The following is a 42,589-nucleotide window of genomic DNA, read 5'->3' on the forward strand; positions in this document are numbered from 1 at the left end:
TCCGGCTGGGTGCAGGAGGACGACCTCGCGTTCGCGGCATGCACCGGAATCGATCTTACTGCCCTCGGTGGCGGCTGAGCTCGACTCGCGCACCGCTTCAGCCGTCGTTAGGTCAATCAGCGCGGGGCGCGGCCTTTAACCGTTGTAAGCGGCGCCAGAGAGTCGGACTGCGCTGGTCGCCTGCGGCGCTGGCCGTACCGATGCTCCGCCGGCTACCACCCTCGCCAGCCACGAACAGAGACCACTGATCAACTGCTGAACGGCGCGCGTAACGCCAACGGGCCCGTCGTCGCCGCCCGTTCCAGGAGCCCGAGTTCCACGCCGGCATCATCGGCCCAATTCAGCGCCGCCGTGATGTCCTTCGACAGGAACTCGGACACCGCGCCGGCGAAACTCTGCGGTCCGCCCAGACGCCGCATGTGCTGAGCGGCCAAGCTACCACCGCTACACACTGCCAGCGCATCCAAGAGCACCTCGGGTCTGACGCCCAGACTCTCCCCACACTCAACGGCAGCCGCCACCGAGGGCAGTAAGATCGATTCCGGTGCATGCCGCGAACGCGAGGTCGTCCTCCTGCACCCAGCCGGAGGTCATGCGGCCGTCGACGATTGTGTAGAGGCCGAATCCGTGCTTCTCATAGGATCGCCCGGTTGGTGGAACTCCGGCGTAATGGCCGGTGAAGGTTGCGCGTTCGATGTAGTTTGCGACGACGCGATCACCCTCCGCGATGAGGTCGAGTACCTCGACTCGCATGTCGGGAAATGCTGCCCAGAACGCAGCCAGACCCGCTTGGTAGCCGGCCCGCCCACCGACGAGCAGGTCCGAGCGCAGACCCACTGTCAGCGCATAGTCGTCGGCCATGATGTCGTCATAGATCGTGGCGTCGTGTGAGTTGATGGCTTCCAGGAAGTGCCGCCGTACGACGTCTTTGTTCGCGCTCAGTGCTGGATCCTCGACATGTGTCATCCTGCTCGATTCCCTTCCTCAGTTCGCGACCGCGCGGAAGACGCGGAGTTCTCGGGCCACGTCGGGACCCGAAGGCGTATAGATGATCTCGTCCACTCCCGCGTCGGCCTTGGCGGCCATCGACTCGCGCAGCTGCTCAACGGGCCCCACCATGGTGGTGAAGTCGGCGTGGGTGAACAGCGTCTCGTCGCGGGGTAGGACGTGGGTGACGTGACCCTCGAAGGTCAACAGGTGCCGGTGGGAGGGCGGCGCCTGTGCTTCGAGCAGCTGACGCCACTGAAATCCTCCCGGCATGAGGTCCACGGCTTCACCGGCAGACGCATACGTCATGTGCCACGGCGCAACTCGCCACGGAGCCACCGCTCGGCGCGCGCGCTCGCCGCGTGGGTCCTCACCGTCGTCGAGGACCGTTCCTGAAACCATCTCCGCGGACGGCAGCTCAGGGTGGGGTACGCCGTAGACGATCACCCCGTCGGCGAATGACGTTGCGGTACTGCGGCCGACCGGTCCAAAGACGCTGACCCACAACGGCACCTCGATGGGGCGAGGCGTCGCCATGTCCGCGAAGTGCATCATCCTCTGCGGACGCCCGTGTACGTCGATCGCCTCGCCGGCCAGCAACGCTCGCACGTCATTCATGTGGGTGCGCAGAACGTCCAGGGGCGCCGGTTTTTCACCAGCGGCTATCCGAGCGGTGAAGCCCGTGCCGAAGGCGCAGCGCAGTCGCTCCGGAGCCAGCCGTGCCACTGTGGCGATGGCGCTGGCGGTGGTGATCGCCGACCGCTGTCCTGGCGTGAGCACGGCGGTGGCCAACCCGATGCGCGTTGTGCGCTGAGCGGCCAGTGCGAGATGGATAAAGGTGTCCTCCCACAGAGGCGCAGAGTCAAACAGCCACAGCCGCGAATACCCCAACTGCTCTGCTAACATGGCTAATTCGGGAAGATCCGGCCGCGGCGGTAGTCCGCACGACAACTCCATTGTTTCGTTCCTCTCGACCGCGCCGACGGTCTAGGTCTCAGCGAAAATGCGGAATGACTTCGTCGGCCAGAAGTTGCCAGGTCGCCAAGGTCTCCGTGGGGGCAAGACCCGGATAGCTTGCAAACCACCACACTTCGGTGGCTCCCTTGTCTGCAAGGCTTTGTAGTTCGGTGATCATCTGGTCAGCGGTGACGAACGGCGCCGGGATGACCACGCCCTCGCCCTCCGGTCCCCGCTCGTCCCGCAGCATCTCCAGGATCATCACGTCCGATGGAAGGTCTGCAGCCTCGCCGTACCATTTCGCATACTCTTCCATCCGGTATCCGAAGTGCTGACCGTAGCGTTGAACTGCCGCCTCCGGATCGTGCGCGGGCGCGGACAGCACGTAGACGCACGCAGCGGCCTTCCCCTCGCGTCCGGTCCTGCGCAGTTCGTCGTAGTACCAGTCGAGGTGAGCAGCGTCAACGATCGCGCCGTCGCCGATTCGCGCGGCACGTCTGATCGGTTTCTCGGATCGCCCTCCGATGTAGATGGGTGGTCCGCCTTGCTGAAGCGGTTTGGGATGAACTTCGACGTTCGGGAGTTGCCAGTGCCGTCCCTCGTGCTGAATCGCGCTGGGCGACCATGCTTTGCGGATCACCTCTATCGCCTCCTCGAAGATTGAGGCGCGATGACGTCGCTCGACACCGAACGCGCGGAACTCATCGGGTACATAGCCCAGCGCGGCACCGAGACGGACACGACCGCCGGAGACGATGTCAAGCACGGCCGCGTCCTCGGCCACCCGCAGCGGATGGTGCAGGGGCAGAAGCAGTACCGACCCGATGCCGATGGTAACTTTTCGGGTCCTGGCGGCTACGGCGCCAGCCATCGCAGTGATCGAGGGCAGGTACCCGTCGTCGACGAAGTGATGCTCGGTCAACCACACCGTATCGAACCCCATCGTCTCCACGGCCGTGATGTGCTCGAGAGTTTCGGCGTAGAAATCTCGCCACGGCCTACGCCACTGCACGGGGTTGCGGAAGTCGTACACGAGGCCGAATTTCACCACCGATACTCCGTTCTGTACGTAGGGCCGTTAGCATTCGTTTCTGTATGCAGGCAGGCCGCGGCGGGCGGTGTCAATTACCCCGCGGTAGGGGTCGAGGGCGTGATGGCGCGCGACATCTGCGAGCACTGCCCGACCAATGATGCCGTCCGCGAGGTGTTGAAGGCCAAGTCGTCGCGCCCCGCTTCGGGTGGTGGTGAGCCCAGCCCAATATCCGTTGAACAGAGTGTCCTGAAATCCCACGTGGGCCAGGCCGTCGATCTGCGTCGCGCCCTGGTGTCCAGCCGTTGAACGTCTCGTCTTCTGGGATAGCCACGTCGGCTAGCTGGTTTCGTCAGACAAGATGGGACCGATCGCGTTTTCGTGCGGGCAGGTCCGTACGACTTCCGACCGAACTCCGCGGCGCATGTTGACCCGCGTCATTCTTGCCATGGCTTGACCTCCACTCGGCCGCGGAGCGCGGGACCGCACCGCGCAATCCCGACGTACATAACTATGTTATCGATGTTACCCAGGCGGCACCAAGATAGAGGAGACGTCTCAGTTCCAGGTACTGGGGATTATTGGCGCTGTTGCGGCGAGATCGGTCCTCGCCGCGAGGCCCTAAGCCTCGTCGTGAGTAATCCCTGTTCAATCTCGCGTCGGCAACAGTCTCCTGCGTCCATCAATGAACCAGGTAACCAACCGAGGTAACTAAGCCGTATCGCCGAGCTGTGCATCACCGAAGCCGTTCCCCGAAGTCAGGGTGCGCACAACGAGAAGGCGACGGACGACCGGTGGATTCCGGCGGAGACCGGCGCCACCGATCGAGTGAGCATCCAGCTTCGAGCACCCCTTTTGACCCCGCCACGTAGCCGTGTTCGACGCCGTGTCACGCAGGTTCAAGAGGGCATTATGTGCGCGCCGATACTGTGCTTTCGCTCAACGGTGCCGACCTGGGCGCTTCAGGGCATGATTCGCGTCGGCATCGTGCGGGGCCCCCGAACAGAATGAAAGGATCACCATGGCAGTCTCCGAAGTACACCGGTGGGCAATCACCCGGCGGGCTATCAGGACGGTGGCAAGCCGACCGTCCACGGCTTCGGTTTGACGCGCGTTCTAGAACCGCATCGATGCGAAAAGACCTTGCCACCACCCGTGCTCACCGGATACTGGCGTGGACCCTGCAGAGACGGCGTCGACCGGGGGTCTGAGCTTTACCGCTGGATCCGGTCCCTGTTCGACCAGTTACTGCTTGCGGTCTAGTTCGAATAGATCATTTATATCTGCTGTATGGTGTGGATTCGGCCGCGGGACGTCGAGGGGATCAGAAGGGATGCGCGGGTGGCTGGGGAAAAGCTGGAAAAGCCTTTCGTCCTAGATAGAGACCACTCGCGGGTTCGGCCGCTGAAGATGTCGGATCAGGTTGCGGGCCAGATCCGGGGGATGATTGCGCGAGGTGAGCTCGCGGACGGGGACTCGCTACCCACCGAGGCCGAGCTCATCGAGCGGTTCGGAGTTTCCCGCCCGACCCTTCGGGAAGCCTTTCGGCTCCTGGAAGGCGATTCCCTTGTGACGATCCGCCGTGGTCCACCGGGCGGCGCCCGCGTGACGCTGCCGGGCCCGGAGGCGGTGGCTGGTCTCTTCGGGATGATATTAATGTTGTCGGGCACCACTATCGGGGATGTTTGGGATGCGCGGCTGACCATCGAGCCCCCGGCCGTTCGGCGGTTGGCGGAATCGGCCACCAAAGTCGCGCTCCAAGAACTCGCTGCCGAGTTGGACCGTGTCAGGGCCGCCGTTGACAATCCTCGAGAGTTCGGCAAAGCCGGTGTGCAATTCCACGTCAAACTTGTCCAGCTGTCCGGCAATCACACACTCACCGCGGTGATCGGCATGCTCTCCGAAATCATCGAGCGAGAGCTCACCAAATCACTGACCGAGATCGGTCCTGACAGCGACGAGGTACGCCGCGCAAACCGGCGCGCGCTTCGCAGCTACGAAAAGGTCGCCGAGCTGATCCACGCGGGCAACGGGGACGCTGCCGAAGCCGCATGGCGCGATCACATGAAGAGCGCGCGCCGCTACGTGGCCAAGACTCAGAGGCAGGATCGCGTCATCGACTTGCTCTATTGAGAGGCCGCCCGGAACGGGCGCCCATGATGATCGAGTGGCCGAAGCCTGCGCCGCTCAGCGCGTACGGGACGCGCGCTTGTTGGTGTGCGAATCGCTGTCGGCACCCACGTTGCCGATATGGGTGTAGGACAGCCCATGTCATTGGGCCACGCTGGGAGGCGAATCGCGTGCCTCCCATAGCGCCCGCACGGTGCCGTGGATGGCTTGGGGCGCGCGCAGCGATCTCGGCAGCCAAATCCTGCCGCGCGGACACGCTGTTGGTCATCAGGGACGATCTCGGTGACCAATCCAAGCCGCAACGCGGTGGGAGCAGAAAAACGTTCTTCGCTGGCCGGGGCCTCGCTTTTGCGGGTGAGGCCCGCGGCTAAAATTGATGGCTCGTATAGCTCGCCCTATGTCAGATGTTTAACTTAGTGTTCTAACGGGGGCCGGGCCACTACCATCACCAATGCCAGCCAGGAAACGAGGTGATGATCTCATGGGAGTGCGTCTGAGGACGACCGCGTTCGCTAGCGCATCGGGTCGGCACCGACTTCCGCGCAACGTCCAGCCTGCGGCAACCGTCGCGACTGCGCCGATCACCGTCGGCGGTGCCCCCGACGTGGCGGGGGATGGTGAGCCAACCCACACCTCGGCCACCGCTGAAGGACCGGCCGATGTCAGCGAGACGCCTGAGAGCGACTCGCCGAGCACTGACCTGCCGCGCGACAGCACCGTCTGGCCGCGTCTGATCGCCGGTGTCCTGTTGCCGGTGCTGATCGTCCTACTAGGCGGCGGCTCCGGGTACCTGGCATGGGAAACGCTCTCGGAGCGCCTTACGCAGCAGGCCCGGATCGAATCGGTCCATGCGGCCACGGACGGCATATCGGCTCTCCTGGCCTACGATCCTGATACAGCGGAGAAAAGTCTCAGCGCTGCGTGCGAATTGCTGACTGGCAAATTCAAAACCTCTTACGCAGTGTTCACGCATCAGCACGTGATACCTGACGCGCGCGAGCGACACATCACCTCGGTTGTCACCGTTCCCGCGGCTGCGTCCGTGCAGGCAACGATCGAACACGCGGTGGTGATGGTCTTTGTCAATCAGACGTTCCTTCGTGACCCGGACCCGCCGAAGAGCACCGCGTCAGACGTCCGAGTGACTCTGGAGAAAGTCGGCCGGCGCTGGCTGATCTCGGACTTCACCCCGGTGCGATAAGCAAAAGCAACAGGCTGGACCGCAAGCGTTCTACGATGGCCCCGCCAGGCTGGGGGACTTGCTTGTCGGGGTCTGCGACACGGGCAGGACGCGCGTATCGATGACTTGTCGGGCGAAGTCGGCGTTGACGCTTTGCCTGCGACGCGCCGGGAGGCTCATTGCCAGAAGGACGTCGGCGATCAAGGACCAGGTCACGGGTGGCGGATATCTCGCCGCGGTTACGGCTTGAGAATGGCAGAAACACGAATTAGGGGAATTGTTCATCGATGGGCACGAAGTCAGGCATGGTCAGGCCCCTGCGCAGCCAGTTCGCGCCATCGAGGACAAGGGTATGACCGGTAAGGTAGGAGGCGTATGGCGAGCAGAGATATGTTGCTGCCCAACCTAACTCGTGCGGCTGTCCCACTCGGCCGCCAGGAATGCGCTTGCCATCAGACTCAGGGTTCTGACGTGCCAAAAGCACTGGCGGTAGATCCTGGTGCGGAAACAGCCCCGGCGCCAGGCAGTTGACGCGGATGCCCTTGGGCGCCCATTCGACGGCGAGGGACTGCGTCATATTGGTCACGCCCGCTTTGGCGGCTGCGGAATGCGCGGTGCCCGGGCCGCCGGTCCACGCGTAGGTGGCGCCGATGTTGAGGATGGCGCCGGGTGCCGACCGCGCGATGGCCCGACGGGCGAATTCCGTGCTGCACAAGAAGGTGCCGTTGAGCACGATATCGACGACGCTGCGCCAGGCGTTGGCGGACATCTTCACCGCCTGCGAAGGGAAATTGCCTGCGGCGTTGTTGATCAGAACGTCCGCGGGTCCTAGTTCGCGTTCGATCTGGTCGAATGTCGCGGCGACGGCACCCTCGTCCCGAACGTCGAGCTCAACGCCAATGGCCTTGGCGCCCAACGCCGTCAACGCTCTCACACCGCTTTCGCGATGCTCAGCCTTGCGGCTGGCGACGGCCACGGCCGCCCCCAGCCGGGCAAATTCGGCGGCCATCGCTTTGCCTAGGCCCGTTCCGCCGCCGGTGACAACGACGACTCGGCCGGCGTAGGTGTCCGGCGGCAGCATGGCCGTCCCGACCGGAGGTGGTGCTGGTAGTGCCATCTCAGACTCCGTCGCTTTCGGATGCCATAGGGACAGTCGTATTTCGACGCCGTGATCGTTCTTCTTTTATGGCCAGGTATTCCTCGGAAGTGAATAACGCGGTCTGGGCCAATAATTCTTGCCCGAGCCCGTTGCGGATGTCACCGGCCGTGGCCTGGTTGACGAGCATCTTGCCCATAGATGTCGCCAGTCTCGGTTGTGCCGCCAGTTGACGGCACAACGTCATCGCCCGGTTGTAGAGCGCGTCAACCGGCACCACCTCTTCCGCGAGGCCCCACGCGTATGCGGTGGGTGCGTCGATGCGGGCACCGCTGAGGACCAGGTATTTAGCGCGCGCCGGACCTACCAGCGCCGGCAACAGCTGGGTTCCGCCGGTGTCCGGCACCAGTCCGAGCCCCACTTCTGGCAGGCCGAAGAAGGCGTCCTCGGCGATGATCCGCATGTCGGCGGATAACGCGATTTCGAAGCCACCTCCCAATGCGGCGCCTTGAACCGCCGCGACCACGGGCTTGGTCGAGTCGAGGACCTCCAAGCGAATCTGTTGGTGCTTCCTGACGAAGGTGAAATCGTCTTCGCCGCCGGCGCGCTTACCTAATTCGGCTTTGTCGCGCCCAGAGCAGAAGGATCGCCCCTCGCCGCGAATCAGTACACACCGGACCGAGTAATCGCCGAGATAGCCCCGCAGCGCCGAGCACATCTCATCGAACAAGGAATCGGTGATGGCGTTGTGGCGGTGCGGTCGATTGAACGACATCACTCCTACGCCGTCAACGATTTCGGTCTTCAGCTCGGCCGTGGTCATGCTTGCTCACTTGTCTGTGCGCCGGGCAGTCCGCCCAGTAATTTTGCCGCGCGGTCGAAAGATTCTGTAACACAGAGGGTATGGGTTCTCTTCACGAAGCGGTGGGCGACGTCTTCCACGGTGAATCCGATTGCCCCATGGATCTGGACGTTAGCCCTAGCGTTCGCGAAGGCTGCGCGGCGGCAACACGCGGCGGCCGCCAGGGTGTGGTACTCGGAAGCTGACGCCTCGGCCATCTCCGTCAGCGCGGCAAAGAAGGTGACGTTGTCCGCGGCCAGCGCCCGGGTGGCCATGTCGGCGCACTTGTGCTTGATGGCCTGAAAGGCACCAATCGGTTTGCCGAATTGGACGCGGTTCTTGGCGTATTCGGTCGCCAAATCCCGGGTTGCTCCGCAGATGCCGGCCAACTGGGCGGATGTCAGAATTGCGAGTACCCGCCGCAGCCGGTTCACCGTTCGTGCGTCATCGGCCGTCACCGACGCCGGCCCCAGGCTTGCGCGGCTGGTGTGGCCCACTGACGTTTGGTCCTCGAGGCCGCTGCTCATGTCCAGCCGCCGGGGGGTGGCGTGAAGGCTCGCGCGGTCGCCATCGACGATCAGCGTCAGCGCCGATTCCTCCGCGTCGAGGACCAGCAGTCGGTCGTTGTCGCCGGGTAGGGGAACGGCCCGAGCCACCCGTGTCTGGCCGGCGATCATGTCTTTCGACAGCGGCGCGTGCCCCGTCCACGCCGCCAACCGGGCGGCGGCCAGCGTCGTGAGGATCGGGCCCGGAACGAGCGCGCGGCCAATCTCCCGAAATATGAAGACTTCATCGAGCAGGGTGGCACCCGCACCGCCGTCGTCCTCATCGACGGCCAGCCCCAACCACCCGAGTTCGCTGATCTCCTTCCACCGGACGTCGTCCAGCCGGGTGATGAAGTCGGCCAGGGATAATCGCGCCTGGATATAGTGGCGAGTTGCCGCGATCAGTGCGTCTTGGTCGGTGTCGGGTAGAAAGTCCACGTCGGCTCCTAACGATTCCGCGGGAGCCCGAGGATGCGCTCGCCCACGATGTCGCGTTGGACCTCGGATGTGCCGCCACCCATGGTGGTTGCGTAGGAGTACAGGTATTCGCCGATGTCGTAGCCATACCGGCCGCCACGGTCGAGGCCGTGAGCACCGATGACATCCATGCGTGTGCGGTGAATCCGTTGCTCCAAATCGGCGTGGAAGATCTTGATCATCGATCCCTCTGGGCCCGGTACATTGGTTCGCGCCGCTGAGGACACCGTTGCGTAGGTCATGGCCCGCATCGCCAGTACGTCGGCGCGCAATTCTCCAAGCTTGCCCCGAGTACCCGAATGCTCGAGCGCACCCAGGCTTGCGGCGTCCTCGATGAGTTGCTCGAGTGCGACCGATAGTTCCGTCTGCAACTTCATGAAGCCGGTGCCGCGTTCGAATCCGAGGGTGGACATCGCCACAGACCAACCATCGCCGATGTCACCGACGACATTTTCCAGAGGAATCCGAACGTCGTCGTAGAACACCTCGCAGAACTCGGCTAGACCGTCCATCGAAACGATTGGGCGCACGGTGATTCCGGGGCTGTGCATATCGCAGATGACCCAGGTCAGGCCGCGGTGCCTGGACGACGAGGGATCGGTCCGCACCAGTAGTTCCTGGAAGTCCGCCATGTGCGCGAAACTGGTCCAGATCTTCTGACCGTTGACCACCAGTTCGTCGCCTTCGATCGACCCCTTTGTGGAGATCCCGGCGAGATCAGAACCGGCACCGGGCTCGGAGAATCCTTGGCACCAAACCTCTTCTCCGGCCAAGATTTTCGGGAGATGTCGACGCTTCTGCGCCTCGCTACCACGAGCAATGAGCGTCGGACCGCCGTGATTGATGCCGACAAATCCGCAGCCGATATCGGGTCCTCCCGCCTTGGCGTACTCCTCGAACCAGATCAACTGGCGTACCAGGGGCAGCCCCTGACCGCCGTATTCGCGTGGCCACGCGATGCCTCCGTAGCCTGCGTCTGATTGACGGCGTTGCCACGCCATGTCCCACGCCCGGGCACCGGCAACATCATGCGGGCGTTCGTCGGTCGGGATGTTGTTCCTCAACCAGGAGCGTACTTCCCGCCGAAAGGCGCAGTCCTCGTCGGTGAAGGACAGATCCACTTGGGCTCCTGGTGATGTGAGACTTCCGGATCTAGTTTATCTATATAAACCTCGCCCGAGCAAGACGGACGAGCTTGCGAGGTCCGGCCAGGTAGCGGTGGCATGGAGGCTGTGGATAGGCAAGTTCTGATCGAGCGGCACCTCGCGGCCAGGCTCACTATGCCAGCGGAGGCGCGTGCCCCCCGCCGTCGACAGTGATCCGCTGCCCGGTCATATAACCGTTCAAGGGGCTGCATAAAAATGCGACGACGTTGGCTACATCCTCGGGCTGGCACACCCGCCCGAACGGATAGGAGGAATGCAAATCCTGCAGCGTCTGGTCCGTTCGCACCGCCCGAACAAGCTTCTCGCCCATCGGTGTATCGAGCAACCCCGGCGCGACGATGTTGACCCGCACCCCGTATTCCCGTTCCTCTCTCGCCAGTGTGTGGCCCAACGCTTCGAGGGCAGCCTTCGCCATGGTGTAGGGCGCCGACATAGCCGGGTATCCGTCCGTAGCGACACTCGAGATCAGGACGACATCGGAACGGCCAGCTCGGCGCATATCGGGTAGCAGTGATTGCAGCAGCCGCGCGGGCGCGAATGCGTGCACGTTCATGAGTCGATGAAACTCGGCAGGGTCGGCGTCCTTGACGGATAATCCGCGACTCGCGATGCCGGCGTTGCTGACCACGATGTCGGGCGGACCGATGTCCAGCCGCACCGCGGCGACCATCTCCATCACCGCATCCACATCATCTACCGGAGCGCAGTAACCATGCGCGACACCGCCGCGGCCACGGATTTCTTCGACGACTTCTGCTGCGGCTTCGCGGTCGCGCCGATAGCTGAGGGCGACGGCGGCCCCGTCGGCTGCCAGCCGACGCGAGATTCCAGCGCCCAGCCCGCGAGATCCCCCGGTCACCAGCGCGACTCTGCCCGCCAGCGGGCGGTCACTCATTGCGGTATCCGGGGTCACGCTTGTCGCGAAAGGCCAGCATTGCTTCTTCCTGATCGTGAGTGAGTGCGGTGATTACCTGCTGCCGGTTCTCCAGCTCGATGGCGGCGTCGAACGACGGTGTCTCCAACGACAGCCACATCGCTTGCTTCGTCAATGACAGACTCAACGGTGGGACAGCGAGGAGAGAGTCGATGAACGCATCGACGCGCTGGTCGAGGTTTTGTGCGGCAACGCATTCGGCGATGAGACCCATCGACTCGGCCTCGGCAGCAGTGATCTTGCGGCCGGTCATCATGAGTTCGTGCGCGCGCCCGGCGCCGACCAGCCGTGGCAGCATCCAGGACACGCCCATGTCGCAGCCGGAGTAGCCGACCCGAACGAACGACGCGGCGAACACGGCGGTGTCGGCGGCTATTCGCACGTCCGCTGCGCACACCAATCCCAATCCACCGCCGGCGGCGGCACCGTTGACCTTCGCAATGACGGGCTGGTCAAGGCGCCGAATGCGTTGCATGAGTGAGGCGATGTGCCGCTGAGTGGCCAGCGACCGGTGCGGAGCTCCTCGCGCATGCGGGTCGGCGGTTCCGTATCCATTGAGATCGAGGCCGGCGCAGAATGCACGACCCGCACCGGTCAGCACGACAACGCGTGTTTCACGGTCGGCTTCGAGCTCGGCGAGCGCGAGATGCAGTTGCTCGACCATCGCGGCGGTCATGCTGTTCAGCCGGCCGGGGCGATGCATCTCGACGACTGACACCTCTGGACGCGGACGACTGACACGCACGTCGCCCAACGCATCAGCTCCCAACGCCGTCAGCACCTCTCTGCGCATTTGAGATGAACTCCGCAGTGCCACCGGCCTTTCCGAAGCCCATGATCTCCGACTGCCAGGGTGTGAGTTCCCCTCGGAGGGATTCCGGGATGCCCTTGTGCCACTCGTATTGCGGAGCAAGGAAGGAACGCACGAAGAAGGCGAACGCTCCCGCGCGCGAAGAGTCGCTGGTGTTGCGGCCGGTCTGGTGGTAGAGCCGTCCTTCCATGACGATCAGCGATCCCGCGGGACCGCACAATGGAATTGCCTCTGGGTGGTCGCCGCTCCAGTCGGGAGGTCCGGAATTGCGATGGGTGTTGGGGACGTAACGCGTGGCGTTCGACTCGGTGAAGTCGTCGAGGGCAAACGCGATGTTGACGCAGCACGCGTACTGAGGCCACGGCGCCGGAATGTTGTTCTGGTCGGCGTGAAGGGCCATGGCACCCGCACCCGGATACGTTGTGTTTGAGGTGAAGTTGGACAACCTCACGTTGGGTCCCAGCCATCCGGTGACAATTGCCTTTACGACGGACAGCTCCAGCATCTCGCGGAACACCGCGTCGCGGCCGGGCAGGTTGGCGATGCGGATGTTCTTGTCGTCGGGGTCGTAGGCGGTACCGCGCATGAGCACACCGGCTTCTTCGTCCTCGACGGCGCACCGCTCGAGTGCGGCTTTCGCGCGGGCGATCGTGGCGGCGTCCAAGGCGCCCTCGACGACCGCGACACCCTCCGCTTCAAGCCGTGCGCACGCGTTGGAGGCGGCGTCGACGTTGACGTCAGTTGTCATTGTCTTGCTCCGTTCTGTTCGACTATGACCACACGAGCGGCAGGCGATCCAAACCGAGAATTCCGCCGTGTTCGACGATGTCCTCGTCGGCGAGGCGATAGTGCGGGATTCGCCTGTGCCACTCCGTTATTGCGACGGCGAGCTCGCGTCTGGCGAGGTGCGATCCGAGGCAACGGTGCGGGCCCGCGCCAAAGCCGAGGTGACTGTTGTTGCCGCGGTCGATCCTGAATTCGGTTCCGTCGTCTTCCTGACCGCGAGTCGCGCTGTTGTAGATGATCGACACCATGTCGCCGGCCTTGAACTGCAAACCACCCACGGTGGTATCGACTGCTGCCTTGCGTGCGGAGATGACGATGTTGTAGGCGCGAACGAACTCCTCGACTGCGCCCGGCACCGAAGTCGGGTCCGAAACGATCACTTCGCGATCTGCGTCGTGACGCGCGAGGTGGTACATCGAATACGTCAGCGCATGGGTCACCGTGTCGAGGCCTGCCAGGAACATCAAGAGACACAGCGCCAATAGATCGGGCGCTGTGACCGGCTGACCGTCGATCTCAAAGTTCAGTGCATAGCTCAAGAGGTCCTCGCCACGCTCCGAACGTCTCGTGACGATCAGTTCCTGGAAATAGGCGACGACTTCGTCCATCGAAGTTTGGAAGATCTCATGGCCTTCAGGTGTCGTGGGGTCTCCATGCAGGATGGCTTTCTCCCATTGCATGAAGCGATCGAGTTCCGAGCCGGGCAGTCCGAAGATCTCCAAAAATATTGTGGTGGGGAACAACTGCGCGAAGTCGGTGAGGTAGTCGCACTCGCCGCGGTCGACCAACGGGTCGATGAGGTCGATCGCCCGGCCCTGGATCCGTTTGTCGAGTTTCTTGATTGCGCTGGGGGAGAAGAAGGGCGCGAGCAGCCTCCGCCATTCTGTGTGCTCCGGCGGATCCAGCATCAACGGGATCCACTTGTAGGCGGGCTCGGGATCGAAGATCGTGACCGCTTCGTTGGTGAAGCGGTCGGGACTCTGCAGGATCTCGAGAATGTCGTCGTAGCGGGTGGGCAGGTAGAAACCGCGAGGTCCGACCTCGCTTCGGATCCACCGGTGTTGCGCGCGCAGGCCGTCGTAGGTTGCGATCCACTCACCGGGTCGCCGGTTTCCCGCCGAAGGGTTGAAGTCGGCGAGTACTGGGCATCGGCTGGCGTTCGAGTCGAGCGAGGTCGAGGCCGTTCCGCTTGTTGCGGTGTTGGTCATGTGGGCTCCAATGCGGACGGCGACGGCGACGTCCCGTCCATTTGGCGAATACATTGCGGCCGGTGCATGTCGGCTCAACTGACAATAGCCGACGATTTGCGCGCCAGATCACCATATGGCCTAATCACGGGCGCTATCGCGCCAGCGCTCTCGCGGCCATTCGCATACATGAACGTCGATAACCAAGCGATAGTGGATGTCATATGCTGGCCTGTGTGGCGGCTGAGCGAACCGAAGACGCGCACAGCGAGCGGGTTCTAAAAAGTCGCCGCGAGGCGGGACCACGTGGGACGCGAGCCATCGAGGCGTTGCTCGAGGCCGCACTCGCAGAGTTCGGCGCCAGGGGTTGGCGAGACACCACCGTCGAGAATGTTCTTCGCGCTGCTGGAGTCTCCAGGGCCACGTTCTACCGATACTTCGCGGACCTACGCGACGTGCTCCATGTGTTGGCACGCCGCTACATCGATGAGGTGACTCCGATCATGGAGAAGTTGTACGCGCAAGCGTTATCCGATTCCGACTTGCGCGATACCGCCGTGGACGAGTACGTGTCGATCTACTCGCGTTATTCGGGCATCGCGCGGATATGGGCCGAGGAAGCACCACAGGATCGGACGTTGATGCTCATGGCCCGGCGCTCGTCGGAGTGGCCGCGCAGGAGCTTTCGGGCGACGTTTCCGGCGCATGCCGAGCTCGACGCCGACGCGACATTTCTAGTGATCTACGCCCTTACCGACCGGTTTCCCTATCACGCGTTCGGCACTGGTTCACCGCGTCAGGGTGTCGTCGATCGGGATGCCGTCGCCGCGACGATCAAGGTGATGCTGGATGGTGTCGCGCGCGCGCATCAACTGCTCGCCTCTCGTGAATCGTCATAGAGTGGTGGAGGTTTCGATTTCGAGGCCGGCGCGCAACTGCTCCGCGGTGGTCGCCGGAAACAGTGTGCACTGAACGCCGGCCGTCAGTGCGTCGACCATCGCCGATGCCCTGGTGGGAGTGGTGGCTGCGAACTCTCCGATCCGTTCGATGGAAGACAGAACGGCCAGTGTCACCGAGGGCAGATTCGTCGAGACCGGGACATGTGGTCCGGTGCCGGGCGGTGCCCGCCGAAGGGTGGCGTCGGTGAACCGTTGCACGAGCACGCTCGTCGGGGCGAGGGGCTCCGGGCGATCAGGGACCAGTTCGGTCCACAGCAGGAACAAGGCGGAGTACTCCGAATACAGTTCAACGAACTCCCCCAACCACCACCGGAGGTTGGCGACCCCGTAATCGGATGGGCCTAGCGGGCCGATCCTGGCGACGAGTCGCGAGAGAGTGGTCTCCAGTGAACAGGCCAGTTCGATGACGATCGCGTCCTTGTTCGCGAAGTACGAGTACGCAGTCGCCCGTCCGACACCGGCACGAGACGCTACGGCGTCGATGGAGTATCCGGCCAGTCCGTCCTCGGCGAGGACGTCCAATGTCGCGCGCAGAAGCCGGCGGCGAGTGCGCAATCCGCGCGCACCGAGCGCGCCTGCGTTGTCGCCCCTCGACCGATGGCGCGTCGAATCCCGATCGGGCCGGGCACCGCTGGCCGCATCCGAGATCATGAATCTCCCCATCGTGCCATGCCGGGCCGGAATCTACTCCGACGCCGGCCGTGAGTACTTCTGCACCAGTTCGCCCTTGAACAGCTTTCCGGTGTCGCTGCGGGGCAACCGTACTTCGAACGATATCGACCGCGGGCACTTGTAGCCGGCCAGGCGCTCACGAAGCCAGCACAGGAGCTCTTCGGCGACGTCGGTGTTCGCATCCGCGGGGTCCACCATCTGAAGCACGGCCTTGACCGACTGGCCCATCTCGTCGTCAGTAACGCCGAAGACAGCGGCGTCGAGCACTTTGGGATGGCTGATCAGCAGATCCTCGGCCTCCTGCGGATAAATGTTGACCCCTCCGCTGATGATCACGTGATGCTGGCGGTCGGTGAGATAGAGGTATCCACAGGCATCGAGGTATCCGATGTCGCCGACCGTGCACCAGCCGCGTGAATTCCTGGCTTGCGCCGTCTTGGCTTCGTCGTTGAGGTACTCGAAGAATCGGCCGCCTTCGTAGTAGATCGTGCCGGGGGTGCCCGGCGGAACCTCCGCGCCTTCGTCATCGAGGACGTGAGGAGTGCCGACCAACGGCTTGCCGACCGAGCCGGGGTGGCTCAACCACTCCGCGGCGGTGATGAAGGACACCCCGATGGCCTCCGAGGCGGCGTAATACTCGTCGATTATCGGCCCCCACCAGTCGATCATTCGTCGCTTGATATCGATGGGGCACGGGGCCGCCGCGTGCACGACGCGTCGCAGGCTCGACACGTCGTACGCGGTGCGAATGTCCTCGGGTAGCTTCAACATGCGGACGAACATGGCGGGAACGAACTGGGCGTGCGTGATGCGATATCGCTCGATGCTTTGGAGCGCCTCCTCGGCGTCGAACTTCTCCATCACGACGACGGTCCCACCCAGGGCTTGTACCGACATCGACCACATGGACGGTGCCGTGTGATACAGCGGGGCGGGACTGAGATAGACGGCCTGGCCGGTGATCCCCATAGCGGAGAGCAGCGGAGTGAGCATGGCGGGGCACTCGGCCGGCGAGGCGTTCGGCAGATCCCGGCGAATGCCCTTCGGGCGACCGGTGGTACCCGACGAGTACTGGAGTAGATCGCCTTCGCGCTCGTCGTTGATCGGCGTAATCGGCTCGCCGGACGCGCATTCCGGATAGCGAGCCCAGCCGGTGAGGTCGGAGTCGGCTATCAGAAGAATCTCGGGCAGACCGCGCGGGAGGTGTCGGGCGAGGTTTTCGCAGACTTCTCGGGTCGCTGATGATCCGATGAGGGCCTTGGCTGCGCTGTTGTCAACGATGTAGGCCGCTTCGCGCGCCGTCAGATGGGTGTTGATCAAGGCGTAGTAGAGGCCGCACCGGCGTGCCGCCCACATCACGACGTGGATGTGGGCGTTGTTCTCCATGATCGCGGCGACGGTGTCGCCCTCTCGGAGACCGGCTCGCCGGAAGTAGTGGGCGAGCTGATTGGCACGCGCCTCCAACTCCGCGAAGCTGACCACCGCGCCGGACGGGTGCATGATGACGGCCGGTGCGGAAGAATTCGCGTGCGCACGTATCTGCAATGTGCCTTTCCTTCCTGGTGATTTGGCCGCCGCGAGTTGATCTCGACGGAACCCCGTTCAGGGGTGAGCGCGAAGTGTGCGGTGCGTCGACCTCACCGTCGTCGGCATCAGGTTGTCGGTCGAACCCGGCTTGCGCATCGACAGCCTCTTCGGTCGAACGTCCGTCTGTGCATAAGTGATGCCATGCGCGACAAAAAGTTCAATCACTGGGCACCTGAGAGCAGCAGACAGGAATCAAAGATGACGTCATGCGGTCGTCGAGGATTCTGCAACCGTCTACCCTCACTCGAAGCCCAGGTGATCCCGACCGGCCGATGCGAGCAGTCGAAGCTGATGGTCGAGGTCTTCCGCCGCGCTTGCGGTCGGCAGCAGCAGCAAGGTATCGACACCGGCACCCGCGTACGCATTGAGGCGTTCCCGTACTCGTCCGACGGGCCCACACAGGCACGTACTGTCGATCATCTCGGGCGTCAGAGCACGGGCCGCCTCGGACTTCCGGCCCGAGAGGAACAACTCCTGAATTCGACGAGCCTCGTTGGCAAAACCATACTGAGCCATGAGCTTCGCGTAGAAGTTCTTTTCCAGGGCACCCATGCCTCCGACGTACAGAGACAAGATGGGTCGCATCGCGTCGCGGGCGCGGTCGACATCTTCGTCGATGCGGAACGGAACCTGTGGACACACCTTGACTGACGTCGGATCCCGGCCAGCCGACCGTACCCCCTCGATCAGGGGCGCACGAAGTGCATCGACGTGTTCGGGTGAGAAGAAGGTAGGCATCCACCCGTCGGCGATCTCGCCCGCCAGTGCGACGTTCCGAGGACCAATAGCGGCCAGCAGTATGGGAATTCGGGACTGAACCGTTGCGATGGTGAGTTTCAACGGCTTGCCCGGTCCGTCAGGTAACGGGAGATCGATAGTATCGCCGTGGTACTCGACCCGGTGTCGCGCCAAGGTCATTCGTAGTACGTCGACGTACTCGCGAGTTCTGGTCAAGGGTGATCCGTATCGGACTCCGTACCAGCCCTCGGACACTTGAGGGCCGGATAGACCGAGGCCCAGACTGAAGCGACCGTCGGACAGAGTGTCCAGGGTCGCCGCACTCATCGCCGTCATGGTCGGGGGCCTACCGGGGATCTGCATAATCGAGGAACCGAGCTTGATTCGCTTGGTCTGCGCCGCAAGCCATGCCAGCACGCTGACCGCATCGGAACCGTATCCCTCGGCGACCCACAATGAGTCGAAGCCCAACTGCTCGGCTGCCACAGCCAACGTTGCCTGGTCGTCTTTCGTGAATCCCAGGCCCCAGTACGCAAGGGCCACACCGATTCTCATGGGGTCATCGGCTCGGGCCGATGGCCGATCAACCTTCTCTATCACCGTCGCGCGACGTTTCCCTCGTGTGGGGACGAGCTTGGATGGCTCATGTCACCGCCCCGTCGATCTTGAGCTGCAGGATCTGCTCCTCGTCCAACCCCAGTTCGCGCAATACGTCATCGGTGTGTTCGGCGAAGGCCGGCGCCCTGGTGAGGTTGATGGCGGACTCGTCGAACTGCACGGGGTTAACCACCAGCTCTTGAGTGTGACCGTCCGCGTCCACGACTTCGGCGATCATCCCGTTCGCACGCAGCGATGCATCCTGGCCGACCTCCCAGGCGTTCTGCACCGCAGCCCACTGGCCGGCGCCCTGCGACAGGGTAGTAACCCAGTACTCGTAGTCGTGCCCGGCGAAAAGGTCCGCGACGATGTCGGCAGCGGCTGGCGCATTGGCCATGAGATTCTCGACGGTATAGAAGCGCTCGTCGTCGCAGAGATCGGGACGACCGGCAAGCTTGCAGAACTCCGGCCAATAACGTCCGGGTTGAAGCATCGCCAGTTCGATCCACCGGTCGTCGGCGGTGCGATAAGGGCCGATGAGCGGGTTGGTCGCGGAGCCGTGCTTGGGCAACGTGGCGGCGGGCAGGGGTGCCCCGTTCATCAACGCGAGGTTGACCGAGAACTGGGTGGCCCAGGCTCCCACGCCGAGCAACGAGACGTCGACGATGGACGGCTCACCGGTGACGGCCCGCGAGTACAGTGCCGCTGCGATGCCGCCGGCGATCGTCATCCCGCCGAGCGAGTCGCCGTACGCGCCTGCCGGCATGCGTGCCATGCTGTCGGCGCCCGGCGGGGTCACTCCGGCAGCCGAACCCGCTCGGGCCCAGAACGCGGTGCTGTCGAACCCGCCCTTGTCCGCCTCCGGTCCGCGCTGGCCGAAACCGCTCCCGCGCACATACACGATGTTCGGATTGATCGCACGAATGTCATCGACCTCGATGCCGAGGTGGCGACGAACCGCAGGTAGGTAGTTGGTGAGAAAGACGTCGCTCTTCGCTACCAGTTGCTCCAACACTGGCCGGCAAGCCGGATTGTCGAGCGCCAGCCCGATACTGCGCTTGCCCCGGTTCGGGCCCTCCATGATCGGAAAGAACGAGGAGTCCTTTTTGGCCGTCTCCAAGCCGAGCAGCCTTACGAGCCCTCGCTGCGCGTCTCCGCGCTCGGCATGTTCGACCTTGACCACCTCAGCCCCCCAGTCCGCCAACACCGCGCCCGCCGCTGGAACGAAGGTGTACTGGGCGACTTCCAGGACGCGAACACCTGCCATGGGTCGTTGCGACATCGGGCTCTCCTATTGTGCTGAGATGGCGGTCACCGGGCGGCCTTGATGCGAGACGCATCACATGGGTAACCTAGTATACGACGATAGGCCTCAGACTTGTGCCGGCAGGCTCGACGATAATCAGCTCGGCCAATCGCACAACATCGAAGGGTAGGAAGTGACCGAGACCGCGACAATGCCCGAAACCGTTGGCGCGTGGTTGAAGTCGATCACCGGTGCAGCGGCGATCGCAGCGCAGCGGCGGCCGGGTGGCGGCCGCCGCGAAGCCTGGCTGGTCGACGCGCACATGCCGGACGGCTCGACGCAGGAATTGTTCATGCGGCTGGATCGCAGCGATCCCGTCCAGTCGGGCGATCCGTTCACCCTCGAGCGCGAAGCGCGGTTTTACGCGGCGTTGCAGCACACCGACGTGCCGGTTCCACGGCTGGTGGGCTCGCATCCGGACATGCAGGCAATCCTCACTGAACGGGTCGAGGGTGAGCCGTGGTTTTCCCGGTTGACCGACGAGACCGCGCGCGTCGCCGTCGCCAGCGAGTTCATGTCAAAGCTCGCCGCATTGCACAGCGTGGACATCGGGCGGGTTGAGCTCGACGAGCCACGGGGCAGTATGCGGGAGTGTGTGGAGGCCGACATCGCCAGGTGGGAGCGGCTGTACCGCTTCGGCGACGCACCCAAAAATCCGACCATCGAGTTCGCGCTGCGATGGCTCACCTCCCACATCCCGGATACCTGTGACATAGCTCCGGTCATCGTCCAAGGGGACACCGGACCCGGTAACTTCCTCTACGCCGACGGACGCGTCACTGCGGTGCTGGACTGGGAGTTGGCGCATTTCGGCGATCCAATGGCCGACCTCGGATGGCTGGCGCTGCGTGCCGTTCAGGAACCGTTCACCGATCTCGCCGAGCGCTTCGGCGACTACGAGCGCGCGACCGGCCAGTCGGTCGATCTTGCTCGCGTGCGCTACTACCGGATCTTTGCCGAGCTGAAGGTAGTCATTCTCGGTTATCGCCGGACCATCGACGTGGACCTGCTCAGCGAAGTCGGTAACACCCTGGGATATGAGGCGCTGCACGGCCGTCTGCTCGCTGACGCTCTGGCCGAGGAGTGTGGCGCCGAGCCGGTCCTGCCCGCACCACCGGAGATCGCCCCTGGCGGCGACGACTGGCTGTTCGAGGTGGCGCTTGCGCAATTGAAGGACATCATCGTTCCCGGCAGCAAAGACGCGTTCGTGGCACTGCGCGCGAAGGGCCTGGCGCGGATCATCAAGTATCTGCGTGAGTCCGATAGGCTTCGTGACTGGCGCAGCACGTGTGAACTCGATGCCGCGGAGTCGATCCTCGGCTACCGTCCGCCGACGAATGTGGAAGCGGCGCAACGGGTTGCGGAGATGATCGATGAACATGCCATCGGCGACCCACGATTCGTTGAGTACCTCTGGGTTTGCGCGCACGTCTTCCAAGAATTACTCAGGCCCTCGATGGGCGTTCTCGCCCAGCGCCGATTCGACCCCCTGCCTGACGAATCCGTCACCGTCCACTGACACATCGCACGAACAACTCACCGAGGAGCAGCATGTCCACGCCCAACGACACGACCGCCGACGACTACACCTTCCTAAGGCCCGGTAAGGATCCGGTGTGTTCGAACTTCGCGCGGATGGACCGGCTTCAGGCCGAGCACCGTCCTTATCTTCGGGCCGAGGAGCCGACGAACAGCTACTGGGTGATGACCGATCACGACGCCATTCTCGAAGGATTTCAGAAGCCCGAGCTGTTCTCGAGCACCGTGATGGTTCCGATCGAGCCGAACCCTCTCTACAAGTGGATTCCGGTCATGCTCGACCCGCCCGAGCACAATCGTTGGCGTCACCTGCTCGGTCTGTACTTCTCGCCGGGTCGTGTCAAACAGGCCGCCGACGAACAGCGCAAGTTCGCAATCGAACTCATCGAAGGTTTCCGCGCCTCGGGGTCATGCGATTTCTACAACGACTTCGCCGCGGTATACCCGACTACGATCTTCCTACAGATCATGGGTCTTCCGGTCGACAAGCTGCCCGACTTCATGGTCTGGGAGCACAAGATCCTGCACGCCGATCCGGCGACCGACCCCGACTTGGCGCAGCAGTTCGGGGCGATGATGGAGGTCGTCGGGTACTTCTCCGGATTGATCAACGAGCGACGCAACGACCCGAGTACCCGTGGCGACGACCTCGTGAGCCACGCGATCGACTGGGAGATCGACGGACAGCCGCCCACCGACGAGGACATCTTGTCGTGCATGCTGCTGCTGTTCATGGCGGGATTGGACACCGTGGCCTCCCAACTGTGCTACACGTTCTGGCACCTCGCTACCCACCCCGCCGATCGGCAGCGCATCGTCGCCGATCCGACGATCCTGCCAGTAGCCATCGAGGAGTTCCTCCGCGCCTATCCGATAGTCCAGTCGGCGCGAAAAGCCACGCAGGACATCGATTTTCACGGATGTCCGATCAAGAAGGGGGACATGGTGGCGTTGCCACTCGCCATGGCGAACCGCGACCCGAAGGTCTTCGAACGCGGCGGCCAGGTGGACCTCGACGCTCCACGGCCGCGCCACATCAGCTTCGGCGCCGGCCCGCACCGTTGTCTGGGATCGCACCTGGCGCGTCAAGAGATGTTGATCGTGTTGGAGGAATGGCACCGGCTGATTCCCGAATACGGACTCGCCGATGACACCGTCGCCGTCGAACACATTGGCGGCGTCTACGGTATCGATCGACTGCCGCTCCGGTGGCCGGTGTAGCGCTTAAGCGGACGCTCCTCTGCGCAACGGCGCGGACGCGGACAGCGTGTCGCCCCACGGGGGAACGCGGCAGCGGTCAATGAAGCAGATCGACAACCCGTGCCTTCTCGTGCCCTTTGAGCAGGCTGGCAGCCGAGTTCTCCATGTGCCGCCGCCAGTGCTTCTCGGCCTCTGCGCCGTCGCTTGCAGCGACGAGTTGTGTCAGCCGACGGTAGGAGCGCAGGAGGCGGTCGAACTGCGTCGGGGTCATCGGACGCCGGTCGTCTTGTAGCACGGCCACGGTGTGACGGGTTGCGATCTCGTGGAGCATCCCTGCGATCAGGCTGAGGGTCGCGTTGCCGGACAGCTCGACCAGACGCCGGTGGAGGTGACCCGACGCGGAGCCTAATCGCCCCGAATGCCATTCTTCGGGTACGGATTCGACGATGTCGTGTAGCTCCGACTTTGCGGCGATGGTTCCGCTGTCGGCGAGAAGCCCCGCGGCCAGCGGTTCGATCGAGATTCGCGCCGCCATGACGTCGGACAGAGTGGCGCCGGAGAGCTCGAGTAACAGTGCCGCTGGCCTGGCGACCGCCTCGGGGCCCGGCACGCGGATCCGAGCACCCGTGCGTGAACCGCGTCGCACCTCGACGAGCCCTTCGGACTCAAGCACTCGGACCGCCTCGCGCAGTGTCGGCCGACTCACGTGGAAGTGCTCCATGAGCTCTGCCTCCTGCGGCAGGTAGTCACCCTCCTCGAGTTGGCGCAGCACGATCATTCGACGAAGGGTCGCCGCAACGAGTTCCGCCGTTTTCGGCGATCTGACACCGCCGCGCCTGGTCAGCAGCATGGATTCGATCATCGGGGCCAACGGTGACCGTTCAGGCAACGGAGTGCTCCTATGATCGAGACCTATACCTTCGAAGTTTACCAAGTAAACCGCGTATACGATCTAATGGTCAGCATGATGGACGACTTCGGACGAGCGCCCGTGGGCCAGCGGGGAACAGGTGCGTCGCCCGAATCGGGGGCCCAGCGAAGTACGCTCCACTCCACCCAATCGACGTATGTGCTATCAGGGCGGTCACGGTGGAACCGGTTGGAGCGAATACTTGCTATCCTGCGGCGCGCCGCAATCGAGGCCAATGCGATAACCCCGGTGGCAGCGATATCAAGAACGCGCCCAGGAGTGGACTATCGGGGATAGTCACCGGCTGGACGGTGGCGACCCCAGTCATCGTGCCGTAGTGCCGTTGACGCTGCGCACAACCTGCTGAGGATCGCCCGCCGCCGCGGCCGTCGGGATATCGACTTGACGCGAAGACGTCTGTAACCTAGTAAGCGATGTGCGGCGCGGAGCGCCTACTTTCGGTGGTCTAGAACCTGGGAGCGAGACATTGAACGTGGCGACGGATGCCGAGCTGGACGCCTTCCGTCTGGAGGTCCGGCAATTCATCGCACGGCACGCGCCTGCGATCCCACCGCGGGCGGGTGTGCGTAGCGCGGAGAACGAGCAGGAGCTCGCTGCCCTCAGTGCCTGGACCGGGCGACTCTACGACGCGGGCTACGCCGGAATCGACTGGCCCCAAGAGTGGGGCGGGCGTCCCGACCGGGGCCCACTGCACGCCCTGATCGTCGGCGAAGAGCTGGCCCGCGCGCAGGCGCCGGCCGTGCAGGGCGCGGGATCCCTGGTCGCGCACGCACTGATTGCGTACGGCACCGACGAGCAGCGTCAGCGGTATCTGCCGGGGATCCGGTCCGGCGCCGACGTGTGGTGTCAGCTCTTCAGTGAACCGGAGGCGGGTAGCGACCTAGCGTCGTTGCGCACCAAGGCCGTACGCGACGGCAACAGGTACATCGTCAACGGTCAGAAGGTCTGGACCACTGACGGGCATTGGGCGCGCTACGGGTATCTGCTTGCGCGCACCGATGCCGACGTCGCCAAGCACAAGGGCATCACCGCGTTCCTGTTCGACATGTCGCTGCCCGGCGTCCAAGTCCGCCCTTTGCGCGAGATCACCGGCACGTCGGACTTCAACGAGGTGTACTTCGATGACGTGGCCGTGCCCGCCGACGCGGTACTCGGAGACCCGGGCGCGGGTTGGAAGATCGCGAACGGGAGCCTCGCGCACGAGCGCACCAGCGTCAGCGCGGTGGTGGTCAAATTGCAGGCGGGAATCGACGCGCTGATCGACCTTTCGCGCACCGCGCTGATCGACGGGGCTCCGGCCATTGAGCGGGACTGGGTTCGTGACCGCATCGGCAAGCTCACCGCGGACGTCGCCGCATTGTCGGCGCTCACGCGCGCCAATGTGGACCGGTGGTTGACTGGCGTGGAGCGGCCTCACGATGCTGCGATGGCGAAGTTGATGTTCAGTGAGATCAATCTGGAGATCGCCTCATTTGCTCTCGATCTCGCCGGCGAAGCGGGCGTGCTTGTCCACGACGACCCCGACGCTCTCGCCGATGGACGGTGGCAGGACGAGTGGTTGTACTCCCGTGCCTTCACGATCGCGGGCGGAACCTCCGAGATCATGCGCACCCTGATCGCCGAACGAGGACTCGCCCTGCCGCGGGCCTAAATGATCAAACGACGTTGGCTGTCGAGCCCAAGTCCAGGCTCGACAGCCAACGGTCGCGGCTAGCTGGCGGCAGAGGTTGCCGTTGCACCCGCCCGCGGGAAGTTCAGCATCCGGCGTGCGTTGTCCTCCACGATCAGCGCGCATTCCTCGTCAGGGACTTCGGCGAGAACCTCGGCCGCACGCTTGCGCGAGTTCGGCCAGTTTGAATCCGAATGCGGAAAGTCGATCTCCAACGTTATCCGGTCCACCCCAACGGTGTGACGATTGGCCAACCCGTGCTCGTCGTCGATGAAGCAACCCCAGAAGTGCTTGCGGAACAAATCAGAGGGCCGCGTCTCGAAGTCGATCGGCTGGTAGTAGCGATGCCGCTCCCACACGTAGTCGGTTCGCTCGAGGATGTAGGGCACCCAGCCGATTCCTCCCTCCGCCAATGAGAACTGCAGTTCGGGGAACTTCTGTAGCTTGCCGGAGAACAACAGGTCGACGGTGGTCCACATCAGGTTGGTGGAGAACAACGCGATGGCCACCGCGAACGGCGCGTCTGGCACTGCGATCTGGCCGGCGTTGACTGCTGGCGGCAGCGACGAGAACGAGAAGCCCGGTACGTACCCACCCGATCCAAAATGCAGTGACACCGGCATTTTGGCATCCGAGCAGACCCGCCACAAGGCGTCCCAATGATCGGAGTGAAACGACGGCAAGCCCAGCGGTACCGGACTGTCCGGGAAGCTGACCGTGCGGGCGCCCTTTGCCGCGACCCGCTCGGCTTCCGCCACGGTGGCGTCGATGTCCCAAACCGGCAGGATCGCCAACGGCACGTAGCGATCGGGCGCCGTTGGGCACCATTCGTCGATGTAGAAGTCGTTCCACGCCTTGACGCACTGAAGCGCCAGTTCCTTGTCTTTGGCCCTGACGAACGTGCCCCCGCCGAAACCGGGAAACGACGGAAAGCACAACGCCGCCTGCACCCCGTCAAGGTCCATGTCGGCCACGCGCGCGACCGGGTCGTAGCAGCCGGGGATCATGTCCTCGTAACGGACGGGATCCATTCCCCACTCCTCGCGTGGCTTGCCCGCCACGGCGTTGAGGCCAATGGTCGGGAACACTTCACCCTCATACATCCACAGGTGTTTGCCGTCCTGCTCGATGATCCGCGGTCCCGCCTCCTTGAACTTCTCGGGCAACCGGTCCTGCCACACCCGCGGGTGTTCGACCAGGTGGTCATCGACCGAGATGATCTGATGGTGATCCTGAAGAGGCACTTCAACTCCTATTTCTGACGCCAAGTCTTAATTTCTGACGGTCTGTCTCATAGCGTATATGCTTGGCGTAGCATCGGTCCAGCTTCTGGAGGAAAGAATGTCGAGCGAAGCTACCGGCCCCGGCCACACGCGCGGGCGCCTGGATGAAGACGACCACGATCTGCTCACGTTCACCGAAGCGGGCGAACGTCTCCGTGGGGAGATCGCCGCGGCAAGGGCACGGGTAGCCGAGTTGGAGGCGGTCGGCGGTGATGATCTGCTCCGAGCTCAAGCGCGTCTGACGGATCTCTCCAGGGCGGCGATGCGCAATCAGGCGGGCCGCATCAACGACGCCAACTTCGAGAGGTTCTTCGGCTACCCCGGCAAAGCCCGACGCAATGTCACCAATCGCGATGAAGAGCTAGGTTCGGCCGATGGCACGTCTGCCTGACAGAGCTGCGGGTGACCGCCGGTGAACCAGTCGCCGCTGCAGTCGCGCCGCGAGGGCTATGCGCCGGACAGCTACGCCATCGGCCGCAAGGGCATGGGTACGCGCCAGAAGATCATCCGGCGTGCCAACGACTTGTTTGTCCTACACGGGTATCACGGCACCTCGATCGAGGCCATCGCCAAGGCGGCAGGCGGATCGCGGGCGACCGTGTATCAGTACTTCGAGGACAAGGACGACATCAGGCTGGCCCTGGTGCGGGAGTGCGAATACGACCTCCTACAGCACGCTGAACGCCTCAACGGGTTAGGACCCGACGAGTCCGGACTGGGCGTTCTCACCGGTTGGCTGCGCGAACTCGCCGAACTCTACGACCGGCACACGGCGGTGTTCCTTGAGTTCCCGGCCATCGGTTTCGACCAGGGGATGCCCGCATCCCACGCCGCCGACGTGTCGGTGCGATACCTCGCCACGATCACCGGCGCGCTTGGGAAGGCCGGCGTCCCGGAGCCCGAATCGGCCGCGCTGGCCCTGCTGCGAATTGCTCACATGGTTAACGTCTATCGGTCGCGCAACATGTTCGGGCTCGGTTCGGCCGAGGACGTGACCCGTTCGCTTGCCGTGGCGATGCAGCTGATGCTGTTCCCCGAGACGCCGATAGCGGCATCGGAACCTCTAGCGGCCCGGCCCCTCGACGAGATCGATTCGTCGGGCAGCGCCGCCGACCCGAGCATGATCGACGTCTCGCCCACTCGCCAGGACATGCTCTCTGCAGCATCGAAGTTGTTCGCTCAGCACGGTTATCACAACGTGTCGATGGAGGACATCGCGACGAGTGCCGAGATCAGCCGCGCAACCGCGTACCGCCATTTCAACTCGAAACTCGCGGTGCTCGCCGAGCTGACGGACTGGTCGGTAGTCGAGGGCAACCGGCTCGCGCGCGAACTACTCGAAATGGGCAGTGCGGGTGCACAACGAGATCAGTTGCACGGTTGGCTTGCACACTACGCCAGATTCCACCGCAACTACGGCGGAGTGATACGGGCGTGGTACGACGGTGACGCGGCGCGCAAACTGCCCGGCGATCCGGTCGGTCGCGGCCAGAAGCCGTTCCACGACGCGGCGATGTCGGTCGTTTCGCACGTCCGACTTCCGGACGGTCTCACCGCAGACGTTGCGGCCGCGGTGTTCCTCGCCGTTCTCGGCCGGTTGAGCGAGACCGCGATTTCGCGACACCCGGGCGTCAGTGACTACGGGATCGCGACATTCATGCTGACCGTGCTCGGGCGTGCCCTGTTCGGAAGGACTTGGACGGAGCCACCGCTCAGTCCATGATGTCGCGGACCATCGTTCGCTCGTGTCCGCGCAGCAGCTCAGCCGCCGCGTTCTGCATGTGGCGGCGCCAGTGAGCCTCGGCCTTATCTCCGGCCCTGTCGTCCACGAGATCGGCCAGATGCGTGTAGGACCGAAACATCTTGTTGTAGGCGGCGTCCGGCACGACGTTCTTCTGTACCAGAATGGCGGATCGAGTATGGCGTTCGGTGATCTCGTGCAGCATTCCCGCGATCATCGCGAGGGTGGCGTTGCCCGATAGCTCGACCATCCGCAGGTGGAACTTGGCGGTCGCACTCGCGAAATCTCCGTTCTCCCGCGCGACCGGAATGGCATTAACCATGGAGCGCAGTTCCTTCCGCACGCGCTGCGTTGCGGATTCTGCGAGGTAGCGTGCCGACAAGGGCTCGATGCCCATGCGTGCATTCATCACGTCCGCGAGCGTGGCGCCCGAGAGTTCGAGCACCAGCGACGCGGGCCGTGCCACGATCTCCGGGCCGGGAACACACACGCGCGCACCGGTTCGTGAACCGCGCCGGATCTCGACCAGACGCTCGGACTCTAGAACGCGGATCGCCTCGCGCAGCGTGGGTCGGCTGACCTTGAAGTGCGCCATCAATTCGGCTTCGTACGGAAGGTAGTCACCGTCCTTGAGCTGTCCATCCACGATCATTCGTCGAAGTGCGCGCGAGACGATCTCTGAGGCCTTGGGAGCCCGCACTGCGCCCAACGGCGATTCGGGGATGGTGACCGTGGTGAGCGAAGCTTGGCGGGTCAACCGAGTGTCTCCTCGCGAGCTGAGCTGATGCGTACAATTCAGTAAACCACGTAAACCACGTAGACCACGAGATCCTCGGTGGTCGTCCTCCGTTAAGGCCTAGGCCTGCAGGTTGTCGAGGGCGAACGCAGTTGCCGAAGCGTCGTATTCGGCTCGGCGGCGACGTCCCACGAGGAAGCTCGGGGTCGCCAGAAACGCCGTGTGCGGAAGGCGCTTGCGCGCCGCGATCATCGCACGGGCCTGGTCGGAGTCGCCGCATACTGCTATCGACCAGAGCATCTCATCGCTGACGAAGTCTGCGATGCGGTCGGCTTTGCCGGTGCGGAACGCGTTGCGGATTGCCGCCACCTCATCCTGCCAGCCGTGAAGGTTGACGAGCGAGTCGTATGTTCGCACGGTGAGGTAGAAGGCGATCTGTTGTCGCGCGTCGCGGTTGGCCCGCTGGGGATCCTCGTCGTCGATCGCGGTGATGACCCATCCCCAACGGCGGACGTTCGAGGCGTCTCGGCCCGCGGCGTCGGCGCCGCGCGCGACTTCCGGGTCCACCACCTCATTCCACCAGCGATCAGTGAAGATCCCGTGTCCCAGTACGCCGTCGGCCGTCTGCCCGACGACACGCAGCATGCCCTTGTTGAACGCCCCGATGAGGATGGGGATGTCGAGCCGACCGTGCACCGGCGCCATGATGTTGGCTTTGATGCGGTAGAAATCACCTTCGTACTCGATGGTTTCACCGTTCTCCGCGTGCAGGAACGCACGTATCGTCTCGACGAGTTCGCCCATCCGCGCGGCGGGTTTGCTTGAGTCGACGCCGAACCAGTCGAGGTTCATCCGCGCCGTTCCCGCCCCCAGGCCGAGGAAGACCCGGCCGGGTGCGATGCGGTCGAGATGACGGACAGCGGACGCGTGCACGAACGGCGAACGGGCGAAGGCGTAGGCGATCCCCGGGCCGACCATCGCGTTGGTGGTGGACGCGGCCATCTCCGCGCAGGTGACGTACGCGTTCTGGTCGCTGAACTCACCAGCGCAGAACGCCGTGGCCCCAGCGGCCTCGGACTGGGCCGCCTGTGCGGCGCCCGGCCAAGGCAGTCCCCAGCTCATCTTCGATCCTCCAGTAACCACAAACGTAATATACCTAGTTAGCTACGTCGAACAAACCCCGGTCCGTTGCCGGCTGACGCGGTACCCCGTACCCCGTCAGCGTCCCGAACAGCTCGGGACGGCTGCCTTCGTTGGATGCGTAGGCCGTGGCCACTGCCGTTTGCCTCCCGATGCGCTGGATGTCTGCGGCGTAGTGCGTTACCGCAGAGCCGCGCAGGGGCCGCAGGAAGTTCACCCGCACTGAACCCAGCTGCATCGGTGTACCCGCCTGCGCGTCGACGGCGGCGGCCGCGGCCAGGATGAGGCAGGCTGAAGACACACCCCCGTTGACGACGCCGAGCGAGTTCACGAGTACCGGATCGTGTCGTTGAACGAGGGTGGGTGTTGCGAAGCCGGGCGAAGAATCCACCTTCGTCGCCGAGAGCAACTCGGCCAACGTGGTTTCGTCGGATCGGATGAGCGATTCCTTCGGAGGGGTGAGATCTGCCACCGCGTCGACGAAGAAGGACCTGACCGTGGCGACACCGATGTCGCGGCCGGCGCACGTCAGCGTGCACACGGCCAGCGAAGTCGCGCCACGCGCACCGATCGTGCGGCCGGCCGCGATCACGGGGGGCGATGAGGCGCGACAGACGCGGTCGATCGCATCCGGAACGAGGTCGGCCGCCAGTTCGCTGGTGACGGTCCACTGTCCTTCGCCGCGCAGTCGGTGATTGACGAGCCCGCCGACCGTGTCGATGAGCAGCGTCAGGGCCGCGGCGGTCGGCGCGCCGTTGAGGGGGTTCACGTGTCCGGCTACGGGCATGGACATCGCAACCGTGGCTGCGTCCGGAGAGATCTCGTGGCGGATGAGGAAGCGGTCGAGAATCTCGGTCGGCGACACCGGTCTGATCTCGGGAGGACGGTCATCTTGCCTCATCAGGATCGCGCCTCCCGCTCTCATTCGCCGTCAGGTGCTTCGAGCGGGGAATCATGCGATCCGCCTTTCCACTCCGCCGAAGTCGAGGTTAACCTAGTTACTGAAGTTGCAGCGCGGCGGCACTCGCCTGTCGCGGCGGATCGGTGAAGAGGTGTTGAGATGAGGGTTCGACTCGAGCGAGATAAATGTGCCGGCCATGCGCAGTGCAACGCGGTCGCACCGGACGTGTTCCCTCTCGATGATCTCGGTTACTCGACGCTGGAGGATCATTTGGTGGCCCCAGGAGACGAGCAGGCCACCCGAGACGGAGTTGCGGCGTGCCCGGAACACGCGCTCTTCATCGATGACGACGATTGAGGCGCTTGTCAAAACGCGCCGCGACCGACAGACTGGGTATCAAAGTAAACGAAGTTAACTAGGTCGGTGAATGCTGTGACTGTGGGTGACGCGAACGGCTGGCGCGCCAGGCTCAAGTGCCTGCTCGACGAATACGGTGATAGGCGAACCCAACGGGCGGCTGCCGCGAAGGCCGAGGGCGTCAAGCTCGACCGCCTCGCCCTCGCGAAGCAGTGGCAATCCGAACTCGTCGACAACGGCCTTGCAGCGCCTGGATGGCCCAAAGCAGCCGGTGGCATGGAACTCTCGGTAGAGGATCAACTCGAGTACTACCGAATGATGACGGCGGCCGGCGCCCCTCCGCACCCGTGCACGTTGTCGTTCATTCTCGCTCCGACCCTGATTCGGCACGGTACTGCGGAGCAGCGCGAGAGGTTTCTCGAACCACTACTGCGTGCCGACGAGTTTTGGTGCCAGGGGTTCTCCGAGCCCGGTGCCGGCAGTGATCTCGCCTCGCTGTCGACTCGGGCCGTACGATCCGGCGATGTCTACCGCGTGAGCGGACAGAAAGTTTGGACGTCCATGGCCGATCGCGCAGATTGGATGTTCGCACTCGTGCGGACCGGGCCACCCGGCCGCAGCACCGAGGGCATCACGTATCTGCTCATCCCGATGAACAGCGCCGGAATCACCGTGCGGCCGCTGCGCGACATCAGCGGTGCGGCCCACTTCGCCGAGGTGTTCTTCGACGACGTCGAAGTCCCGGTCGCCAACGTGGTGGGCGAGGAAGGGCAAGGCTGGTCCATCATGCGCACCTCGCTAGGACACGAGCGCGCCACGGCGTTCCTGGCGGACGAGTTCAAGTATCGCCGCACCGTCGATCAGGTTCTTCGGCTCGTGGTCGCCCGCGGCGAGGACGGCGACGCGGTCGTCCGGCAGGACGTCGCCCGGCTGGAGTCGGACGTGCACACCATCGCGACGAACAGTGCCCGTGCGCTGTCGGCGCTGCTTCGCGGTGAGGATCCAGGGGGAGTCGGATCGGTGAATAGGCTGTTCAAGTCAGAGTTCGAGCAACGACTACACAGTCTGGCCCTGCGACTGCTCGGCCCGTACGCCGCGTTGGGGAGTAGAGCCGATTCGGCGCTGGACGGCGGCCGCTGGACCTTCGGCTACCTCATGAGCCGGGCGACCACAATCGGTGCCGGTACGGCGGAGATTCAACGCAACACCATCGCGGAATCGGTCCTCGGATTGCCATCGCACCGCGGCGAGGGTACGCGGCAGGCGGTGGTTCGGCCGGGGGCTCCGCTGGCGGTCGCCGATCCAGCAGAACAGGAGTTGCGCGAGGTCCTATCGAGGGCGCTCGAGGGGCGCGTCGACCTCGCCGACGTCTTGAAGACCGACCGCCCCCACGACGCCGTCGATCACTTGACATGGTCAGCCCTCGTCGAATTCGGTTTGCCTGCACTCGCACTCGACGAATCCGTCGGTGGAGGAGGAGCCAGCGTGCGGCTCTTGTGCGCGGCGATCGAGGAGGTGGGTGCCTCGCTGTCCGCCGTGCCCCTCGTGGCGACGGTGGCCGCCTTGCACGTGGCGGCCGAGGTCGGTGCCGAAGACATTGTCAAGCGCATCGCCGCCGGCGCCCCGGCGGCGTTCGCTGTCCCGCTCGGCAACGGCGGCTGGATTACCGATGATGCGGAGCTGCCGGTCTACGAGGGTGACCGGCTCACCGGCATCGTCCCGGTCGTATCCGGGGCCCCTGCGGCCGACGTGCTACTAGTGCTGGCACGCTCGGCGTCGACCGGCGAGCCGACGCTCGTCGCCGTGGAGTCCGGCGCCGACGGCCTTACCGTGGCGGCGCAGCAGGTACTGGACTTGACGACGACCGTGGCCACCGTTTCAGCAACGGATGTTCTGGGGCGCTGCCTCACGCCGCGCGGTGAGCTGCGGGCGGCGTTGCGCGTTGCCGCCAGATACAGTGCGCTGGCCATCGCTGCGGACGCCGTCGGCGTCGCCTCCCGCGCACTGCGGATGGCCGTCGAGTGGGCGTCGGAGCGCGAGCAGTTCAACCGTCCCATCGGCAGCTTCCAGGCGATCTCGCACAGGTGTGCCGACATGCTCGTCGAGTTGGAGAGTGCGCGAAGTCTGGTGCTCTCGGCAGCGGACGCGCCGCTCGACGACGACAGTTCACAGCTCGCTGTCGATCTGGCCGTGGCAGCGGCGATCGACGGCGCCGTCAAGACCTCGGAGTCGGCGGTGCAGATCCACGGAGGAATTGGTTTCACGTGGGAACACCCCGTGCACATAGCGTTACGGAGGGCGTTGAGCGCCTCGGCGATCGCAGGCCGGTCCGACATCCTTCGCGATCGAGCGGCGGCACACATCCTCGCGCCGCTGCAGGAGAAGCGGCTCGAACAAGCACTGGCACGCTAAGGCCCGACGACCGGAGCATCCCGTGAGCATTTCGTTGTTGTTGGAGATGGCGCAGAGCGCAGCCCTTGCGGTCAGCGGAAAGGCCGCCGTCGTCTCCGGCGAGTTGCGATTGAGCACAGCGGAACTGAGCGATCTGGCCGACGGCGGCGCCGGTGTGATAGCCGCCTCCGGCGCACAGCACGTCGCCTACGTCGGCACCGGCGGCGCGATGCTGCCCCTGCTGTTATTCGCGTCCGCGCGCGCCGCGGTACCGGTGACCCCGCTGAACTACCGCCTGTCCGCCGACGGACTGCGGACGCTGATCGGCAGGCTGCCCGAACCGCTGGTGATAGCCGACGATGAGTACCGCCAAATGATCGGCGGCGCAGGGTCGGCAACGATGAGCTCGGCGGAATTCCTTGACGCGGCCCGGATCGCCGATCCCGCCGCGGAGGTCGCCGACCCGGATGCGGTCGCGGTGGTGCTGTTTACCTCCGGCACCACCTCGGCACCGAAAGCCGTTGAGCTGAGACACAACAACCTGACGAGCTATATCATGGGCACCGTCGAGTTCGACTCCGCGGAGGCGGACGATGCGGCGCTGATCTGCGTTCCGCCGTATCACATCGCCGGCGTGTCGGCGGCTCTGTCAAACCTCTACGCGGGCCGCAAGATGGTCTACCTGACCGCCTTCGACGCCCCCGAGTGGGTCCGCCTCGTCGACCAAGAAGCCATCACCACGGCGACCGTCGTACCGACCATGCTCGACCGCATCGCAGCCGCTCTGGAAAACGCGGGCACGACGCTGCCGACCCTGCGCACACTGGCCTACGGCGGTTCCAAAGTCGCTCTGCCCCTGGTCCGCAAAGCACTCGGATTGCTGCCCGAGGTCGGCTTCGTCAACGCATACGGTCTCACCGAGACGTCCTCGACCATCGCCGTGCTGGGTCCCGAGGACCACCGCGCCGCGTTCGAGTCCGACGATGACGCCGTAGCACGCCGACTCGGCTCGGTCGGCCGACCCGTCCCCACGATCGAGGTCCAAATCCGCGCCGAAGACGGCACCGTCCTGGGACCCGACGAACCGGGTGAACTGTACGTGCGGGGCGAGCAGGTGTCGGGCCGCTACACCGGCATCGGGTCGGTGCTCGACGCCGACGGCTGGTTCCCGACCAAGGACGTCGCCCACCTCGACGCCGACGGCTATCTGTTCATCGGCGGCCGCTCGGATGACACCATCATCCGCGGCGGGGAGAATATCGCCCCCGCCGAGATCGAGAACGTCCTCGTCGAGCATCCGGAGGTACGCGAGGTCGCTGTCGTCGGCGCCGACGACCCGCAGTGGGGACAAATCATCGTCGCCGTCGTCGTCCCCGCCGAAGGGACCAGCCCCGACATCGAGGACCTGCGCGGGTTCGTCCGCGGACAGCTGCGCGGGTCGCGCACCCCCGATCGCGTGGTGTTCCGCGCTGAGCTGCCCACCAACGCGACGGGCAAGGTGCTACGCCGCGAACTCGTCAACGAACTGAATGAGAAGGAATTGGCATGATCAAGAACGGCACCCGCCTGCAGAGTCAGGTCTGCGACACCCAGGTCATCGTCGTGCGCAGCGCCGAGTCCCTCGATGACCTCCGCGCCGGCGGCGCCCCGATGATCCCCATCGGGGCCGAGGTCGACGCCAACCTGATCCTTGACGATGCGCACTCCGAAGGCACCGTGATGGGCAAGCGCTACGTCGACGACACAGGCGCCGAGGTCCTGGTGACCCGGGCGGGCAACGGCTCCCTGTCGGTGGGCACCACGCCGCTGAGGATCAAGGAAGCCAAGCCGCTGCCGGCCAGTGACTGATCAGTCCCGCATCGCGTCGCCGATTTCAACTACCGAAAGAACATCGTTCAACAGGACGGGTCGCCCGCGGACTACGAGGGTACGTCAACGGCGAGGTGCTGCGCCTGGATGGCGCGCAGCGGTTCGCGCCGAAGTCATCGCTCTCATTTTGGTATCAGCGCCGCCCGGTGGCTTTCGACGGTGCCATTCATCGCGCGATCCACCCTGATCCGCCGCAAGAAAAGGTGGAGATCATGCTCCCATGTGAACCCGATGCCGCCATGAACTTGCAATGCCGTACTCGCGACGTCGGATGCGGCGCTCTTGGCGAAGGCGACGGCTGCGGCGACCGAACGCGTACGGGCAGCCGGGTCGGCGCATTCGTCGATCGCAAGCGAGGCTGACCACAGTGCCGCACGAGCCGCCTCGACGGCGACGGTCATGTTGGCGCAGTGGTGCTTGACCGCCTGGAACGATCCGATCGCCGCACCGAACTGCTTGCGTTGGCCGGCGTAGGTCACCGTCATGTCGAGCAGGGTGGCTGCCCCGCCGAGCGCATCCCAGGCCCGGTGCAGGGCCAGTGCGTCTGACACGAAGTTGGTGGTGCCCTGGGGCATTTGAATCGTGACGACATCGCCGGCATGCGCGTGGGTTCGGGCCCACGAGCGAGTCAGATCGAGCGTGGACAAGGTTCGCAAGCGGGGTTCGTGCAGAACTCTGATGAGATCGCCGGCGTCATCGCGGCCGACGAGGACGACGGTCTGCATATCGGACGCCATCGGCAACGGTGCCGATCCGTCGGTGCGTTCCACCGCGACACTGACGAGGTGCTCATTCGGCGCCACGTCTTCGCCGGTCCGTTCTCGAGCAGCGCCGATCAACCACTGCGCGATCGCGATGTCGGCGATGGGCAGCGAACTCGCGGCGCGAGCGTGCGCCTCGCTCACCACCGCCAGATCTGCGTGGACACCGCCGCCGTCCGGCGTCAATAGGGCGAGAAGCCCGGATTCCGAGGCGTGCGTGACGGCCCGGGTATCGATCGTGACGGGAGACGAGTCAAGACTGGCCCGTACCTGTTCGAGCGGATCGTGGACTCGCAGCCATGAACTTTCGGCTCGTGCGAGCTCCAACTGCTCCGATGTGGGCGTCGCGTGCACGTGACCTCCTGGTAGGTTGACCTAGTAAACCACGTCTACTACGTTGGCAGAAGGTGCGGTTCATTCGCACGCGTCGAATTGGAAAGCGGCGATGACAACTCTGAGTACTGCCCTTAAACGTCTGTGGGCGACAGACGATGCCGCGAACGTTGTTCAGTTCAACGGCGACTGGTACACATGGCGGCAGCTCAAGCAGTTGTCGGAAAACGTAGGTCGGGCGTTGTCCGACGCCGGAGCCACACCCGGTACGCGTGTAGCGGTCGTGTTCGGAAACAGGTTTGAGTCGATCGCCATCCTGATGTCCGCCATCGTGGACGGCTGGACTCTGGTGACGCTCAACCCGTTGCAGCCCGCCGAGCGGTTGAACGCCGACCTCGCCGCCACGGGTGTCGCTTACGTGATCAGCCCGGCGCACAACTTCGACGAAAGCGGGTTCCCGGAGGCCGTTGCCGGCCTCGGTGCGTCGTCATGGAGTGTCGACGGCGACGCGGTGGTGCTACGCACCAGCACGTGCCGACGCGACGAGAACCCGGATCCCAAAGTGCAAATCGAGATGCTGACGTCGGGGACCACAGGACCGGCCAAGCGCATACCGCTCACACGCCGTCAGCTCGAGTCGTCACTGTCGGCCGCCCTCGTGCACCACGACCGGTCGCATGGTCACGACCGCGCGCCGTTCAGCGGTGCTGTTGCGCTGGTCATCGTTCCGATCGTTCACATTGGCGGGCTGTGGGGTGTGCTGCAGGCGTTGACCACTGGGCGACCGATAGTTCTGCTCGAACGATTCACCGTGGACGGGTGGGTCGCCGCGATCAAACAGCACAAGCCGAAGCTCGCGGGGCTACCGCCCGCCGCCATCAGGTCCGTCCTCGACTCCGACATCACACGCGAGGATCTCTCTAGCGTGCGTGCGCTCAACGCGGGTACCAGTCCGGTGCCGCCGGAACTCGTCGAGGCCTTCTTGGATCGATTCGGCATACCGATCCTGGTCGTCTACGGCGCCACCGAGTTCTCCGGTGCGGTGGCGGGATGGAACCTGAAGGATTTCCATGCGCATTGGCAGGACAAGCGCGGCAGTGTCGGGCGGCCATTCCCCGGAGTCCGGCTGCGTGTCGTCGACGACGAGGGATCCGAAGTCGCGGCGGGAACGCCGGGCCGCCTCCAGATAGCCACGCCGCAGGCGGGCCTCAACGGCGACACCTGGCTGACTACGAGCGATATCGCGCGGGTGGATGTGGACGGCTTCCTCTACATCGACGGTCGCGCGGATGACGTCATCATCCGGGGCGGCTTCAAGATCTCGCCGGAGACCGTCGTGAACGCACTGCGCCGCCACGAGGCCGTCGCCGACGCCACCGTGGTAGGTGTTCCCGACAAACGCCTCGGCCAGATCCCCATCGCAGCAGTCGAACTGCGGCCGGGGGCGCACGCCGATGCGGAGACGCTGCGAGCACACTGCCGGGCCCTGCTCGCTCCGTACGAAGTGCCCGCCGAGGTGCACATCATCGACCAGCTGCCGCGCGGCGCAGCGCTGAAGGTGGACCGGCGCGGCATCACGACGATCCTGGAATCCCTGCGCACATGAGTGCGGCGAAAGTCGACGCAGCGGTCCGTACGAAACACACCGAATACAACTGATTGAGGAGAGTTACATGCCTGAAGCCGTAATCGTCGAGGCCGTCCGTTCGCCCGTCGGCAAACGTAACGGAGGACTGTCGGGCACGCATCCCGGCGAGCTTTCCGCACAGGTTCTCAACGGGCTGGTCGAGCGCGCAGGTGTGGACCCAGCGCTGGTCGACGACGTCATCTGGGGCTGCGTTCAGCAGGTCGGCGAGCAAGCGTTGGACATCGCCCGCATGGCGGTGCTAGAGGCGGGGTGGCCGGACACGGTGCCCGGCGTGACCATCGACAGGCAGTGCGGATCCAGCCAGCAGTCCATTCACTTCGCCGCGGCCGGTGTGGTCGCCGGACACTACGACGTCGTCGTGGCCGGAGGGGTCGAGTCGATGTCGCGAGTCCCGATGGGTGCCAACGTCGCCAACTCCGGAAGTCCGTTTCCGGAAAGCTTCATGGCGAGATACGGTGTGGCCCCGAACCAGGGCCTGGGCGCCGAGATGATCGCCGAGCAGTGGGGTCTCGACCGCGCGGCGTTGGATCGGTTCTCACTCGACTCGCACGAGAAGGCAGCCTCCGCGCAGGACTCGGGTGCCTTCGACAACCAGATCGTCGGCATCAAGGCTAAGGACGCCGACGGCAACGACACCGTGGTCCTCAAGGACGAGGGCATCCGCCGTGGCACACCGATCGAGAAAATGGCGCAGCTCAAACCCGCGTTCAAGGAGAACGGCGTGATCCACGCGGGCAACTCCAGCCAAATCTCGGACGGCTCCGCGGCGCTGCTGATCATGTCGGCCGAAAAGGCGAAGTCGTTGGGGCTCAAACCGATCGCGCGGGTACACACCGCAGTCTTGGCGGGAGCCGATCCGGTGATCATGTTGACTGCGCCGATTCCGGCGACGCAGAAGGCGCTGGCCAAGTCAGGTCTGACGATCGAGGATATCGGCGCGTTCGAGGTCAACGAGGCGTTCGCGCCCGTGCCGATGGCGTGGCTCGCGGAGATCGGCGGCGACGAGAAGAGGCTCAACCCAAATGGGGGAGCCATCGCGTTGGGTCACCCGCTCGGGGGTTCGGGTGCGCGCATCGCGACGACACTGTTGCATCACATGCGAAACAACGGCATTCAGTATGGCCTGCAGACGATGTGTGAAGGTGGCGGGCAGGCTAACGCGACGATCTTCGAGCTGCTGTGACAGCCGAAAGTCCCGCCGCGCTGACGGAGCAGCGGGGCAATGTCCTGATCGTCACCATCAACCGGCCGGAGGCACGCAACGCCGTCAACGGCGCCGTCAGTGCGGCGGTGGGTGACGCCTTGCAAGCTGCTCAGCATGATCCGGAGGTGCGGGCCGTCGTCATCACCGGCGCGGGCGACAAGTCATTCTGCGCAGGGGCCGACCTGAAGGCGATCGGTCGAGGCGAGAACCTGATGCATCCAGTACACCCAGAGTGGGGTTTCGCCGGATACGTGCGCCACTACATCGACAAGCCGACGATCGCGGCGGTCAACGGCACCGCACTGGGCGGCGGCTCAGAACTCGTCCTGGCCAGCGACCTGGTGGTGGCCGACGAGCGCGCGCTGCTGGGGCTCCCGGAGGTCAAGCGCGGTCTGATCGCTGGCGCCGGCGGTGTATTCCGTCTCGTCGAGCAGCTTCCCCGCAAGGTGGCCATGCAGCTCATCGTCACCGGAGACCCCATCTCCGCGACCGATGCCGAGCGATGGGGTCTGGTGAACGAGGTGGTGCCCGACGGCACCTGCTTGGAGGCGGCGCTAGCGCTTGCCGAGCGCATCACCGCCAATGCGCCGTTGTCGGTGTGGGCCAGCAAGCGGGTCGCGCACGGTGTCGACGACGGGGTTATCACCCGAGAGGAAGCCGACTGGGATCGGACCGAGGCCGAGTTCGGCACATTGTTGAGCAGTGAGGACGCAAAGGAAGGACCGCTGGCCTTCGCCGAAAAGCGGCCCGCGATCTGGAAGGCACGTTGACACCATGGGAAGAGTTCAGGACAAGGTCGTTCTGGTCACCGGCGCAGCGCGCGGGCAGGGGCGTAGTCACGCGGTGACGCTCGCGGAGGAGGGCGCCGACGTCATCCTCTTCGACATCTGTCAGGACATCGCGACCAACCAATACCCCTTGGCCTCACCACACGATCTGACCGAGGCCGGGTTGGAGGTCGAGAAGACGGGGCGGCGGGCCGTCACCGCCCAGGTCGACGTGCGCGACAAGGCGGCGCTGACAGCAGCGCTCGCGAGTGCGGTCGCCGAGTTCGGCGGCCGACTCGACGTAGTGGTGGCGAACGCCGGCATCTGTCCGCTTGGCGCTACTCTGTCTGCCGATGCCTTCGCCGACGCCTTCGACGTCGATTTCCTCGGGGTAGTCAACACGGTGCACGCCGCGCTGCCGTACCTGAAGGCGGGCGCCTCGATCATCACGACGGGCTCGGTCGCCGGGCTGATCGCCGGAACGATGCCCCCGCTGGCCGCGGCCGGGCCCGCCGGTCCCGGCGGGGCCGGCTACAACCTGGCCAAGCAGATGGTTGACGAGTACACGAAGAGCCTTGCGGCCGTGCTGGCTTCGGAGTCGATCCGCGTCAACGTCGTACATCCCACCAACTGCAACACTCCGATGTTGAACAGCGGCCCGATGTACAAGCAGTTCCGACCGGATCTCGAGAACCCGTCCCGCGATGACGCGCTGCTCGCCTTTCCTGCCATGCAGGCCATGCCGGTGCCGTACGTGGAACCCTCCGACATCTCGAACGTGGTCTGCTTCCTCGCCTCCGATGAATCGAGGTACGTGACGGGCAGCCAATTCAAGGTCGACGCCGGCGCGATGCTGAAGTTCTGAGGACTGAGACGATGACCACAACCGACACGGCGGCCGTCGAAGGCCGGATCACCGACGAGGACATCGAGCGGGCGCGGGCTCAGATCGGCATCCCGGTCAACCAGCGCGACGAGGCGTGGAACCGACTTCCCAACTCCGACACCATCGCCCATTTCGCATTCGGCTGTGGCGACGACAACCCGTTGTTCCACGACCCGGAGTATGGCGCGGGAACGCGGTGGCACGGTCAGATCGCCCCGCCGACGTTCCCGATCTCGACGGGGTTGGATCAGACTCCCAAATTCACCGATCCCGAGCGAAAGAAGTTGTTCCGCGGCCTATTCCGTGGCACCGGGAAGTACTACTCCGGGGTCAAGTGGACGCTCTACAAGCCGGTCTATCCCGGTCGGCCGGTATTCGCGGAGAATTACACGCTCGACGTACAGGTCAAGGAGAGTGCGTTCTCCGGCGGACGGTCGGTCAAGGAGACTTTCCGCTACCTCTACGTGGATGCGGACGGAAGCCCGATCGCCACCCGCGACGAGTCCTACATCAATGCCGAGCGACAGGGCTCCAAGAAGTCTGGGAAGTACTCCCACATCGAGCGGCAGCACTGGACCGAGGACGAACTCTCCCAAGTCGAACAGGCCTACGAGGACGAGGTACGGCGAGGCGCCGATCCGCAGTGGTGGGAGGACGTCAAGGCCGGCGACGTGGTGCCCGCCGTCATGAAGGGTCCGCTCACGGTGGTCGACATCATCAGTATGCACATGGGTTGGGGCTGGGGAGGTTACGGCGTTGGACCGTTGAAGTTCGCCCACCAACTCCGCAAGCGGATGCCGGCGTTCTATCAGCCCGATGAGTTCGGCGTTCCCGACGTGGTGCAGCGCTTGCACTGGGACGGCGCTCGAGCCCAGGCCCTGGGCATCCCGGCACCCTACGATTACGGCCAGATGCGGACTGCATGGGCCTCGCACCTGCTGACCAACTGGGTGGGTGACGATGGTTGGATCGCCGAATTGGATTTGCAGCTGCGGGGTTTCAACTATCACGGCGACATCCACCGGATGACCGCGACGGTCACGGGCAAGAGCGACACCCCCGACGGACTCGTCCAGCTAGACGTGCTGGGGACCAGCCAGCGCGACGAGAGCACGGTGCGGGGTACGGCCAGCGTGCTGTTGCCGTCGCGGGCCCACGGTGCGGTTGTCCTGCCCGTGCCCGATGCCGATCTGCGTCGCCGTGGGGCCGCTGTGGTGTCACGCGTGGCCGGCAAGGTGGGTGCCGAG

40 protein-coding genes and 1 pseudogene are annotated in these 42,589 nt (G+C 64.5%); 18 read left to right on the forward strand and 23 right to left on the reverse strand.

The window, feature by feature from the left end; genetic code table 11:
• Positions 1–248 precede the first annotated feature (248 nt).
• The 4 genes from A5695_RS28270 to A5695_RS03800 form a co-directional block, all read right to left on the reverse strand.
• Positions 249–419 (reverse strand): hypothetical protein, encoded by a 171-nt coding sequence (locus tag A5695_RS28270; RefSeq protein ID WP_156749446.1) that lies wholly within the window; start codon positions 417–419, stop codon positions 249–251.
• An 85-nt stretch (positions 420–504) separates the two neighbouring features.
• Positions 505–966: an ester cyclase gene (locus A5695_RS03790; RefSeq protein ID WP_068078377.1), complete on the reverse strand. Its 462-nt coding sequence runs from the start codon at positions 964–966 to the stop codon at positions 505–507.
• 18 nt (positions 967–984) lie between these two features.
• A complete protein-coding gene (locus A5695_RS03795) occupies positions 985–1,944 on the reverse strand; it encodes an LLM class flavin-dependent oxidoreductase (protein ID WP_068078380.1) in 960 nt (319 codons plus the stop codon).
• Positions 1,945–1,981: 37 nt separating this feature from the next.
• Positions 1,982–2,977 (reverse strand): LLM class flavin-dependent oxidoreductase, encoded by a 996-nt coding sequence (locus tag A5695_RS03800; RefSeq protein WP_156749447.1) that lies wholly within the window; start codon positions 2,975–2,977, stop codon positions 1,982–1,984.
• Between the two features lie 120 nt (positions 2,978–3,097).
• Between A5695_RS03800 and A5695_RS28275 the strand changes: the two genes are divergently transcribed.
• Together A5695_RS28275 and A5695_RS03805 are read left to right on the forward strand one after the other, a co-directional pair.
• Positions 3,098–3,283: a hypothetical protein gene (locus tag A5695_RS28275; protein WP_156749448.1), complete on the forward strand. Its 186-nt coding sequence runs from the start codon at positions 3,098–3,100 to the stop codon at positions 3,281–3,283.
• A gap of 981 nt (positions 3,284–4,264) precedes the next feature.
• Entirely contained in the window at positions 4,265–5,107 is an 843-nt protein-coding gene (locus tag A5695_RS03805) for a FadR/GntR family transcriptional regulator (RefSeq protein ID WP_156749449.1), read from the forward strand.
• Positions 5,108–5,161: 54 nt separating this feature from the next.
• On the opposite strand, the pseudogene A5695_RS30160 reads toward A5695_RS03805, so the two are convergent.
• Positions 5,162–5,436, reverse strand: a pseudogene (locus A5695_RS30160) (enoyl-CoA hydratase/isomerase family protein); the annotation flags it as partial.
• A 149-nt stretch (positions 5,437–5,585) separates the two neighbouring features.
• Here A5695_RS30160 and A5695_RS03810 point away from each other — a divergent pair.
• Complete coding sequence (locus A5695_RS03810) at positions 5,586–6,305, forward strand: hypothetical protein (RefSeq protein WP_231974707.1); 720 nt, start codon at positions 5,586–5,588, stop codon at positions 6,303–6,305.
• Between the two features lie 247 nt (positions 6,306–6,552).
• Here the strand turns inward: A5695_RS03810 and A5695_RS03815 are convergent, their stop codons facing one another.
• From A5695_RS03815 to A5695_RS03850, 8 genes are all read right to left on the reverse strand, one after another.
• Positions 6,553–7,365: an SDR family oxidoreductase gene (locus A5695_RS03815; protein WP_231974708.1), complete on the reverse strand. Its 813-nt coding sequence runs from the start codon at positions 7,363–7,365 to the stop codon at positions 6,553–6,555.
• A 37-nt stretch (positions 7,366–7,402) separates the two neighbouring features.
• Positions 7,403–8,203 (reverse strand): enoyl-CoA hydratase/isomerase family protein, encoded by an 801-nt coding sequence (locus tag A5695_RS03820; protein ID WP_068078387.1) that lies wholly within the window; start codon positions 8,201–8,203, stop codon positions 7,403–7,405.
• A complete protein-coding gene (locus A5695_RS03825; protein WP_068078390.1) occupies positions 8,200–9,204 on the reverse strand; it encodes an acyl-CoA dehydrogenase family protein in 1,005 nt (334 codons plus the stop codon). The genes A5695_RS03820 and A5695_RS03825 overlap by 4 nt, the downstream gene beginning before the upstream one ends.
• 8 nt (positions 9,205–9,212) lie before the next feature.
• Positions 9,213–10,364, reverse strand: coding sequence for an acyl-CoA dehydrogenase family protein (locus tag A5695_RS03830; protein WP_068078393.1), 1,152 nt, complete (start codon positions 10,362–10,364; stop codon positions 9,213–9,215).
• Between the two features lie 157 nt (positions 10,365–10,521).
• A complete protein-coding gene (locus A5695_RS03835; RefSeq protein ID WP_068078396.1) occupies positions 10,522–11,304 on the reverse strand; it encodes an SDR family NAD(P)-dependent oxidoreductase in 783 nt (260 codons plus the stop codon).
• Positions 11,297–12,136: an enoyl-CoA hydratase/isomerase family protein gene (locus A5695_RS03840; protein ID WP_082945839.1), complete on the reverse strand. Its 840-nt coding sequence runs from the start codon at positions 12,134–12,136 to the stop codon at positions 11,297–11,299. The genes A5695_RS03835 and A5695_RS03840 overlap by 8 nt, the downstream gene beginning before the upstream one ends.
• Positions 12,102–12,902, reverse strand: coding sequence for a phytanoyl-CoA dioxygenase family protein (locus A5695_RS03845; RefSeq protein WP_068078399.1), 801 nt, complete (start codon positions 12,900–12,902; stop codon positions 12,102–12,104). Before A5695_RS03845 ends, A5695_RS03840 begins: the two co-directional genes overlap by 35 nt.
• Before the next feature lie 22 nt (positions 12,903–12,924).
• A complete protein-coding gene (locus A5695_RS03850; protein ID WP_068078402.1) occupies positions 12,925–14,148 on the reverse strand; it encodes a cytochrome P450 in 1,224 nt (407 codons plus the stop codon).
• 215 nt (positions 14,149–14,363) lie between these two features.
• Between A5695_RS03850 and A5695_RS03855 the strand changes: the two genes are divergently transcribed.
• Entirely contained in the window at positions 14,364–15,026 is a 663-nt protein-coding gene (locus A5695_RS03855; RefSeq protein ID WP_197515351.1) for a TetR/AcrR family transcriptional regulator, read from the forward strand.
• On the opposite strand, the gene A5695_RS03860 is transcribed toward A5695_RS03855, so the two are convergent.
• The 4 genes from A5695_RS03860 to A5695_RS03875 all read right to left on the reverse strand — a co-directional run bounded on the left by A5695_RS03860 (position 15,021) and on the right by A5695_RS03875 (position 19,962).
• Positions 15,021–15,749, reverse strand: a complete 729-nt coding sequence (locus A5695_RS03860) for a TetR/AcrR family transcriptional regulator (protein ID WP_082945840.1) — start codon at positions 15,747–15,749, stop codon at positions 15,021–15,023. The genes A5695_RS03855 and A5695_RS03860 overlap by 6 nt on opposite strands.
• Positions 15,750–15,770: 21 nt before the next feature.
• The gene (gene fadD4 / locus A5695_RS03865) at positions 15,771–17,303 is read right to left on the reverse strand and encodes a fatty-acid--CoA ligase FadD4 (protein ID WP_068078411.1); all 1,533 of its coding nucleotides are present in this window, start codon (positions 17,301–17,303) and stop codon (positions 15,771–15,773) included.
• A 282-nt stretch (positions 17,304–17,585) separates the two neighbouring features.
• Positions 17,586–18,626: an LLM class F420-dependent oxidoreductase gene (locus tag A5695_RS03870; RefSeq protein ID WP_231974709.1), complete on the reverse strand. Its 1,041-nt coding sequence runs from the start codon at positions 18,624–18,626 to the stop codon at positions 17,586–17,588.
• A 100-nt stretch (positions 18,627–18,726) separates the two neighbouring features.
• Positions 18,727–19,962, reverse strand: a complete 1,236-nt coding sequence (locus A5695_RS03875) for a CaiB/BaiF CoA-transferase family protein (RefSeq protein WP_231974710.1) — start codon at positions 19,960–19,962, stop codon at positions 18,727–18,729.
• A gap of 157 nt (positions 19,963–20,119) precedes the next feature.
• Here A5695_RS03875 and A5695_RS03880 point away from each other — a divergent pair, with 157 nt between their 5' ends.
• Positions 20,120–21,505 (forward strand): phosphotransferase family protein, encoded by a 1,386-nt coding sequence (locus tag A5695_RS03880; RefSeq protein ID WP_082945841.1) that lies wholly within the window; start codon positions 20,120–20,122, stop codon positions 21,503–21,505.
• A gap of 32 nt (positions 21,506–21,537) precedes the next feature.
• On the forward strand, positions 21,538–22,746 hold the full coding sequence (locus tag A5695_RS03885; RefSeq protein ID WP_068078420.1) for a cytochrome P450: 1,209 nt from the start codon (positions 21,538–21,540) through the stop codon (positions 22,744–22,746).
• 76 nt (positions 22,747–22,822) lie between these two features.
• On the opposite strand, the gene A5695_RS03890 is transcribed toward A5695_RS03885, so the two are convergent.
• Positions 22,823–23,614: a FadR/GntR family transcriptional regulator gene (locus A5695_RS03890; RefSeq protein WP_156749450.1), complete on the reverse strand. Its 792-nt coding sequence runs from the start codon at positions 23,612–23,614 to the stop codon at positions 22,823–22,825.
• A 508-nt stretch (positions 23,615–24,122) separates the two neighbouring features.
• On the opposite strand from A5695_RS03890, the gene A5695_RS03895 reads away from it, so the two are divergent.
• Positions 24,123–25,307, forward strand: a complete 1,185-nt coding sequence (locus A5695_RS03895) for an acyl-CoA dehydrogenase family protein (protein ID WP_068078426.1) — start codon at positions 24,123–24,125, stop codon at positions 25,305–25,307.
• Positions 25,308–25,366: 59 nt separating this feature from the next.
• Here A5695_RS03895 and A5695_RS03900 read toward each other — a convergent pair whose 3' ends face one another.
• A complete protein-coding gene (locus tag A5695_RS03900) occupies positions 25,367–26,569 on the reverse strand; it encodes an amidohydrolase family protein (RefSeq protein ID WP_068078430.1) in 1,203 nt (400 codons plus the stop codon).
• 97 nt (positions 26,570–26,666) lie between these two features.
• Here A5695_RS03900 and A5695_RS03905 point away from each other — a divergent pair, with 97 nt between their 5' ends.
• Both A5695_RS03905 and A5695_RS03910 read left to right on the forward strand, forming a co-directional pair.
• The gene (locus tag A5695_RS03905; protein WP_068078433.1) at positions 26,667–26,999 is read left to right on the forward strand and encodes an acyl-CoA synthetase; all 333 of its coding nucleotides are present in this window, start codon (positions 26,667–26,669) and stop codon (positions 26,997–26,999) included.
• A 21-nt stretch (positions 27,000–27,020) separates the two neighbouring features.
• The gene (locus A5695_RS03910; protein WP_068078436.1) at positions 27,021–28,331 is read left to right on the forward strand and encodes a TetR/AcrR family transcriptional regulator; all 1,311 of its coding nucleotides are present in this window, start codon (positions 27,021–27,023) and stop codon (positions 28,329–28,331) included.
• Here A5695_RS03910 and A5695_RS03915 read toward each other — a convergent pair.
• From A5695_RS03915 to A5695_RS03925, 3 genes are all read right to left on the reverse strand, one after another.
• Positions 28,321–29,106, reverse strand: coding sequence for a FadR/GntR family transcriptional regulator (locus A5695_RS03915; RefSeq protein ID WP_068078438.1), 786 nt, complete (start codon positions 29,104–29,106; stop codon positions 28,321–28,323). The genes A5695_RS03910 and A5695_RS03915 overlap by 11 nt on opposite strands.
• A gap of 99 nt (positions 29,107–29,205) precedes the next feature.
• Positions 29,206–30,207 carry an LLM class flavin-dependent oxidoreductase gene (locus A5695_RS03920; protein WP_068078441.1) on the reverse strand — a complete coding sequence of 334 codons (1,002 nt, stop codon included), beginning with the start codon at positions 30,205–30,207 and terminating at the stop codon, positions 29,206–29,208.
• Between the two features lie 34 nt (positions 30,208–30,241).
• On the reverse strand, positions 30,242–31,126 hold the full coding sequence (locus A5695_RS03925; RefSeq protein WP_068078484.1) for an acyl-CoA thioesterase domain-containing protein: 885 nt from the start codon (positions 31,124–31,126) through the stop codon (positions 30,242–30,244).
• Between the two features lie 159 nt (positions 31,127–31,285).
• Here A5695_RS03925 and A5695_RS03930 point away from each other — a divergent pair, with 159 nt between their 5' ends.
• The 4 genes from A5695_RS03930 to A5695_RS03945 all read left to right on the forward strand — a co-directional run bounded on the left by A5695_RS03930 (position 31,286) and on the right by A5695_RS03945 (position 35,722).
• Positions 31,286–31,483: a ferredoxin gene (locus A5695_RS03930; RefSeq protein ID WP_068078444.1), complete on the forward strand. Its 198-nt coding sequence runs from the start codon at positions 31,286–31,288 to the stop codon at positions 31,481–31,483.
• Between the two features lie 81 nt (positions 31,484–31,564).
• Positions 31,565–33,895, forward strand: a complete 2,331-nt coding sequence (locus tag A5695_RS03935) for an acyl-CoA dehydrogenase family protein (RefSeq protein ID WP_068078447.1) — start codon at positions 31,565–31,567, stop codon at positions 33,893–33,895.
• A 22-nt stretch (positions 33,896–33,917) separates the two neighbouring features.
• A complete protein-coding gene (locus A5695_RS03940; RefSeq protein WP_068078450.1) occupies positions 33,918–35,423 on the forward strand; it encodes a class I adenylate-forming enzyme family protein in 1,506 nt (501 codons plus the stop codon).
• Entirely contained in the window at positions 35,420–35,722 is a 303-nt protein-coding gene (locus A5695_RS03945; protein ID WP_068078453.1) for a hypothetical protein, read from the forward strand. Before A5695_RS03940 ends, A5695_RS03945 begins: the two co-directional genes overlap by 4 nt.
• Positions 35,723–35,865: 143 nt before the next feature.
• On the opposite strand, the gene A5695_RS03950 is transcribed toward A5695_RS03945, so the two are convergent.
• Positions 35,866–36,858, reverse strand: coding sequence for an acyl-CoA dehydrogenase family protein (locus A5695_RS03950; RefSeq protein ID WP_068078457.1), 993 nt, complete (start codon positions 36,856–36,858; stop codon positions 35,866–35,868).
• Positions 36,859–36,949: 91 nt separating this feature from the next.
• Between A5695_RS03950 and A5695_RS03955 the strand changes: the two genes are divergently transcribed.
• The 5 genes from A5695_RS03955 to A5695_RS03975 form a co-directional block, all read left to right on the forward strand.
• Positions 36,950–38,443, forward strand: coding sequence for a class I adenylate-forming enzyme family protein (locus tag A5695_RS03955; RefSeq protein ID WP_068078460.1), 1,494 nt, complete (start codon positions 36,950–36,952; stop codon positions 38,441–38,443).
• 67 nt (positions 38,444–38,510) lie between these two features.
• A complete protein-coding gene (locus tag A5695_RS03960; protein ID WP_068078463.1) occupies positions 38,511–39,668 on the forward strand; it encodes a thiolase family protein in 1,158 nt (385 codons plus the stop codon).
• On the forward strand, positions 39,665–40,459 hold the full coding sequence (locus A5695_RS03965) for a crotonase/enoyl-CoA hydratase family protein (RefSeq protein WP_068078466.1): 795 nt from the start codon (positions 39,665–39,667) through the stop codon (positions 40,457–40,459). Before A5695_RS03960 ends, A5695_RS03965 begins: the two co-directional genes overlap by 4 nt.
• 4 nt (positions 40,460–40,463) lie before the next feature.
• A complete protein-coding gene (locus tag A5695_RS03970) occupies positions 40,464–41,321 on the forward strand; it encodes a mycofactocin-coupled SDR family oxidoreductase (protein ID WP_068078469.1) in 858 nt (285 codons plus the stop codon).
• Between the two features lie 11 nt (positions 41,322–41,332).
• On the forward strand, positions 41,333–42,589 hold a 1,257-nt coding region (locus tag A5695_RS03975; protein WP_068078472.1), incomplete at its 3' end, for a MaoC family dehydratase N-terminal domain-containing protein.

Origin of the sequence: Mycobacterium sp. E1747 (assembly GCF_001667775.1) — a bacterium.
Lineage (GTDB): Bacteria > Actinomycetota > Actinomycetes > Mycobacteriales > Mycobacteriaceae > Mycobacterium.

What these genes read in the sequence shown, in the direction of transcription:
- A5695_RS03840 (WP_082945839.1), bottom strand. Translation starts at nt 12,136, where the DNA reads ATGCGCAGAGAGGTGCTGACGGCGTTGGGAGCTGATGCGTTGGGCGAC.
- A5695_RS03815 (WP_231974708.1), bottom strand. Translation starts at nt 7,365, where the DNA reads ATGCTGCCGCCGGACACCTACGCCGGCCGAGTCGTCGTTGTCACCGGC.
- A5695_RS03845 (WP_068078399.1), bottom strand. Translation starts at nt 12,902, where the DNA reads ATGACAACTGACGTCAACGTCGACGCCGCCTCCAACGCGTGCGCACGG.
- A5695_RS03925 (WP_068078484.1), bottom strand. Translation starts at nt 31,126, where the DNA reads ATGAGGCAAGATGACCGTCCTCCCGAGATCAGACCGGTGTCGCCGACC.
- A5695_RS03960 (WP_068078463.1), top strand. Translation starts at nt 38,511, where the DNA reads ATGCCTGAAGCCGTAATCGTCGAGGCCGTCCGTTCGCCCGTCGGCAAA.
- A5695_RS03820 (WP_068078387.1), bottom strand. Translation starts at nt 8,203, where the DNA reads ATGACCACGGCCGAGCTGAAGACCGAAATCGTTGACGGCGTAGGAGTG.
- A5695_RS03905 (WP_068078433.1), top strand. Translation starts at nt 26,667, where the DNA reads ATGTCGAGCGAAGCTACCGGCCCCGGCCACACGCGCGGGCGCCTGGAT.
- A5695_RS03930 (WP_068078444.1), top strand. Translation starts at nt 31,286, where the DNA reads ATGAGGGTTCGACTCGAGCGAGATAAATGTGCCGGCCATGCGCAGTGC.
- A5695_RS03805 (WP_156749449.1), top strand. Translation starts at nt 4,265, where the DNA reads ATGGTGTGGATTCGGCCGCGGGACGTCGAGGGGATCAGAAGGGATGCG.
- A5695_RS03970 (WP_068078469.1), top strand. Translation starts at nt 40,464, where the DNA reads ATGGGAAGAGTTCAGGACAAGGTCGTTCTGGTCACCGGCGCAGCGCGC.
- A5695_RS03835 (WP_068078396.1), bottom strand. Translation starts at nt 11,304, where the DNA reads ATGAGTGACCGCCCGCTGGCGGGCAGAGTCGCGCTGGTGACCGGGGGA.
- A5695_RS03790 (WP_068078377.1), bottom strand. Translation starts at nt 966, where the DNA reads ATGACACATGTCGAGGATCCAGCACTGAGCGCGAACAAAGACGTCGTA.
- A5695_RS03920 (WP_068078441.1), bottom strand. Translation starts at nt 30,207, where the DNA reads ATGAGCTGGGGACTGCCTTGGCCGGGCGCCGCACAGGCGGCCCAGTCC.
- A5695_RS03885 (WP_068078420.1), top strand. Translation starts at nt 21,538, where the DNA reads ATGTCCACGCCCAACGACACGACCGCCGACGACTACACCTTCCTAAGG.
- A5695_RS03875 (WP_231974710.1), bottom strand. Translation starts at nt 19,962, where the DNA reads ATGTCGCAACGACCCATGGCAGGTGTTCGCGTCCTGGAAGTCGCCCAG.
- A5695_RS03850 (WP_068078402.1), bottom strand. Translation starts at nt 14,148, where the DNA reads ATGACCAACACCGCAACAAGCGGAACGGCCTCGACCTCGCTCGACTCG.
- A5695_RS28270 (WP_156749446.1), bottom strand. Translation starts at nt 419, where the DNA reads ATGCGGCGTCTGGGCGGACCGCAGAGTTTCGCCGGCGCGGTGTCCGAG.
- A5695_RS03795 (WP_068078380.1), bottom strand. Translation starts at nt 1,944, where the DNA reads ATGGAGTTGTCGTGCGGACTACCGCCGCGGCCGGATCTTCCCGAATTA.
- A5695_RS28275 (WP_156749448.1), top strand. Translation starts at nt 3,098, where the DNA reads ATGGCGCGCGACATCTGCGAGCACTGCCCGACCAATGATGCCGTCCGC.
- A5695_RS03860 (WP_082945840.1), bottom strand. Translation starts at nt 15,749, where the DNA reads ATGGGGAGATTCATGATCTCGGATGCGGCCAGCGGTGCCCGGCCCGAT.
- A5695_RS03810 (WP_231974707.1), top strand. Translation starts at nt 5,586, where the DNA reads ATGGGAGTGCGTCTGAGGACGACCGCGTTCGCTAGCGCATCGGGTCGG.
- A5695_RS03955 (WP_068078460.1), top strand. Translation starts at nt 36,950, where the DNA reads ATGACAACTCTGAGTACTGCCCTTAAACGTCTGTGGGCGACAGACGAT.
- A5695_RS03945 (WP_068078453.1), top strand. Translation starts at nt 35,420, where the DNA reads ATGATCAAGAACGGCACCCGCCTGCAGAGTCAGGTCTGCGACACCCAG.